The sequence below is a fragment of the Streptomyces sp. NPDC091209 genome, assembly GCF_044757755.1.
GTDB lineage: Bacteria > Actinomycetota > Actinomycetes > Streptomycetales > Streptomycetaceae > Streptomyces.
Genome location: NZ_JBIVVR010000019.1, coordinates 1 through 56,032, shown reverse-complemented (window position 1 = coordinate 56,032; position 56,032 = coordinate 1). Strand labels below are relative to the sequence as shown.

General features: G+C 70.1%; 52 protein-coding genes and 1 riboswitch (1 of these 53 cut by a window edge). Of the genes, 35 read left to right on the top strand and 17 right to left on the bottom strand.

Annotation, left to right across the window (positions count from 1 at the left end; genetic code table 11):
- The 3 genes from ACIQRL_RS37190 to ACIQRL_RS37180 form a co-directional block, all read left to right on the top strand.
- Positions 1-602: the 3' portion of a FadR/GntR family transcriptional regulator gene (locus ACIQRL_RS37190; RefSeq protein WP_401340057.1), read on the top strand. The gene continues 286 nt to the left of window position 1, outside the view; the window shows 602 of its 888 coding nt (coding positions 287-888); the start codon falls outside the window, past its left edge; the stop codon is at positions 600-602.
- A gap of 406 nt (positions 603-1,008) precedes the next feature.
- The gene (locus tag ACIQRL_RS37185) at positions 1,009-2,544 is read left to right on the top strand and encodes an RNA polymerase sigma factor (RefSeq protein ID WP_401340055.1); all 1,536 of its coding nucleotides are present in this window, start codon (positions 1,009-1,011) and stop codon (positions 2,542-2,544) included.
- A gap of 132 nt (positions 2,545-2,676) precedes the next feature.
- The gene (locus tag ACIQRL_RS37180) at positions 2,677-3,495 is read left to right on the top strand and encodes a serine protease (protein ID WP_401340053.1); all 819 of its coding nucleotides are present in this window, start codon (positions 2,677-2,679) and stop codon (positions 3,493-3,495) included.
- Between the two features lie 108 nt (positions 3,496-3,603).
- On the opposite strand, the gene ACIQRL_RS37175 is transcribed toward ACIQRL_RS37180, so the two are convergent.
- Positions 3,604-3,834: a hypothetical protein gene (locus ACIQRL_RS37175; RefSeq protein WP_266763423.1), complete on the bottom strand. Its 231-nt coding sequence runs from the start codon at positions 3,832-3,834 to the stop codon at positions 3,604-3,606.
- 441 nt (positions 3,835-4,275) lie between these two features.
- Between ACIQRL_RS37175 and ACIQRL_RS37170 the strand changes: the two genes are divergently transcribed.
- The 6 genes from ACIQRL_RS37170 to ACIQRL_RS37145 all read left to right on the top strand — a co-directional run bounded on the left by ACIQRL_RS37170 (position 4,276) and on the right by ACIQRL_RS37145 (position 11,281).
- Complete coding sequence (locus ACIQRL_RS37170; protein WP_401340051.1) at positions 4,276-6,399, top strand: type IIA DNA topoisomerase subunit B; 2,124 nt, start codon at positions 4,276-4,278, stop codon at positions 6,397-6,399.
- 340 nt (positions 6,400-6,739) lie between these two features.
- The gene (locus ACIQRL_RS37165) at positions 6,740-7,267 is read left to right on the top strand and encodes a DUF1453 domain-containing protein (protein WP_401340049.1); all 528 of its coding nucleotides are present in this window, start codon (positions 6,740-6,742) and stop codon (positions 7,265-7,267) included.
- Entirely contained in the window at positions 7,264-8,415 is a 1,152-nt protein-coding gene (locus tag ACIQRL_RS37160; protein WP_401340046.1) for a sensor histidine kinase, read from the top strand. Before ACIQRL_RS37165 ends, ACIQRL_RS37160 begins: the two co-directional genes overlap by 4 nt.
- Positions 8,412-9,098 (top strand): response regulator, encoded by a 687-nt coding sequence (locus ACIQRL_RS37155; RefSeq protein WP_401340043.1) that lies wholly within the window; start codon positions 8,412-8,414, stop codon positions 9,096-9,098. Before ACIQRL_RS37160 ends, ACIQRL_RS37155 begins: the two co-directional genes overlap by 4 nt.
- 105 nt (positions 9,099-9,203) lie before the next feature.
- Entirely contained in the window at positions 9,204-9,692 is a 489-nt protein-coding gene (locus ACIQRL_RS37150) for a DUF485 domain-containing protein (RefSeq protein ID WP_401340041.1), read from the top strand.
- On the top strand, positions 9,689-11,281 hold the full coding sequence (locus ACIQRL_RS37145; RefSeq protein WP_401340040.1) for a cation acetate symporter: 1,593 nt from the start codon (positions 9,689-9,691) through the stop codon (positions 11,279-11,281). Before ACIQRL_RS37150 ends, ACIQRL_RS37145 begins: the two co-directional genes overlap by 4 nt.
- Positions 11,282-11,354: 73 nt before the next feature.
- Here ACIQRL_RS37145 and ACIQRL_RS37140 read toward each other — a convergent pair whose 3' ends face one another.
- The gene (locus ACIQRL_RS37140) at positions 11,355-12,047 is read right to left on the bottom strand and encodes a response regulator (RefSeq protein WP_401340038.1); all 693 of its coding nucleotides are present in this window, start codon (positions 12,045-12,047) and stop codon (positions 11,355-11,357) included.
- A gap of 163 nt (positions 12,048-12,210) precedes the next feature.
- On the opposite strand from ACIQRL_RS37140, the gene ACIQRL_RS37135 reads away from it, so the two are divergent.
- The 3 genes from ACIQRL_RS37135 to ACIQRL_RS37125 all read left to right on the top strand — a co-directional run bounded on the left by ACIQRL_RS37135 (position 12,211) and on the right by ACIQRL_RS37125 (position 15,039).
- Positions 12,211-13,026 (top strand): ABC transporter ATP-binding protein, encoded by an 816-nt coding sequence (locus tag ACIQRL_RS37135; RefSeq protein WP_401340036.1) that lies wholly within the window; start codon positions 12,211-12,213, stop codon positions 13,024-13,026.
- Positions 13,016-13,879, top strand: coding sequence for an ABC transporter permease (locus ACIQRL_RS37130; RefSeq protein ID WP_401340033.1), 864 nt, complete (start codon positions 13,016-13,018; stop codon positions 13,877-13,879). The genes ACIQRL_RS37135 and ACIQRL_RS37130 overlap by 11 nt, the downstream gene beginning before the upstream one ends.
- A gap of 98 nt (positions 13,880-13,977) precedes the next feature.
- The gene (locus ACIQRL_RS37125; RefSeq protein WP_401340031.1) at positions 13,978-15,039 is read left to right on the top strand and encodes an ABC transporter substrate-binding protein; all 1,062 of its coding nucleotides are present in this window, start codon (positions 13,978-13,980) and stop codon (positions 15,037-15,039) included.
- 104 nt (positions 15,040-15,143) lie between these two features.
- Here ACIQRL_RS37125 and ACIQRL_RS37120 read toward each other — a convergent pair whose 3' ends face one another.
- The 4 genes from ACIQRL_RS37120 to ACIQRL_RS37105 form a co-directional block, all read right to left on the bottom strand.
- On the bottom strand, positions 15,144-15,824 hold the full coding sequence (locus ACIQRL_RS37120) for a response regulator (protein ID WP_401340029.1): 681 nt from the start codon (positions 15,822-15,824) through the stop codon (positions 15,144-15,146).
- Positions 15,821-17,626, bottom strand: a complete 1,806-nt coding sequence (locus ACIQRL_RS37115) for an ATP-binding protein (RefSeq protein WP_401340027.1) — start codon at positions 17,624-17,626, stop codon at positions 15,821-15,823. Before ACIQRL_RS37115 ends, ACIQRL_RS37120 begins: the two co-directional genes overlap by 4 nt.
- Positions 17,627-17,790: 164 nt before the next feature.
- Entirely contained in the window at positions 17,791-18,735 is a 945-nt protein-coding gene (locus tag ACIQRL_RS37110; protein ID WP_401340024.1) for a sucrase ferredoxin, read from the bottom strand.
- A 158-nt stretch (positions 18,736-18,893) separates the two neighbouring features.
- Positions 18,894-20,153: a citrate synthase gene (locus ACIQRL_RS37105; protein WP_401340022.1), complete on the bottom strand. Its 1,260-nt coding sequence runs from the start codon at positions 20,151-20,153 to the stop codon at positions 18,894-18,896.
- A 97-nt stretch (positions 20,154-20,250) separates the two neighbouring features.
- Between ACIQRL_RS37105 and ACIQRL_RS37100 the strand changes: the two genes are divergently transcribed.
- Entirely contained in the window at positions 20,251-21,417 is a 1,167-nt protein-coding gene (locus tag ACIQRL_RS37100; protein ID WP_401340019.1) for a citrate synthase/methylcitrate synthase, read from the top strand.
- Between the two features lie 90 nt (positions 21,418-21,507).
- On the opposite strand, the gene ACIQRL_RS37095 is transcribed toward ACIQRL_RS37100, so the two are convergent.
- From ACIQRL_RS37095 to ACIQRL_RS37085, 3 genes are all read right to left on the bottom strand, one after another.
- Positions 21,508-21,744 (bottom strand): hypothetical protein, encoded by a 237-nt coding sequence (locus ACIQRL_RS37095; protein WP_401340214.1) that lies wholly within the window; start codon positions 21,742-21,744, stop codon positions 21,508-21,510.
- A 165-nt stretch (positions 21,745-21,909) separates the two neighbouring features.
- Positions 21,910-22,149 carry a hypothetical protein gene (locus tag ACIQRL_RS37090; RefSeq protein WP_401340018.1) on the bottom strand — a complete coding sequence of 80 codons (240 nt, stop codon included), beginning with the start codon at positions 22,147-22,149 and terminating at the stop codon, positions 21,910-21,912.
- A gap of 273 nt (positions 22,150-22,422) precedes the next feature.
- Complete coding sequence (locus ACIQRL_RS37085) at positions 22,423-22,959, bottom strand: DUF6082 family protein (RefSeq protein WP_401340015.1); 537 nt, start codon at positions 22,957-22,959, stop codon at positions 22,423-22,425.
- A gap of 344 nt (positions 22,960-23,303) precedes the next feature.
- On the opposite strand from ACIQRL_RS37085, the gene ACIQRL_RS37080 reads away from it, so the two are divergent.
- Positions 23,304-24,383 (top strand): CobW family GTP-binding protein, encoded by a 1,080-nt coding sequence (locus ACIQRL_RS37080; protein WP_401340013.1) that lies wholly within the window; start codon positions 23,304-23,306, stop codon positions 24,381-24,383.
- Between the two features lie 46 nt (positions 24,384-24,429).
- On the opposite strand, the gene ACIQRL_RS37075 is transcribed toward ACIQRL_RS37080, so the two are convergent.
- On the bottom strand, positions 24,430-26,889 hold the full coding sequence (locus tag ACIQRL_RS37075) for a DNA topoisomerase (ATP-hydrolyzing) subunit A (protein ID WP_401340011.1): 2,460 nt from the start codon (positions 26,887-26,889) through the stop codon (positions 24,430-24,432).
- Between the two features lie 365 nt (positions 26,890-27,254).
- Between ACIQRL_RS37075 and ACIQRL_RS37070 the strand changes: the two genes are divergently transcribed.
- The 4 genes from ACIQRL_RS37070 to ACIQRL_RS37055 all read left to right on the top strand — a co-directional run bounded on the left by ACIQRL_RS37070 (position 27,255) and on the right by ACIQRL_RS37055 (position 32,038).
- The gene (locus ACIQRL_RS37070; RefSeq protein WP_401340212.1) at positions 27,255-28,610 is read left to right on the top strand and encodes a M16 family metallopeptidase; all 1,356 of its coding nucleotides are present in this window, start codon (positions 27,255-27,257) and stop codon (positions 28,608-28,610) included.
- Positions 28,607-29,995 (top strand): M16 family metallopeptidase, encoded by a 1,389-nt coding sequence (locus ACIQRL_RS37065; RefSeq protein ID WP_401340008.1) that lies wholly within the window; start codon positions 28,607-28,609, stop codon positions 29,993-29,995. Before ACIQRL_RS37070 ends, ACIQRL_RS37065 begins: the two co-directional genes overlap by 4 nt.
- A gap of 216 nt (positions 29,996-30,211) precedes the next feature.
- Positions 30,212-30,372, top strand: a riboswitch (cyclic di-AMP (ydaO/yuaA leader).
- A gap of 12 nt (positions 30,373-30,384) precedes the next feature.
- On the top strand, positions 30,385-31,149 hold the full coding sequence (locus ACIQRL_RS37060; RefSeq protein WP_401340005.1) for a M23 family metallopeptidase: 765 nt from the start codon (positions 30,385-30,387) through the stop codon (positions 31,147-31,149).
- Positions 31,150-31,345: 196 nt separating this feature from the next.
- Positions 31,346-32,038 carry a GntR family transcriptional regulator gene (locus tag ACIQRL_RS37055; RefSeq protein WP_401340003.1) on the top strand — a complete coding sequence of 231 codons (693 nt, stop codon included), beginning with the start codon at positions 31,346-31,348 and terminating at the stop codon, positions 32,036-32,038.
- Positions 32,039-32,263: 225 nt separating this feature from the next.
- Here ACIQRL_RS37055 and ACIQRL_RS37050 read toward each other — a convergent pair whose 3' ends face one another.
- Positions 32,264-32,545 (bottom strand): HPr family phosphocarrier protein, encoded by a 282-nt coding sequence (locus ACIQRL_RS37050; RefSeq protein ID WP_328552984.1) that lies wholly within the window; start codon positions 32,543-32,545, stop codon positions 32,264-32,266.
- Between the two features lie 176 nt (positions 32,546-32,721).
- Here ACIQRL_RS37050 and ACIQRL_RS37045 point away from each other — a divergent pair, with 176 nt between their 5' ends.
- The 4 genes from ACIQRL_RS37045 to ACIQRL_RS37030 all read left to right on the top strand — a co-directional run bounded on the left by ACIQRL_RS37045 (position 32,722) and on the right by ACIQRL_RS37030 (position 38,179).
- Positions 32,722-35,550 (top strand): GNAT family N-acetyltransferase, encoded by a 2,829-nt coding sequence (locus ACIQRL_RS37045; RefSeq protein ID WP_401340001.1) that lies wholly within the window; start codon positions 32,722-32,724, stop codon positions 35,548-35,550.
- Between the two features lie 154 nt (positions 35,551-35,704).
- Positions 35,705-36,292, top strand: a complete 588-nt coding sequence (locus ACIQRL_RS37040; RefSeq protein ID WP_401339999.1) for a DUF5998 family protein — start codon at positions 35,705-35,707, stop codon at positions 36,290-36,292.
- A complete protein-coding gene (locus tag ACIQRL_RS37035; RefSeq protein ID WP_401339997.1) occupies positions 36,292-37,479 on the top strand; it encodes an alkaline phosphatase family protein in 1,188 nt (395 codons plus the stop codon). Before ACIQRL_RS37040 ends, ACIQRL_RS37035 begins: the two co-directional genes overlap by 1 nt.
- A gap of 52 nt (positions 37,480-37,531) precedes the next feature.
- On the top strand, positions 37,532-38,179 hold the full coding sequence (locus ACIQRL_RS37030; RefSeq protein WP_401339995.1) for a thymidine kinase: 648 nt from the start codon (positions 37,532-37,534) through the stop codon (positions 38,177-38,179).
- A 110-nt stretch (positions 38,180-38,289) separates the two neighbouring features.
- Here the strand turns inward: ACIQRL_RS37030 and ACIQRL_RS37025 are convergent, their stop codons facing one another.
- Positions 38,290-39,093: a VOC family protein gene (locus ACIQRL_RS37025; RefSeq protein ID WP_401339993.1), complete on the bottom strand. Its 804-nt coding sequence runs from the start codon at positions 39,091-39,093 to the stop codon at positions 38,290-38,292.
- Positions 39,094-39,416: 323 nt separating this feature from the next.
- Between ACIQRL_RS37025 and ACIQRL_RS37020 the strand changes: the two genes are divergently transcribed.
- Positions 39,417-40,244 (top strand): sulfurtransferase, encoded by an 828-nt coding sequence (locus ACIQRL_RS37020; protein ID WP_401339990.1) that lies wholly within the window; start codon positions 39,417-39,419, stop codon positions 40,242-40,244.
- 159 nt (positions 40,245-40,403) lie between these two features.
- Here the strand turns inward: ACIQRL_RS37020 and sepH are convergent, their stop codons facing one another.
- A complete protein-coding gene (gene sepH / locus ACIQRL_RS37015; protein ID WP_401339987.1) occupies positions 40,404-41,450 on the bottom strand; it encodes a septation protein SepH in 1,047 nt (348 codons plus the stop codon).
- A gap of 472 nt (positions 41,451-41,922) precedes the next feature.
- On the opposite strand from sepH, the gene ACIQRL_RS37010 reads away from it, so the two are divergent.
- Positions 41,923-42,705 carry a hypothetical protein gene (locus tag ACIQRL_RS37010; RefSeq protein WP_401339984.1) on the top strand — a complete coding sequence of 261 codons (783 nt, stop codon included), beginning with the start codon at positions 41,923-41,925 and terminating at the stop codon, positions 42,703-42,705.
- Here ACIQRL_RS37010 and ACIQRL_RS37005 read toward each other — a convergent pair.
- Complete coding sequence (locus ACIQRL_RS37005; RefSeq protein ID WP_401339982.1) at positions 42,629-43,948, bottom strand: D-arabinono-1,4-lactone oxidase; 1,320 nt, start codon at positions 43,946-43,948, stop codon at positions 42,629-42,631. The genes ACIQRL_RS37010 and ACIQRL_RS37005 overlap by 77 nt on opposite strands.
- Entirely contained in the window at positions 43,908-45,146 is a 1,239-nt protein-coding gene (locus tag ACIQRL_RS37000) for an MFS transporter (RefSeq protein ID WP_401339979.1), read from the bottom strand. The genes ACIQRL_RS37005 and ACIQRL_RS37000 overlap by 41 nt, the downstream gene beginning before the upstream one ends.
- A 304-nt stretch (positions 45,147-45,450) precedes the next feature.
- Here ACIQRL_RS37000 and ACIQRL_RS36995 point away from each other — a divergent pair, with 304 nt between their 5' ends.
- Together ACIQRL_RS36995 and ACIQRL_RS36990 are read left to right on the top strand one after the other, a co-directional pair.
- Positions 45,451-46,578, top strand: coding sequence for a ferrochelatase (locus tag ACIQRL_RS36995; protein WP_401339976.1), 1,128 nt, complete (start codon positions 45,451-45,453; stop codon positions 46,576-46,578).
- Between the two features lie 8 nt (positions 46,579-46,586).
- On the top strand, positions 46,587-47,402 hold the full coding sequence (locus ACIQRL_RS36990) for an inositol monophosphatase family protein (protein ID WP_401339973.1): 816 nt from the start codon (positions 46,587-46,589) through the stop codon (positions 47,400-47,402).
- A 72-nt stretch (positions 47,403-47,474) separates the two neighbouring features.
- Here ACIQRL_RS36990 and ACIQRL_RS36985 read toward each other — a convergent pair whose 3' ends face one another.
- Positions 47,475-47,648 carry a hypothetical protein gene (locus ACIQRL_RS36985; protein WP_167459062.1) on the bottom strand — a complete coding sequence of 58 codons (174 nt, stop codon included), beginning with the start codon at positions 47,646-47,648 and terminating at the stop codon, positions 47,475-47,477.
- Positions 47,649-48,064: 416 nt separating this feature from the next.
- On the opposite strand from ACIQRL_RS36985, the gene ACIQRL_RS36980 reads away from it, so the two are divergent.
- From ACIQRL_RS36980 to ACIQRL_RS36965, 4 genes are all read left to right on the top strand, one after another.
- Positions 48,065-48,718 carry a response regulator transcription factor gene (locus tag ACIQRL_RS36980; protein WP_103549594.1) on the top strand — a complete coding sequence of 218 codons (654 nt, stop codon included), beginning with the start codon at positions 48,065-48,067 and terminating at the stop codon, positions 48,716-48,718.
- Positions 48,719-48,724: 6 nt separating this feature from the next.
- Complete coding sequence (locus tag ACIQRL_RS36975; protein ID WP_401339968.1) at positions 48,725-49,957, top strand: sensor histidine kinase; 1,233 nt, start codon at positions 48,725-48,727, stop codon at positions 49,955-49,957.
- Between the two features lie 394 nt (positions 49,958-50,351).
- Positions 50,352-50,648 (top strand): DUF4193 domain-containing protein, encoded by a 297-nt coding sequence (locus tag ACIQRL_RS36970; protein ID WP_003997302.1) that lies wholly within the window; start codon positions 50,352-50,354, stop codon positions 50,646-50,648.
- A gap of 13 nt (positions 50,649-50,661) precedes the next feature.
- Positions 50,662-51,573, top strand: coding sequence for a hypothetical protein (locus tag ACIQRL_RS36965; protein WP_401339965.1), 912 nt, complete (start codon positions 50,662-50,664; stop codon positions 51,571-51,573).
- Positions 51,574-51,798: 225 nt separating this feature from the next.
- Here the strand turns inward: ACIQRL_RS36965 and ACIQRL_RS36960 are convergent, their stop codons facing one another.
- A complete protein-coding gene (locus ACIQRL_RS36960) occupies positions 51,799-52,275 on the bottom strand; it encodes a DUF3093 domain-containing protein (RefSeq protein ID WP_401339962.1) in 477 nt (158 codons plus the stop codon).
- Positions 52,276-52,333: 58 nt separating this feature from the next.
- Between ACIQRL_RS36960 and ACIQRL_RS36955 the strand changes: the two genes are divergently transcribed.
- The 5 genes from ACIQRL_RS36955 to ACIQRL_RS36935 all read left to right on the top strand — a co-directional run.
- Positions 52,334-52,918: a PaaI family thioesterase gene (locus ACIQRL_RS36955; protein WP_401339959.1), complete on the top strand. Its 585-nt coding sequence runs from the start codon at positions 52,334-52,336 to the stop codon at positions 52,916-52,918.
- Positions 52,915-53,454 carry a dUTP diphosphatase gene (gene dut, locus ACIQRL_RS36950; RefSeq protein ID WP_401339956.1) on the top strand — a complete coding sequence of 180 codons (540 nt, stop codon included), beginning with the start codon at positions 52,915-52,917 and terminating at the stop codon, positions 53,452-53,454. Before ACIQRL_RS36955 ends, dut begins: the two co-directional genes overlap by 4 nt.
- Position 53,455: 1 nt before the next feature.
- The gene (locus ACIQRL_RS36945; RefSeq protein ID WP_401339954.1) at positions 53,456-54,214 is read left to right on the top strand and encodes a DUF3710 domain-containing protein; all 759 of its coding nucleotides are present in this window, start codon (positions 53,456-53,458) and stop codon (positions 54,212-54,214) included.
- 226 nt (positions 54,215-54,440) lie between these two features.
- Complete coding sequence (locus ACIQRL_RS36940) at positions 54,441-55,661, top strand: alginate lyase family protein (RefSeq protein WP_401339952.1); 1,221 nt, start codon at positions 54,441-54,443, stop codon at positions 55,659-55,661.
- Positions 55,662-55,932: 271 nt separating this feature from the next.
- The coding region (locus tag ACIQRL_RS36935) for a hypothetical protein (protein ID WP_401340211.1) at positions 55,933-56,032 on the top strand (100 nt) is incomplete at its 3' end.

Here is a 56,032-nt window from a genome sequence, read left to right as displayed (position 1 = left end):
AGCGGTTCGAGGTCTCCCGGACCGTCGTCCGTGAGTCGCTCCGCGTCCTGGAGGCCAAGGGGCTGGTCAGCGCCCGCCCGAACGTCGGCACACGCGTGCGTCCCGTCAGTGACTGGAACCTTCTCGACCCGGACATCATCGAATGGCGGGCCTTCGGACCGCAGCGGGACGACCAGCGGCGCGAGCTGAGCGAGCTCCGCTGGACCATCGAGCCGCTCGCCGCGCGTCTCGCGGCCGGACACGGGCGCGAGGAGATCCAGCAGCGACTCGGCGACATGGTCGAGATCATGGGCCACGCCATGTCGCAGGGTGACTCCCTCACCTTCTCGCGGGCCGACGCCGAGTTCCATGCGCTGCTCATCCAGCTCGCGGGCAACCGGATGCTGGAACACCTGTCCGGGATCGTGTCGGCGGCCCTCCAGGTCTCCGGAGGTCCGGTCACCGGCTGTGACCGGCCGAACGAAGCCTCGCTGGGGCACCACGCCCGTATCGCCGACGCCCTCGCGGCCGCCGATGGCGCGGCGGCCGAGGCTGCCATGCGGCAGCTCCTCATCGTCCACCCCGAGGTGGAGCGTGTCGTGCCCGCGCCGCGCGAGCACTGATCGCGCACCGAGGGTGACGCGGTCCGGAGTGCGTACGCGTCCGTGGCGTCGCCAGGCCGGCGAACCATCGCTCGTCGGGACCCCACCGAATCCATCCCGGATTCGGTGGGGTCCCGACGGCGCGACGGGGTGGCGGATCATGACCTGACCTGGTCTGACGGGATCTGCCATCTTTTGAGCGCTTACGGGGTGTGACTCGGGCCACGCAGATTGGGCGTAACGCTCGTCGGGGCAGCGCGATGACCTAAGAGGTGATAGCCGAGGAGGGAATACAGACGCCAGCTGTGGCGCTGTGTATCTTCCCGGCCCGCCCGCGCCGTCGGCCCATCCCCAGTCGGCGGTCGTCGGTTCCTGTCCACCATGGACGGGGCCGGAAGCCGTTTTCCAACGTTCCGAGAGGTTGTTCGTGTCGGCCAGCACATCCCGTACGCTCCCGCCGGAGATCGCCGAGTCCGTCTCTGTCATGGCGCTCATCGAGCGGGGAAAGGCTGAGGGGCAGATCGCCGGCGATGACGTGCGTCGGGCCTTCGAAGCTGACCAGATTCCGGCCACTCAGTGGAAGAACGTACTGCGCAGCCTCAACCAGATCCTCGAGGAAGAGGGTGTGACGCTGATGGTCAGTGCCGCGGAGCCCAAGCGCACCCGAAAGAGCGTCGCAGCGAAGAGTCCGGTCAAGCGCACCGCCACCAAGACCGTGGCGGCCAAGACGGTGACTGCCAAGAAGGCCACCGCCACCGCGGCTCCGGCTGCCCTCGCCGACGACTCGGCCGAGGACGCGTCCGCAGGCAAGGCCGCTGTAGCCAAGAAGACGACGGCGAAGAAGGCCGTCGCCAAGAAGACGGTCGCCAAGAAGACGGCGGCCAAGAAGACGAGCGCCAAGAAGGACGACGCCGAGCTCGTCGACGACGAGGCGGTCGAGGAGACCCCGGGCAAGCCCGGTGCCGAGGAGCCCACCGAGGACGGTGCCCAGGGCTTCGTCCTGTCCGACGAGGACGAGGACGACGCGCCCGCGCAGCAGGTCGCCGCCGCCGGTGCCACCGCCGACCCGGTCAAGGACTACCTCAAGCAGATCGGCAAGGTCCCGCTGCTCAACGCCGAGCAGGAGGTCGAGCTCGCCAAGCGCATCGAGGCCGGTCTGTTCGCCGAGGACAAGCTGGCCAACGCCGACAAGCTCGCTCCCAAGCTCAAGCGCGAGCTGGAGATCATCGCCGAGGACGGTCGCCGCGCCAAGAACCACCTCCTGGAGGCCAACCTCCGTCTGGTGGTCTCCCTGGCCAAGCGTTACACCGGCCGCGGCATGCTCTTCCTGGACCTCATCCAGGAGGGCAACCTCGGTCTGATCCGCGCGGTCGAGAAGTTCGACTACACCAAGGGCTACAAGTTCTCCACGTACGCCACCTGGTGGATCCGTCAGGCGATCACCCGCGCCATGGCCGACCAGGCCCGCACCATCCGTATCCCGGTGCACATGGTCGAGGTCATCAACAAGCTCGCGCGCGTGCAGCGTCAGATGCTCCAGGACCTGGGCCGTGAGCCCACCCCGGAGGAGCTGGCCAAGGAGCTCGACATGACCCCCGAGAAGGTCATCGAGGTCCAGAAGTACGGTCGCGAGCCCATCTCGCTGCACACGCCGCTGGGCGAGGACGGCGACAGCGAGTTCGGTGACCTCATCGAGGACTCCGAGGCCGTCGTCCCGGCCGACGCGGTCAGCTTCACGCTTCTGCAGGAGCAGCTGCACTCCGTTCTCGACACCCTGTCCGAGCGCGAGGCGGGCGTCGTCTCGATGCGCTTCGGTCTCACCGACGGTCAGCCGAAGACCCTCGACGAGATCGGCAAGGTGTACGGCGTGACCCGTGAGCGGATCCGCCAGATCGAGTCCAAGACGATGTCGAAGCTGCGTCACCCGTCGCGCTCCCAGGTGCTGCGCGACTACCTCGACTAGGCCTCGGCCGCACGTCGACGAGGGCCCGACTCCCTGTGGGGGGTCGGGCCCTCGCCGTATGCGCGGAATGCGTGCCCTCGCGCACTGGATCACTCTGGGTGTTCCACGACCCTCCCAGTGTGAGGAGCGCGCATGCGCCGTCCCTACGTCCCGACGCTGGCCCTTGCGGCCGCCGCAGCGGTGATACCGCTGACGTCCCCTGCCCTGGCGTCCTCTGACAGCGTTGTCATCGGAAGTCGTCCGGTCCGGATCTCCGAGAGTCCCTGGACGGTCGCGCTGTCCAGCCGTGACCGGTTCGGGGGTACGCGCGCGGGACAGTTCTGCGGAGGAGTGGTCATCGGTCCGACCAAGGTCCTGACCGCGGCCCACTGCCTCGGAGACGATGTGCTGGGGGCGCCGCCGCGCCAGGCACGTGATCTGAAGGTCATCGCGGGGCGCGAGGACCTGACAGCCGGCGACGGCAAGGAGATCCCCGTACGAGACATCTGGGTCAACCCGCACTACGACAGTGACACGAATTCCGGGGATTTCGGTGTGCTGACGCTCGCCGAGCCGCTGCCGGCCGCCTCCGTGGTCCGTATGGCCCCCTCCGGGGACCCGGCCTACGAGCCGGGGACCGCCGCCGTGGTCTACGGCTGGGGCGACCTGACGGGCGGTGGCGACTACGCGAGCAGCCTGCGCGCCGCGGATGTGCACGTGCTGTCCGACGCCTCGTGCGAGCGTGCCTATCCCGGCAACGAGTCCGGGACCTATGACGCGGCGTCCATGGTGTGCGCCGGGGAGCAGACGGGCGGCCGTGACGCCTGCCAGGGGGACAGTGGCGGGCCACTGGTCGCCCAGGGTCGTCTCATCGGCCTGGTGTCGTGGGGGAGCGGCTGTGGGCGCGCGGGGAGCCCGGGTGTCTACACGCGGGTCTCGGAGGTGGTCCAGGCGCTCGATGTGGGTCGCTGAGGCTCTTGACGATGCGGTACGAGTGCGGGCGGTCACTCCCTGTGTCCAGGGAATGACCGCCCACCCACCGGCCTGTCGCCGGCACCCGCTCGTCGTTGATGCGAAGGTTCAGTGTTCTTCGTCGTTGACGCTCTCGGGAACGGACGTGAGCCGCTCCGTCTCGTCCTGTATCTCAGCGGCGATCTTCTTGAGTTCCGGCTCGAACTTGCGACCGTGGTGGGCGCAGAAGAGCAGTTCTCCGCCGCTCAGGAGGACGACGCGCAGATATGCCTGGGCGCCGCAACGGTCGCAGCGGTCAGCGGCCGTCAGCGGGCTCGCGGGGGTCAGAACAGTAGTCACGTCGCCTCTTCTCTAGCTCGACGAGCTGTCGTACCAGGGTCAACATCCAACCAGGCCGAAAACGTTCCCGCTCGCGGCTTTTCCTCGAAATTTTCTTTCGAGCCGGCTGTCTGCTGCCGGTTGGCGGCGAATGAGCCGTATTGCGTGTCTTCGTGTCGGTACGGGTTCGCGCTGTCTGTCAGGTGTCGGTCCTCCCGGCTGGATTGCCGGTTGTTCTTGAGGACGTGCCCGGAGCCTAAATGGTTCATGCCTCGAAGGGAACGTGATATGTACTTCACTCCATCGAGGGATCGAACACCCATGCGACCCTGGACTAGTGTGAGTTCATGCGAGGGTGGTGTTACAACGGCTCTACCAGGCCTCGGTACCCTCTGAGCGGCGACCGAAGCCGGGCCCTTACCCAAAAGGGTCTCCCATGAAATTCAGCGAGGAGCGAACCGCGTGACCGCCGAGACGTCCGTGCCGTCCACAGCGCTGCTGACCGGAGCAGACCGGGACGGTTCCAACTACACCGCGCGGCACCTGCTCGTCCTTGAGGGGCTCGAGGCAGTGCGGAAGCGCCCGGGCATGTACATCGGGTCGACCGACAGCCGCGGCCTGATGCACTGCCTCTGGGAGATCATCGACAACTCCGTGGACGAGGCGCTCGGGGGCTACTGCGACCACATCGACGTCATCCTGCACGACGACGCCTCCGTCGAGGTGCGGGACAACGGCCGTGGCATCCCGGTCGACGTGGAGCCCAAGACAGGCCTCTCCGGCGTCGAGGTCGTCATGACGAAGCTGCACGCCGGCGGCAAGTTCGGCGGCGGCTCGTACGCGGCCTCCGGCGGTCTGCACGGCGTGGGCGCCTCCGTGGTGAACGCGCTCTCCGCCCGGCTGGACGTCGAGGTGGACCGCAACGGCCAGACCCATGCCGTGAGCTTCCGCCGCGGCACCCCGGGGTCCTTCCAGGCCGACGGCCCCGAAGCGGCGTTCGACGCGACGAGCGGGCTGCGCAAGCTCAAGCGGATCCCGAAGACCCGCACCGGCACGCGCGTGCGCTACTGGGCCGACCGCCAGATCTTCCTCAAGGACGCCAAGCTCTCCCTGGAGCACCTCCACCAGCGTGCCCGCCAGACCGCCTTCCTGGTGCCCGGCCTGACCATCGTCGTCCGCGACGAGTACGGGCTCGGCGACGGCGGCAGCAAGGGCGAGGAGTCGTTCCGCTTCGACGGCGGAATCAGCGAATTCTGTGAGTACCTGGCCGCCGACAAGCCGGTCAACGACGTCCTCCGCTTCTTCGGGCAGGGGACCTTCAAGGAGACCGTCCCGGTCCTCGACGAGCACGGACAGATGACGCCGACCGAGGTCACCCGTGAGCTGGGTGTCGATGTCGCGATGCGCTGGGGCACCGGTTACGACACGACCCTGAAGTCGTTCGTGAACATCATCGCCACGCCCAAGGGAGGCACCCATGTCGCCGGCTTCGAGCAGGCCGTCGCCAAGACGATGAACGAGGTCCTGCGGGCCAAGAAGCTGCTGCGGGTCGCCGAGGACGACATCGTCAAGGACGACGCGCTGGAGGGCCTCACGGCGGTCGTCACCGTGCGTCTCGCCGAGCCGCAGTTCGAGGGGCAGACGAAGGAGGTCCTCGGGACCTCGGCCGCCCGCCGCATCGTGACGAACGTGGTGACCAAGGAACTCAAGGCGTTCCTGACCTCCGCGAAGCGGGACGAGGCCGCGCAGGCGCGGGTCGTCATGGAGAAGGCCGTCGCCGCGGCCCGTACGAGGATCGCGGCCCGCCAGCACAAGGACGCGCAGCGCCGGAAAACGGCTCTGGAGTCCTCCTCACTGCCCGCCAAGCTCGCCGACTGCCGCAGCGACGACGTCGAGCGCAGCGAGTTGTTCATCGTCGAGGGCGACTCCGCGCTGGGGACGGCGAAGCTGGCCCGGAACTCCGAGTTCCAGGCGCTGCTGCCGATCCGGGGCAAGATCCTCAACGTTCAGAAGGCGTCCGTGACGGACATGCTGAAGAACGCCGAGTGCGGTGCGATCATCCAGGTCATAGGGGCCGGCTCCGGGCGGACCTTCGACATCGACGCGGCGCGCTACGGGAAGATCATTCTTCTCGTCGACGCCGATGTCGACGGCGCCCACATCCGGATTCTGCTGTTGACGCTGTTCCAGCGCTACATGCGGCCCATGGTCGAGGCGGGGCGTGTGTTCGCCGCGGTTCCGCCACTGCACCGGATCGAGCTCAGCCAGCCCAAGAAGGGGCAGGACAAGTACATCTACACGTACTCGGACCGTGAGCTGCGGGAGACGGTGCTGGAGCTGCAGCGCAAGGGCGTGCGCTACAAGGACTCGATCCAGCGGTACAAGGGTCTCGGTGAGATGGACGCCGATCAGCTGGCCGAGACGACGATGGATCCGCGGTTCCGGACGCTGCGCCGGATCAACATCTCCGACCTCGAGGCCTCCGAGCAGGTGTTCGATCTCCTGATGGGGAACGATGTTGCTCCGCGCAAGGAGTTCATTTCCAGCTCGGCCGCGACGCTGGACCGGTCGCGGATCGACGCGTAGCCCTTCGGGCGGTCTCAGGGCCGGGTTCGTCGGGGGAAGGGGCGGTGTCCACCGCTCCTTCCGTACGCAGGATCAGCCCCTCCGGCCTTTGAGGAGCGGGGCCCGGACGGAGGTCCCGGGGGTGGGACGGGCAGGGGCGGGGCGAGGGAGGCCTCGGGGTTGGCCGCACGCTGCCCGGTCGGGGCGGCGGAGCTCCACCCGTGGGTGGAGGGACGTGGGGGCGTGAGATCCACCCACGATCCACCCGGGCTCCGATCTGCGGTGGGCTCGATTTCCGTAGCGTCGATGGTGTCGGCAGCGCTCGCTGCGGACACCCGCTTCTCGCTCACGGAGGCCGTGCATGTCCGGGCTCATCAATGCTGTGGCGATCCTCGCCGTCGCCGTCGTGGTGATCGCGCGCCAGTTCCGTGCCCGCCGGATCGGGTCGGACAGACGCTGGTGGATCGTGCCCGCCGCTCTCGGCTTCATGGCCCTGCGCGACCCCGGAGTCGTCGACCCGCACCACCCGGTCGAGGCGTCCCTCCTGCTCGGCGTGGAGCTGGTGACCGCGCTGGCCATCGGCGCCGGGTGGGCGTGGACGACCCGGATATGGACGGAGCCGGACGGCACCGTGTGGAGCAAGACCACCAAAGCCGGCGGGGCCGTCTGGATCGCGGGCATTTGTCTGCGCCTGGGACTGTTCGGTATCGGCGCCCTGCTCGGTGTGCACCAGACGTCCTCCGCCGTGATGCTCGCCCTGGCGGCAACCCTGCTGGTCCGTTCCGGGCTCGTGATGTGGCGGGTGCAGTCCACGCGGCCAGCGGTGACGGGACAGAGGCCGGCGTACGGTGACGGTGTGGGCCGCGTCCTGCGGAAGGAGCGCCTGTGACGGACAACGCCTGGATGCGCTGGCCCTCCCGTGAGGCCCTCTCCCGAGTGGGCGTGCACAAGGCCCGCCGTGCGCTCGCCCGGGTCGCGCGCACCATCGTGCTCGCCTCGATCATCGCGACGACGCTCACGAACAGGGAGCTGAGCGCTTGGGCGCTCGCCGGAGGCATCGCGGGAATCGTGGCGTGCGCGTTCCTCGCCTGGGGGTTCTGGCGGACCACTCTGGAGCATCGCCTGCTGCCGTCCCTGGCGCTGTTCGCCCTGCTGCTGGCGATCGCGGCCGTGGGACAGAGCGCGGGTTTCAGGGTTCCGGCGCTCGTCCTGTGGTGCGGGTGTGCCGTCGTCGCCGTCGAACGGCTGCCCCTCGCGGCGGCGTTGCCCGCCACCACGGTGGCACTGAGCGCGTACGCGACGGTCAACAACGACGTCTGGCTCACCACCGCGGCCACCACCGGGGGGCTCGCACTCGCGGGGTATGTGCTGCGCCTCGACGCGGAGGCGCGGGGGAGCGCGCAGCGGCTGCTGGCCCAGGAGCGAGCGGCCCGCGCGGCCGAGGCGGAGTCGGCCGCGCTCGCGGAGCGCGCGCGGATAGCGCGGGAGATCCACGACGTCCTGGCCCACAGTCTCTCGGCGCAGCTCGTGCATCTGGAGGCGGCGCGGCTGCTCATCGAGAGGGGAGCGGACCGGGAGGTCATCCTCGAACGGGTCGTGGCGGCACGGGGAATGGCCCGCGAGGGACTCGCGGAGACCCGGCAGGCACTCTCCGCGCTCCGGGGCGAGATGTCTCCGCTCGAGGACTTCCTCGGTGAACTCGTCACCAGCGCCGACGGTGCCGATGTCACGGTGACGGGCGAGCGTCAGCCGCTGCCGGCGGAGGCTTCCCAGGCGGTGCGCAGAGTCGCGCAGGAGGCGCTGACGAACGTGCGCAAACACGCTCTGGGGGCCAAGGTCCACATCCGGCTGGACTACGGCGAGCGCGAAGTGACGCTGGACGTACGGGATTCGGGTGGAAGGCCGGGCGAACTCAGCGGTTCGGGAGCCGGATACGGTCTGCTGGGCATGCGGGAGCGCGCCGAGCTGCTGGGCGGCTCGCTGGATGCCGGACCGGGCGAGGAGGGGTTCGTGGTGACGTTGAAGGTGCCGGTATGACCGAGCGGGTGGAAGGCAGGAAACCGGCACGGGTTGTGGTCGCGGACGATCAGACGGTCGTGCGCGAGGGCATCGTGATGCTGCTGGGACTGCTGCCCGGGATCGAGGTCGTCGGATCGGCCGGTGACGGGGCTGAAGCGGTGGCGCTGGTGGCCGAACTGGCTCCGGACGTCGTGCTGATGGATCTGCGCATGCCCCGCTGCGACGGGGTCGAGGCGACCCGGCGCATCCGTGCCGAGTACCCCGGGACGCAGGTCGTCGTGCTCACGACGTACGCGGACGACGAGTCGCTGTTTCCCGCGCTCCGTGCCGGGGCCCGCGGCTATCTGACCAAGGACGCGGGAGGCGACGAGATCGTGCGGGCCGTGGAAAGCGTGCTCTCCGGGGACGCCGGGCTCTCGCCGAGCATCCAGCGACGGCTGCTGGAGCGGCTGTCGGATCCGGAACCGGAGCCCCGGCCGCCCGCGGAGGCGCCCGACGGGCTCACCTCGCGCGAGACCGAAGTGCTCCTGCTGATCGCCGACGGCCTCAGCAACCAGGAGATCGCCCGCAAGCTGCATGTGTCCACGGCCACCGTGAAGACGCACATCAACAACCTCTTCGCCAAGACGGGTCTCAAGGACCGTGCTCAAGCGGTCCGTTATGCCTATGGGAAAGGTCTCGTACGGCCGCCCGCGGGATGAAGTCACCTGATGGGGTGAAGAGCGCTGAGAGAGGAGTCCGGGAGCCTCCCGATCTGCACATCCTTGGGCACGCGGCCGAAACGGGTCGCGGACAAGGAGAGTTCGGTGGACAAGCACGACGGTGGCGACACGGGGGAGGTCCGGTTCGACGACCCCTGGTACGACGCGCTCGCTTCCGGCTGGGGCGAGTTGGACGGCACGGGTGCGCTCGCTCCCGCCGTGCCGGCCGCCCGCTCGGAGCGCGATGGACGAGCGGGCGGGGCCGCCCACGTCTATCTGGAGGTGCAGCGCAGTGCCGCCTTCCAGGAAGTGCGCGGCCGGTACCGCAGGTTCGTGATCCCGGCCGTCGCCGTCTTCTTCCCCTGGTACGTGGGATACGTGGTGACCGCGACGACCGCGCCGGGGTTCATGGCGCGCCCCGTCGCCGGTGTGGTGAACGTGGCGCTGCTCGCCGGGCTCGGGCAGTTCCTCACGACGTTCCTGTTCGCCTGGGCCTACGCGCGGCACGCGCGGCTGCGCAGGGACCGGGCCGCGCTGGAACTGCGCTGGGACACCCAGGAGATGACGCGGAACGCCAGGGGTGGTGAGCGGTGAGCGGCCACCATCAGACCCTGGCGCTGCTGCTGTTCAGCGCGTTTGTCGCCGTGACGCTGGGGATCACGACGTGGGTGAGTCGCAACCGGCATGGTTCGGCCGAGGAGTTCTACGCGGGCGGGCGGTTGTTCTCTCCGATGGAGAACGGTTTTGCCCTCTCCGGGGACTACATGTCGGCCGCTTCCTTCCTCGGTGTCACGGGACTCATCTCCCTGTACGGCTACGACGGGATGCTCTACGCCGTGGGCTTCCTGGTGGCCTGGCTGGTCGTCCTGTTCCTGGTGGCCGAACTGGTGCGCAACTGCGGGCGGTTCACGCTCGCCGACGTCGTCGCGGCCCGGATGGACGAGCGGCCGGTGCGGATCGCGGCCGGAACTTCCTCGGTGGTGGTGTCCGTTCTGTATCTGGTGGCGCAGATGGTGGGCGCGGGCAGTCTGGTCTCGCTGCTGCTGGGAGGCACGAGCGACGCGGCGCGCAACTGGACGGTGATCGGTGTCGGCGCCCTCATGGTGATCTACGTGTCCATGGGAGGGATGCGGGCGACCACCTGGATTCAGATCGTCAAGGCGGTTCTGCTGATCGGCGGGGCCATCGTGCTCACCGTGCTGCTGCTGATGCGGTTCCACGGTGACATCAACGACCTGCTGCGCTCGGCCGCGCTGCGCAGCGGGCACGGCCAGGCCTTTCTCGCGCCCGGGCTGAAGTACGGCGGTGACTGGACGGCGCGCTTCGACTTCATGAGCCTCGGGCTCGCCCTGGTGCTCGGCACCGGCGGGCTGCCGCACATCCTGTCGCGCTTCTACACCGTTCCGACGGCCCGGGCCGCCCGGCGCTCGGTGCTGTGGTCGATCGGACTCATCGGCGGCTTCTACCTGATGACGATCGTGCTGGGCTTCGGCGCGGCCGCTGTCGTCGGTCCCGAGGCGGTGCGCGGATCGAACGCGGCGGGGAACACAGCGGTTCCGTTGCTGGCCCTCGATCTCGGCGGCGGAGCCGACTCCACGGGCGGAACCGTGCTGTTCGCGATCGTCGCTGCCATCGCCTTCGCCACCATTCTCGCTGTCGTCGCCGGAGTCACCCTCGCGTCCTCGGCAGCGGTGGCCCACGACCTGTATGCCTCGGTGCGGCGCCGCCACGCGAAGCCCCACGGTGAGGTCGCCGTCGCCCGCGCCGCGTCGGTCGGCATCGGCGTGATCGCCATCGCCCTGAGCCTCCTCGCCCGCGATCTCAACGTGGCCTTCCTGGTGGGGCTCGCCTTCGCGGTCGCCGCGTCCGCGAACCTGCCGGTGCTGCTGTACTCCCTGTTCTGGCGGTCCTTCACGACACGCGGTGCCGTCTGGGCCGTATACGGCGGCCTGGTGCCCTCGTTGCTGCTCGTGCTGCTGTCGCCGGTGGTGTCGGGAAGCCCCGAATCACTGTTCCCCGGCGTGGATTTCCAGTACTTCCCGCTCCAGAACCCGGGCCTCGTCTCGATCCCGCTGGGCTTTCTCGCGGGCTGGCTCGGCACCGTCACCTCGGCGGAGCCGCCGGACGAGGCCAAGCACGCCGAGATCGAGGTCCGCGCGCTCACGGGCGCCGGGGCCGTCTGAGAGCGCCCTGAGCGGCGTACGGACCGCCCTGGGCGGCATTCCCCAGGGCAGTCCCGGTCACCGGAGCGCCGGCTCAGGGCGCCACCCACGCGTAGCGGTGCTCCGGGCGCCCCGTGTCGCCGTATTTGAGGGAGAGGCACAGTCGTCCCGCTTGTTCCAGGTGCCGCAGATAGCGCTGGGCCGTGGATCGGCTGAGGCCGGTCTCGGCGGCCACCTCGTGGGCCGACAGCGGATGGCTCGCGTGGTGCAGCACGTCGCAGATCAGGTCCGTCGTCGGCTCCGAATGACCGCTGGGCAGCCCCGGGGAGGACGGCGCGGAGGCCGTGCGCAGGGCGCCGAAGATCCGGTCGACCTGCTCCTGCCCCGTCACGCCCCGGCCGCCCACCCGGTCGACGGTGCGGCGCAGCGCGGCATAGGAGTCGAGGCGGCTGCGCAGAGCGGTGAAGGTGAACGGCTTGACCAGGTAGTGCAGGGCCCCCAGGCGCATCGCCGCCTGGACGGTCACCACGTCGCTGGCCGCGGTGATCATGATGACGTCGGTGCCATGACCGTTCTCCCGCATCTGGTGGACGAGTTCGAGGCCTGTCCGGTCCGGCAGATAGTGGTCGAGCAGCACGAGGTCGACGGGGGCGCGCTCGACCGCGGCCAGTGCCTGGGCGGCAGTGTGCGCGCGGGCGGCCACCCGGAATCCGGGAACCTTCCCCACGTACCTCGCGTTGATCTCGGCGACGCGGAAATCGTCGTCCACGACCAGGACGTCAATCATCGGGCCTCTTTCTCTCAAGGCCTGGGCGGAGTGTTGCGCCCGTGTTTCGGCTCCGCTGTTGTAGCGCGAGCAAAATGAGCACAACAGACCCTTGCGAGCAGAAGAACGCCTTGCGCCCACAAGACTGATGCTGTGGCCCGCACCACATCTACGGTCCCGGGCCATGAGCACAGACACCGGCCCCGCCATCGAGCTGCGGGGCGCGAGCAAGATCTTCAAGACCCCGTCAGGGGGTTTGCACACAGCAGTCAGGGAGCTTGACCTGACCATCGGCCGGGGTGAGTTCGTGGCCGTCGTCGGACCGACCGGCTGTGGGAAGTCCACCACGCTGACCCTGGTCAGCGGTCTTGAGGAGCCCACCGAGGGCGAGGTCCTGGTCGCCGGGGAGCCGGTCGCCGGCGTCGGAGAGAAGGTCGGCTTCGTCTTCCAGCAGGACGCCACTTTCCCCTGGCGCACAGTCCTTTCCAACGTGATGGCCGGACCCCGCTTCCGCGGCGTGCCCAAGGCGGAGGCCAAGGAGCGGGCCCGGGACTGGCTCGCCCGTGTCGGGCTCGCGGCCTTCGAGGACCGCTATCCGCACCAGCTCTCCGGGGGTCAGCGCAAGCGCGTCGCCCTCGCCGCGACCTTTGTCAACGACCCCGAGATCCTGCTGATGGACGAGCCGTTCTCGGCGCTCGACGTGCAGACCAGGGCGCTGATGTCCGACGAACTGCTCGAACTGTGGGAAGGCACGGGCGCCTCGGTCGTCTTCGTCACCCACGACCTGGAGGAGTCCATCGCCCTCGCCGACAAGGTCGTCGTGATGACCGCGGGGCCCGCCACGGTGAAGCAGGTGTTCGACATCGACCTGCCGCGGCCGCGCAAGGTCGAATCGGTGCGCCTCGAGCCGCGGTTCATCGAGATCTACCGCGAGATCTGGGAGTCCCTCGGTGAAGAGGTCCGCATCACCCGCGAGAGGGGTGCCGCTGATGTCGCCTGAGGTTCTCAGCACACCGGTCGTCGACACAGCCAGGATCCCGGGCCGCGCGCACTCCCGTGCCCGTGCCGCCCGCAGACGCAAGATCGTGGTCGGCACCGCCCGGGTGCTGCTCCTGGTCACCGTGCTCGGCCTCTGGGAGGTGCTCGCGCGGGCCAAGGTCATCGACCCGTTCAACTTCTCCATGCCCTCGAAGATCTGGGAACAGATCCACACCTGGGTCATGCACGGAACCGCCCTCGGCTCCCTCGGTGAGCAGATCTGGTTCACGCTTCACGAGGCGCTGCTGGGCTGGGTCATCGGTGTGGTCGCCGGCGTGCTCTTCGGTATCGCCCTGGGGCGGATCACCTTGCTGGCAGACATTCTTGGTCCCTACATCAAGGTGCTCAACTCCATACCGAGGATCGTCCTTGCGCCCATCTTCGTGATCTGGTTCGGGCTCGGACCGGCTTCCAAGGTCGCCTCGGCCGTGGTGCTCGTCTTCTTCCCGGTGTTCTTCAACGCCTTCCAGGGGGCCCGGGAGGTCGACCGGAATCTGGTGGCCAACGCCCGGATCCTGGGCGCGAGCGACCGCCGGGTGACGCTTCAGGTCGTCATTCCGTCCGCCACCTCGTGGATCTTCACCAGCCTCCACGTCAGCTTCGGCTTCGCGCTCATCGGCGCGATCGTCGGCGAGTACATCGGCGCGACCAAGGGCATCGGCCTGCTCGTCGCGCAGTCGCAGGGCACGTTCAACGCGGCCGGGGTGTACGCGGCGATGGTCATCCTCGCTGTCGTCGCCCTGCTGGCCGAAGGACTGCTGACCTTCGGCGAACGCCGCATCTTCCGCTGGAAGCCGTCGGAATCCGACCGCTGACCCCGGCTCGCGGGCACACACGAATCCGCCCGTACGCCCTCCCGATTCCGCCGTACGTACGCGCGGCCCCTCCTCCCTTCACAAGGACGTGAACCACCATGCGCAAGACCGCCAGATACTCCGCGCTCGCAGCCGCCGGTCTGCTCGCTCTCACCTCCCTCACCGCCTGCGCCAACGACGCGGCGAGCACGACGGCCGACTCCGGCAGCGGCGGGGGCGGCGGCAAGGGGGAGCACGTCAAGATCATGGTCGGTGGCCTGGACAAGGTCATCTACCTGCCGGCGATGCTCACCCAGCGGCTCGGCTACTTCCAGGACGAGGGCCTGGACGTCCAGCTCCTCAGCGAGCCGGCAGGTGTCCAGGCCGAGACCGCCCTCGTCTCGGGACAGGTGCAGGGGGCCGTCGGCTTCTACGACCACACGCTCGACCTGCAGACCAAGGGCAAGTCCGTCGAGTCCGTCGTGCAGTTCTCGCACGCTCCGGGCGAGGTCGAGATCGTCTCCAACAAGCGTGCGGGCGACATCACGTCACCCAAGGACTTCAAGGGCAGGAAGCTCGGCGTCACCGGACTGGGTTCCTCGACCGACTTCCTCACCAAGTACCTCGCCGTCAAGAACGGCGTACAGGTCAGTGAGTTCACGCCGGTCGCCGTCGGTGCCGGACCGACGTTCGTCTCCGCCCTCCAGCAGGGCGCCATCGACGGCGGCATGACGACCGACCCCACCGTAGCCACGGTCATGGAGAAGAACCTCGGCAAGGTGCTCGTCGACATGCGGACGCCCGAGGGCTCGCAGGAGGCGCTCGGCGGACCGTACCCCTCGTCCAGCCTCTACATGCAGACGGACTGGGTCAACGGTCACAAGGAGACGGTCCAGAAGCTGGCGAACGCCTTCGTGAAGACCCTTCGGTGGATGTCCGGGCACAGCGCCTCCGACATCGCCGCCAAGATGCCCGCCGACTACTCCCAGGGCAACAAGACGCTGTACGCCGGGGCCATCAAGACCACGCTGCCGATGTTCACCGAGGACGGCGTCATGCCCGATAACGGTCCCGAGACCGTCGAGAAGGTCCTCAAGGCGTTCAACCCCAACATCAAGAACGCCCACGTGGATCTGAGCAAGACGTACACCACCGAGTTCGTGAAGAAGGCGACCGGCTGACCGCCGGGAACGCGTCGAGCTGCTTCCTCGCGCGTACGACTGTGCTCTACGGCAGTCGTACGCGCGACGGGTGCGGCCGCTGTCCCGCCCCGTCGGCCGTGTCCTCAGCCGCGGGTCGCCCAGACGTAGCGATGCTCCGGGCGGCCCGCGTCGCCGTATCTGAGGGTCAGCCCGGCTCTCCCCGTACGCTCCAGGAGCTTCAGATAGCGCTGCGCGGTCTGCCGGCTCAGTCCGGTCTCCTCCGCGACCTCCTGGGCCGACAGGGAGCCCTCAGCGCCCAGCAGGGCGCGCCGTACGAGCTCGGCGGTCGGAGGGGAGTGGCCCTTGGGCAGATCCGGCGCTGCGCCTGACGCGAGGGTCCCGAAGATCCGGTCCACATCGGACTGTTCGGCTGTGCCGCCGCCGTCGAGGGTGCGGCGCAGATCCGCGTACGCCTCCAATTTGGCGCGCAGCGCGGTGAACGAGAACGGCTTGACCAGATACTGGAGTGCGCCCTGCCGCAATGCCGCCCGGACGGTCGAGATGTCACGGGCCGCCGTCACCATGATCACATCGCTCTGGTGGCCCCGAAGGCGCATCTCCTGGACGACCGCGAGGCCTGTTCCGTCCGGCAGGTAGTGGTCCATGAGGACCAGGTCCAGACGCGGCGATTCCTCCATCCGGCGGAGCGCTTCGGCGGCGCTGTACGCCTCGCCCGCGACGCGGAAGCCCGGCACCTTCTCCACGTAGGAGGCGTTGACGCGGGCGACCCGTGTGTCGTCGTCGACGACCAGGACCTCGATCATCGCGACTCCCCCTTGGAGTCCCGGGGGTTCCCGACGTTCCCGATGGTTCTGGTGGCGGGCAGGGCGGCATCGGTGGTCTCCGGGGACGGGAACCGTCGTACGACTCCTGGTTCCCGACCGGGGACGGGGGTGACCCCGTCCGCCGCCGTCCGCCTGCCGTCCAGCACTTGGCCGTTCTTCGGTACGAGCGCCGGGTCCGTCAGCGCCTCCGGCAGGACGACCGTGAACTCCGCGCCTCCGCCGTCCGCGTCGGCCACCTCCGCGCTGCCGCCCTGCCGCTCGGCGAGGCGCCGTACCAAGGAGAGGCCGATTCCGCGCTTGCCGTGCGCGGGAGGCTCCTTGGTGCTCCAGCCGTCCGTGAAGATCAACTCCCGTCGCTCCTCCGGGATGCCGGGCCCGGTGTCCCGCACGCGCAGTACGGCGGTGCGCCCCTCGGAGCGCAGTTCGACCTCCACGCGCGCGTGGAGCGTGCCCGCGACGGCGTCCAGCGCGTTGTCGACGAGGTTCCCGACGACGGTCACCATCCCCCGCGGGTCGATCAGACGATCCGGCAGTAGCGTTCGGTCCGAGATCCACAGCGCCACGCCACGCTCGGTCGCCACGGTCGCCTTGCCGACCAGGAGAGCGGCGAGCAGCGGATCGTGGATCTTCTCGGTGACCTGTTCCGCGGTGACCTTGTGGTCGCCGACCACCTCTCCGATGAATTCCACGGCGTCGTCGTACATCTCCAGTTCGAGCAGCCCCAGAATCGTGTGCATGCGGTTGGCGTGTTCATGGTCCTGCGCGCGCAATGCGTCGATCAGGCCGCGCGTGGAGTCCAGCTCGCGGCCGAGCTGCTCCAGTTCGGTCCGGTCACGCAATGTGGCCACGGCGCCGCCGTCGTCGGTGGGCATCCGGTTGGCGACCAGGACACGCTGGCCGCGGACGGTGAGCAGGTCCGTGCCGGTGACGCGTCCGGCCAGCACGTCCGTCGTACGACCGGGGCCCAGCGCGCCGTCCAGCGGCTGCCCGATGGCCTCGGAGCCGACCCCCAGCAGCCGCTGCGCCTCGTCGTTCAGAAGGCGCACGCGACCCCCGCGGTCCAGGGCGACCACACCCTCCCGGATGCCGTGCAGCATCGCCTCACGCTCCGCCAGCAGCGCCGAGATGTCTGAGAAGGCCAGGTCACGGGTCTGCCGCTGGACCCTGCGGGAGATCAGATACGCGGCCAGCGCGCCGACCGCCATGGCCCCGCCCGCGTAGGCGAACAGTCCCGGGATCGCGTCGATCAGCCGGGCTCGCACACTGCCGTACTTGATACCCACCGACACCGCGCCGATGATCTGCCCGGCGCCATCACGCAGCGGCACCTTGCCCCGTGCGGAGCGGCCCAGCGTTCCGGTGTCGATCTCCATGACGTCCTTGCCCGCCAGGGCCAGGCGGGGGCTCGTCGAGACCTTCTTGCCGATCTCCGCCGGATTCTTGTGCGACCAGCGGATGCGCCGCATGTCCATCACGACGACGTAATCGGCACCGCTCGCCTTCCGTATCCGCTCCGCCTCGGCCTGTACCGGGCCGCTCCTGGAGGGCGCCGTCCTCTGGAGGTCCACGGCGATCTGCGGCTGGGCGGCCGTGGTCTGCGCGATCGCGAGGGCGCGCCGCATGGCCTGGTCGTCCAGCAGCGCGCTCAGCGGCGCCAGGAACAGGCCGGTGGCGAGTACGGCGACTCCCGCCGCGATCGCGATCTGCGTCAACAGCACTTGCGAGAACACCCGCCGCGGCAGACCGAGGCGCCGTCGTCGTACGGGGGGAGTGGGGCTCATGACCAAGACGGTACGGGGGCGCGTGGGGCCGTCCGAAGGGAGTGTGGCGTGGATCTCTTGATCAATGGCTGAGGCCCAGTCGCTGGACCTCGGGGCGGGCAGAGGGGAACGGTCCAGAGGAACCCGACGACGGTGTGGCTCGGGTGCGTATGGGACCCGGGCCGTCAGCAGGCCACGGCGACAGGCGGCTCCTCCAGTTGCCGTACGGCCACCACGTCCATCCGCGCGGGTGCACCAAGTGCCGAGCCGCAGCTCTGCGGGCGGGGCGGTAGCGAGGCTCCTTGCGCGACGAAGACTCGCCACAGGCGGCCGTCGGTGTGCGCGACGGTCACCTCCCAGCGCGGCGCGGCGCCGTCCGTACGGATCACCGTCAGGACATCTGCGGCCTGCTCGCCCGAAGCCGTGCGCACGGCCAGCTCTGCCGCCTGGCCGGGGCGTTCCCAGGCGGAGTTCCCGCGACAGCCCTCGGTGACGACACGGCCCTCCCTGACGCCCTGGAGGATCTCCTTGACGGCGTGGGCCTCGGCACGGCCGTACGCGTACCCGTACGGCAGGACCAGTACCGTGGGCGAGAAGCGGTGACCGCCCAGATGGGTGACCTCCCAGGTGCCGTTGACGCCGGAGGCGGCCAGTTCCGCCGCCAGGGGGCGTCCGAGCAGGGCGCAGCAGCGGTCGCGCTTGCCGTTGGTGCAGACGAGGGCCAGTGGATCGTCCGTGTGGGGCCGCCCTTGGAGAACCTCGTCGAAGGAGCGCGGATCACCCGTGCCGAGCGCGGCGAGATCGAGGTCGAGCAACTGCCCCGGATCACGCGTCATGGCGGCGTGCAGCCACACGTTTCCCGGGGTGGTGTGGGCCGCGTACACATGCCGTTCGGCGGGCGCGCCGCAGTCGGCATGGCGCCCGGGGTGGCGGATGAGCGCGATCCGCACCCCCGTGCCCTGTGCGGCCGCTTCGAGGGCGCGGCCGAGCGCGGGATCCAGGTGGCTCGAAGTGAGCGCCTTGGCACCCCAGGGTCCGGGCTGCTCGATGAGCAGCCATGTCCTCGCGGTGGCCGCGGTCCCGGAGAGGGGCTCGTCGAGGTGCCGCGACGCGGTCGTGCACGTACTCACAGAGGTGAGCCTAACCTGACTTCGCTCGGGGCGACTTCCTGCCACCCGCATGGGCGCGTCAGGGGTGGTCCGGGCGCGAGGCCGGGTGTGCGGAAGCGCGCGGGGGTAGAGCGGTCCGGGAGGGCGCGCAGGGGAGCCCTCCCCGGACGGCGCGCCGTCTAGCGGGGGAGCGGCTGCGGCGGCCGCTCGCCCACGTAGTGTCCGCTCGGTCGCATCCGCAGGGGACGCTCCGCGTACTCCTCCAGGGTGTGGGCGATCCAGCCCGCTGTCCGGGCGACGGCGAAGACCGTCTCTCCCGCCGATGCCGGCATGCCGGACGAGACGGTGAGGACGGCCAGAGCGAGGTCGACATTGGCGTGCAGGGGCGTGTGGCGGGCCGTGGTGGTCACCACGTCCCGGGCCGCCTCCAGGGCGGGCGCCGCCCCGGGTACGTCCTCCAGGAGGGCGAACAGCGCACGCGCGCGGGGGTCCTCGCCGGGGTAGAGCCGATGGCCGAGTCCGGGGACACGGCGCCCGGCGCGCAGTTCGTCGGCGACCACGGGAGCGGCGGTGCCCTGGTCCAGGACGTCGAGCAGCAGTCGGTGGGCGAGACCGCTGGCCGCCCCGTGCAGAGGACCTTCGAGGACGCCGAGGCCCGCCGAGACGGCCGCGTACGCGTGGGCGCGGGCCGACGCCGCGACCCGCACCGCCAGCGTCGAGGCGGCCAGGTCGTGGTCGACGAGCAGCCCGAGTGCCGTGTCCAGCACCCGTAGTGACGCGTCGTCCGGCGTGCGTCCGCTGAGCCGCGCCCACAGCCGCTGAGCCAGCGGGCCCTCGTCGTGGTGGTCGTGCCGTACGGGGGGAAGCGCGGCGACGAGGGTGGGGATCAGGGTGCGCCCGGTGCCGAGCACGGTGCTCTCGGAGAGGTCGAAGCGCAGGGGGTCGGCCGCCGCGGCGGCGATCGCCGCGACGCGCAGCCGGTCGGTCGGGCCGCTGTGCTCGGGCAGCGCGTCCACGCTGCGCCGGGCGACGGCCACGGACGCCTCCGGGGCCGTGAACGTCACACCCGGGCGCAGCTCGCCGGTCCACAGCCATTCGGCGATCTCTTCGTAGGAGTAGCGCGCGGCCAGTTCCGTCGCGTCGACGCCTCGGAAGTAGTACCGGTCCTTGTCGATCAGGGTGATGCGGGTACGGACGGAGAGTTCGCCGCTACCGCTCGAAGTGCCGCCGCCCTCCCGTCTGTTGCGCCGCGCGAGCGCCTCCACTTCCTTGGTGTCGAACGTGCTCCCGCGCCCTCCCGCCTCGCGCCTGCTGCTGAGCTGACCGCGGCTCACATACGCGTACACGGTCTCGGGCTTCACGCCGAGCAGTTCGGCGGTCTCCTTGGTGCTGAGCCGTCGGCCCTCGCGTGCCGACGTTGCCGCTTCTCGATCCCTCATGAGCGCCACCGTATCTGTGGATCAGTACATTGATTGGATCAATATTGACAGTCATATAGTCAAGCATGGACAGTCGAATCAAGTCCAGGGAGGAAACATGCCGATCAATCGGGCCGCGTCCACCTCTGTCGACGTACCGCGAGGACTCGCGGGCGTCGTCGTCACCGATACCGAACTGGGTGACGTCAGAGGGCTGGAGGGCTTCTACCACTACCGCCAGTACTCGGCCGTCGACCTCGCGCAGACCCGCGGCTTCGAGGACGTCTGGCATCTGATGGCCCACGGTGAACTGCCCGACGGGGCTCGCCGTGCCGCCTTCACCGCGCGCACCGCGCGGCTGCGTCGACTGCCGGACGACGTGCGTGCCGCGCTGCCCGCGATCGCGGCGGCGACCGGACCGTCGGGACCACTCGCCGGGCTGCGCACCGGGTTGTCGCTGCTCGGGGCCTCGCTGGGGTTCCGTCCGGTGTACGACATCGACGCCGGGCGGCGCCGCGACGACGGCCTCGCGGCGACGGCGACCGTGCCGACGCTGCTCACCGCGCTGTACCGCCTCGGGCAGGGGCTGGAGCCGGTGGAGCCGCGCGAGGACCTGGGGTATGCCGCCAACTACCTGTACATGTTGACGGGTTCCGAGCCGGATGCGCTGCGTGCTCGTGCGGTTGAGCAATACCTCATCTCAACTATTGACCATGGATTCAATGCATCAACGTTCACGGCGCGGGTGATCGCGTCCACCGGCGCGGATGTGGCGGCCTGCCTCGTAGGCGCGGTCGGGGCCCTCTCCGGCCCTCTCCACGGCGGTGCTCCCAGCCGGGCCCTGGACACGCTCGACGCGATCGGGACCCCCGACCGCATCGATCCCTGGATCCGCGAACGGGTCCTCGCCGGCGATCGCATCATGGGCTTCGGGCATCCCGTCTACCGCACGGAGGACCCGCGATCGCGCATGCTGCGCGGTATAGCGCAGGGCTTCGGCGGCCCTCTTGTCGAGTTCGCCGTCGAAGTGGAACAGCGGGTGGAGGCGATCCTGGCCGAACTCAAGCCGGGCCGCGAACTGCACACCAACGTGGAGTTCTACGCCGGCGTGGTCATGGAACTCTGCGGGCTGCCCCGTGGGATGTTCACCCCCACCTTCGCCGCCGCCCGCGCCGTCGGCTGGAGCGCCAACATCGTGGAGCAGGCCGAGGACTCGAAGATCATTCGCCCGGCGGCTCGGTACGTGGGACCGGTTCCGCCGGTGACGGTGCCCGCTCTCGGGTGACGGTGCCCGCTCTCGGGTGACGGGATCGAAACGGGCCCGGCACCAGGTCGGTGCCGGGCCCGGGGTGGCAGTGCTCCGGAACCGCTCCCGCTATACGCGCGGAATGTCGTCCCTGGCTTGGACGAGAGTCTCGCGCGTGATGACCACGATCCGCTCGTCGTCCCCTCGAGAGGCGTCGGGCGGGAGCATTCGCTCGAGCTCCCCAGTGGCCTCGCGCCCGATGACGGCGAAGCTGCCGTCACTGAGCTCGAAGATATCGGGGCAGGACTGGCCGGATGCACTGCCTCGTGCACGGGGAGAGGTACCGATCCGACGGATGACAGTCATCATTGTCTCGGCCTTTCGTGCGGTGACCCTGAGGCCACGGTGCGGGACGTCCCGTGACCGCCCACCGGACAGGGCGGGTTGCGACACGGGCTACCGGGGGCAAAGCGAACGCGTGGCGATGTGATGGTGTGCCGATACTCGTGCGAGGACACGGCGTTCGGTCACCTATGCGTCGGGAATATCCGCCTTCGCGTGAATAAGGGTTTCGCGGGAGACCACGACGATTCTCTCGTAGTCCGCCCGGGACGCGTCGCCGGGGAGTTCGGCGTCGAGCGTCTCGGTGACATCTGTACCGATCACAGCGAACCTGCCGTCGGACAGTTCGAAAATATCTGGGCAATTGGCACCGGACGTACTTCCTCGCAAGCTCGGAGGCGTGCCAATCCGACGGATGATGTGGCTCACTGTTCTTGATTCCCTTTGATCTCGAGGTGGGATTGGCTGCGCGCCGATGCTGCGCGGCGCGATGCGGCCCTGTGGGGCCGCGACCTCGAAACCGGCAGAGTGGAGCGACGGTGCGGTGGGGATCGACCCAAACGTAATAGCGCAGTAGTCAACCCTGTTGGCATCTGAGGAAACGCGGCGGTTTACTGGTTCGTTATCGCCCGAAGGTGTGATTCCCCCGCCGGGGTGGCGCGGATGAACGTACTCGCGCCGGAGCGTGGCGGGCGAAGGGCGCTACTCGCTCGGCGGTTCACCCACGACCCACCACTCGTCCGTGTCTGTTTCCTCCAGTTGTGCGAGGAGATCTTCGACCATGAGTCCGATTTGGGCCTCTTCTGACGTGCTGATCAGACTTACTCGATGAGGGCGCGTTGCGTACCAGTACTCGCGGAAGATCGGGTGCTGGAGCCACCCGCGGGCAAAGCCGAAGAATTCCTCGCGGGTGATGTTGCCCATGCGGTAGTAGCAGAGCGCGTTGGTGTACAAGGCGTTGGCGAAGAGGAACTGGCGCTGCTTCTTCGGGGAGACGGTCCCCTCGTACGCGTCCAGCACCTCGGCCAGTTCGGGATCGTCCATCGCCTTGCTCAACAGTTCCCAGTGGAGCCGCTGTTGGTGGGCGAGGTTGGCCTGGCGCTGGGTCTGGGCGGCTTGTTCGAGCAGCTCGATCCGCGCGTGCAGCGCGTCGAGCGCGGTTCGCTGCCTGACGAGGGTGACGGCGGCCCCTGCCAGCAGACCGACCGCTGCCGCGGCAGCGGAGCGCAACCCACGCACTGTGGTTTTCCGTGTGGCCATGTCAACCCCCGAATCAGGCGACCGTCCGCCGGTCGTCGGTTGTGGGGCGACAGGGAGCGGACCGGCGAGCGGTGGGCGGCGCGCTTGCCGCCCCCCAGTGTTGCCGAGCGGCTCTGATCGGCAGGGAGGCGGAGAGGAGGCGCACGGAGGGATGTGCGGGTCGCGTCCACCGGCGCCATGTCCAACGTGTGCCCCGCGAGCGCCGCTAACAATCGTTCACTTCGGGGCGTTTCCACCCACTCGTATGCTGGGTCGGTATTCATTCCCCGCGTGAGCGCCGGTCCCGTGAGCCGGTGCGCGCACAGGTTCAGAGAGGGCGCGTGGTGAGTCAGTCGAGTCCCCGGCAGATCCCGGTCATCGTTCTCGCCGGCTTCCTGGGTTCAGGGAAGACCACGCTGCTCAACCATCTCCTGCACCGCAGCGGTGGCAGCCGTATCGGAGCCGTCGTCAATGACTTCGGGGCGATCGAGATCGACGCGATGGCGGTGGCCGGAGCGCTCGGCGACTCCACCGTCTCGCTGGGCAACGGGTGCCTGTGCTGTGCGGTCGATGTCGGTGAACTTGATCAATATCTTGATCGGCTCGCTCAGCCGTCTGCCCGGATCGATGTCATCGTCATCGAGGCGAGCGGGCTCGCCGAGCCCCAGGAACTCGTGCGCATGGTGCTCGCCAGTGAACACCCGGGGATCGTGTACGGAGGGCTCGTCGAGGTCGTCGACGCCGCCGAGTTCGCCGGCACGCGCGAGAAGCATCCCGAGATCGACCGGCACCTCGCCCTCGCCGATCTCGTCGTCGTCAACAAGATCGACCGGACCGACGACTCCGAACGCGTGCTGGGTGTCGTCCGGGAGCTCGCCGACCGGGCCCCGGTCGTCCCCGCGACCTACGGCCGTGTCGATCCGGAGTTCCTCTTCGACTGCCGGCCCAGCGAGGAGCGCATCGGACAACTGTCCTTCGACGATCTCCACGATCACGGGGAAGGCGAGGAAGACGACCGGGGGGAGGGCGGTCAAGAGGAGCATGGCCATCTCGGCCATCTGCACTCCGCCTACGCATCCCTGTCCTTCAGCTCCGAAGTGCCGCTGGCGCCGAGGCGGTTGATGGCGTTCCTCGACAGCAGGCCCGAAGGGCTCTACCGGATCAAGGGGTACGTCGACTTCGGCGTCCAGGACCTCCGCAACCGGTACGCCGTACATGCCGTCGGGCGGTTCCTGCGCTTCTATCCGGAGCCCTGGGCAGGCGCGGACGAGCGGCTGACCCAGCTCGTCCTCATCGGCTCCGGCATCGACACGGTGGCGCTGACCAAAGAGCTGGAGGCGTGCGAAGAGGACGCCCCGCACGCCGACGAGCACAGCATGTGGGGCGTCCTCCGCTACGTACAGGAGCCGAACCCGGAGGGCTGACCCCGGACCGCGCCGGGGCCGGCCGGTCCGGAAGGCCGACCGCGCACTACACCGGGCCCGCCACCACCGACACCGGCTTGCCCAGCGAGATGCCCGAGCCGTCGCGGCGCGGGTCGATCTCCGGCAGGTCGACGGGCATACCGGTCTTCTGCGCCGCGCGTCCCGGCGTCGGCCCGGCCCAGGCCAGCGACAGGCAGTCCTCGCCCTTCAGGAACCGCTGGCAGCGCACACCGCCCGTGGCGCGGCCCTTGCGCGGGTACTGGTCGAAGGGAGTCAGCTTGGCCGTGGTCTGGACGGAGTCGTCCAGTGTCCCGCGCGAACCCGCGACCGTGAACACCACCGCGTCGACAGCCGGATCGACCGCGGTGAACGAGATCACCTTCGCGCCGTCGGTCAGCTTGATGCCTGCCATGCCACCCGCGCCACGGCCCTGCGGGCGGACCTGCGAGGCCTGGTAGCGCAGCAACTGGGCGTCGTCCGTGATGAAGACCAGGTCCTCCTCGCCGGTGCGCAGCTCGACGGCGCCGACGATCCGGTCGCCGTCCTTGAGGGTGATGACCTCCAACTCCTCCTTGTTCGAGGGATAGTCGGGCACCACACGCTTGACGACACCCTGCTCCGTGCCGATCGCCAGTCCCGGCGACGTCTCGTCGAGCGTCGTCAGGCAGATCACCGTCTCGTCCGGCTCCAGGGCGGACAGGAACTCCGAGACCGGAGCGCCCCCGGAGAGATTCGGCGCCGACGCCGTCTCGGGCAGCCGCGGGAGGTCGATCACGTTCAGCCGCAGCAGGCGGCCCAGGGACGTGACGGCACCGATCTCGCCGCGCGCCGTCGCGGGCACCGCGGAGACGATCACGTCGTGCTTGGTGCGCTTGCCGTCCGGGTCCTCCCCGAAGGGCTCACCGGTCGCCGTACGCGCCAGCAGTCCCGTGGAGGACAGCAGGACCCGGCACGGGTCGTCGGCGACCTGGAGCGAGACCGTCGCGGCGGGGCTGCTCGCGGACTCCAGGAGCACCGTGCGCCGGTCGGTACCGAACTTCTTGGCCACCGCGGCCAGTTCACCGGAGACCAGCTTGCGCAGCTCCGTGTCCGAATCCAGGATGCCGGTCAGCTCGTCGATCTCGCCGTTGAGCCGGTCGCGCTCGGACTCCAGCTCGATGCGGTCGAACCGGGTGAGGCGGCGCAGCGGCGTGTCCAGGATGTACTGCGTCTGGATCTCGGAGAGGGAGAAGTGCTCGATCAGGCGTTCCTTGGCCTGCGCCGAGTTGTCGCTGGAGCGGATGAGGCGGATGACCTCGTCGATGTCCAGGAGGGCGACGAGCAGACCCTCGACCAGGTGGAGCCGGTCGCGCTTCTTGGTGCGGCGGAACTCGCTGCGGCGGCGCACGACCTCGAAGCGGTGGTCGAGGTAGACCTCCAGCAGCTCCTTGAGGCCCAGGGTGAGCGGCTGACCGTCCACCAGCGCCACGTTGTTGATACCGAAGGACTCCTCCATCGGCGTCAGCTTGTAGAGCTGTTCGAGGACCGCCTCCGGCACGAAGCCGTTCTTGATCTCGATGACCAGGCGCAGTCCGTGCGCACGGTCGGTGAGGTCCTTGACGTCGGCGATGCCCTGGAGCTTCTTCGCGCCGACCAGGTCCTTGATCTTGGCGATCACCTTCTCCGGGCCGACGGTGAAGGGCAGTTCGGTGACGACGAGGCCCTTGCGGCGGGCCGTTACGTCCTCGACCGCCACCGTGGCACGGATCTTGAAGGTGCCACGGCCCGTCTCGTACGCGTCCCTGATCCCGGAGAGGCCGACGATCCGGCCGCCGGTGGGCAGGTCGGGGCCCGGGACGTGCTTCATCAGCGTCTCGAGGTCGGCGGCCGGGTACCGGATGAGGTGGCGGGCGGCGGCGATGACCTCGCCGAGGTTGTGCGGCGGCATGTTGGTGGCCATGCCGACGGCGATCCCGGACGAGCCGTTGACCAGGAGGTTCGGGAAGGCGGCCGGCAGCGCCACCGGTTCCCGCTCCTGGCCGTCGTAGTTGGGCGAGAAGTCGACCGTGTCCTCGTCGATCGACTCGGTCATGAGCGACGTCGCGTCGGCCATCCGGGCCTCGGTGTAACGCATCGCGGCCGGCGGGTCGTCGTTGCCGAGCGAACCGAAGTTGCCATGGCCGTCGACCAGGGGAAGACGCATGGAGAAGGGCTGCGCCAGACGCACCAGGGCGTCGTAGATCGACGCGTCGCCGTGCGGGTGCAGCTTGCCCATGACCTCGCCGACGACGCGGGCGCACTTCACATAGCCGCGGTCGGGGCGCAGGCCCATCTCGTTCATCTGGTACACGATGCGACGGTGCACCGGCTTGAGGCCGTCGCGGGCGTCCGGCAGGGCTCGCGAGTAGATGACCGAGTACGCGTATTCGAGGAAGGAGCCCTGCATCTCGTCCACGACGTCGATGTCGAGGATCTTCTCCTCGTACGAGTCGTCGGGCGGCGGGGTCTTCGTGCTGCGGCGGGCCATCGCTGCTGCGGCTCCTTCACAGTCTCTGCCGGGGCATGAACGGGTTCTGACGCGCACCATTGTGGACCGCCCCACTGACAACGCCGACCGCGACCCGTCCGTAGCGGCCCCCTGGCGCGCTCCGCGGGCACCGTCGAGCCCCCTCCCGAGACCGTCCCCGAGCGGCCGTCGAGCCCCGTACCCTGCGCCCCCGAACGCGTCCGCGGTGGTTCCAGGGGCGTTCTCCGGCGTGTGTCAGGGACACGCGTAAGTCTCGCTCTCGGCGTACGAGGTGCGGGAACTTCGCCAGCCGTCCGCGCGCTTGCATACAGTGGCAGGACCGACAGGAATGACGTAGTTCCGCGATCGAAGGGACGTACATGCCCATGGGTCACACGGCCACAGCTGAGGCAGGCTCCGGCGGCCTGACAGCGACCGAGCACCGCCTGGCCAACGGCCTGCGCGTGGTGCTCTCCGAGGACCATCTGACCCCGGTCGCCGCGGTGTGCCTCTGGTACGACGTCGGCTCGCGCCACGAGGTCAAGGGCCGGACCGGACTCGCCCACCTCTTCGAGCACCTGATGTTCCAGGGCTCCAAGCAGGTCCACGGCAACGGTCACTTCGAACTCGTCCAGGGCGCCGGCGGCTCGCTCAACGGCACGACGAGCTTCGAGCGCACCAACTACTTCGAGACCATGCCCACCCACCAGCTGGAGCTCGCCCTCTGGCTGGAGGCCGACCGTATGGGCTCGCTGCTCGCGGCACTGGACGACGAGTCCATGGAGAACCAGCGCGACGTCGTCAAGAACGAGCGCCGGCAGCGTTACGACAACGTCCCGTACGGCACGGCGTTCGAGAAGCTCACCGCGCTCTCGTACCCCGAGGGCCACCCCTACCACCACACCCCGATCGGGTCGATGGCGGACCTGGACGCGGCCACCCTGGAGGACGCCCGCGCGTTCTTCCGCACCAACTACGCGCCCAACAACGCGGTCCTGTCGGTCGTCGGGGACATCGACCCGGAGCAGACGCTCGTCTGGGTGGAGAAGTACTTCGGCTCCATCCCCGGGCACGACGGCAAGCCCGCCCCGCGGGACGGCTCGCTGCCGGACGTCATCGGAGAGCAGCTGCGCGAGGTCGTCGAGGAGGACGTCCCGGCGCGTGCCCTGATGGCCGCCTACCGGCTCCCGGAGGACGGTACGCGCGCGTGCGACGCGGCCGACCTGGCGCTCACCGTCCTCGGCGGCGGCGAGTCCTCCCGGCTCTACAACCGGCTCGTACGCCGTGACCGCACCGCCGTGGCGGCCGGCTTCGGCCTACTGCGGCTCGCCGGAGCGCCCTCCCTGGGCTGGCTGGACGTGAAGACGTCCGGCGACGTCGAGGTCCCGGTCATCGAGGCCGCCGTCGACGAGGAACTCGCCCGGTTCGCCGAGGAGGGCCCCACGGCCGGGGAGATGGAGCGCGCGCAGGCCCAGTTGGAGCGCGAATGGCTCGACCGGCTCGGTACCGTCGCGGGCCGCGCCGACGAACTGTGCCGGTACGCCGTCCTGTTCGGTGACCCGCAGCTCGCCCTGACCGCCGTGCAGCGCGTCCTCGACGTCACGGCGGAGGAGGTCCAGGAGGCCGCCAAGGCCCGCCTGCGCCCCGACAACCGCGCGGTGCTCGTCTACGAGCCGACCACCGCCGAAGCCGCCGACGCGGCTGACTCCGCCGACGAGACCGACGAGGAGGCGGCGAAGTGACCGATCTCGCCACCATGGACTTCCACCCGCAGCCGCAGGGCGGCCGGCCCAAGCCGTGGGCGTTCCCCGCCCCCGAGCGCGGCACCCTGGACAACGGCCTGACCGTGCTGCGCTGCCATCGCCCCGGCCAGCAGGTCGTCGCCGTCGAGGTCATCCTCGCCGCGCCGCTGGAGGCCGAGCCCGCGGGTCTGGACGGCATCGCCACGATCATGGCGCGCGCCTTCTCCGAGGGCACCGACAAGCACTCGGCCGAGGACTTCGCCGCCGAACTGGAGCGCTGCGGAGCCACGCTCGACGCGCACGCCGACCACCCCGGCGTACGGCTGTCCCTCGAAGTGCCCGTCTCGCGCCTGGCCAAGGCCCTGGGCCTGCTCTCCGACGCCCTGCGGGCCCCCGCGTTCGCGGACAGCGAGGTCGAGCGGCTGGTGCGCAACCGGCTCGACGAGATCCCGCACGAGACGGCCAACCCGGCCCGTCGTGCCGCCAAGGAGCTCTCCAAGGAACTGTTCCCGGCGAGCGTGCGCATGTCGCGCCCGCGCCAGGGCACCGAGGAGACCGTCCAGAGCATCGACTCGGCGGCCGTACGCGCCTTCTACGAGAGGCACGTACGTCCCGCCACGGCCACCGCGGTCGTCGTCGGCGACCTGACCGGTGTCGACCTCGACGAGCTGCTCGGCGACACGCTCGGCTCCTGGACCGGTTCGTCCGCCGAGCCGCGTCCCGTGCCGCCGGTGAGCGCCGACGACACCGGCCGCGTGATCATCGTCGACCGCCCCGGGGCCGTCCAGACCCAGCTGCTCATCGGCCGGGTCGGCGCCGACCGGCACGACCGCGTGTGGCCCGCCCAGGTGCTCGGCACCTACTGCCTCGGCGGCACCCTCACCTCGCGCCTGGACCGCGTCCTGCGCGAGGAGAAGGGCTACACCTACGGCGTACGGGCGTTCGGCCAGGTCCTGCGCTCCGCGCCGGACGGCACGGGCATCGCGATGCTCGCCATCAGCGGCTCGGTGGACACCCCGAACACGGGTCCTGCGCTCGACGACCTGTGGAAGGTGCTGCGCACCCTGGCGGCCGAGGGGCTGACCGACACGGAGCGCGATGTGGCCGTGCAGAACCTGGTGGGTGTCGCGCCCCTCAAGTTCGAGACGGCGGCGGCCGTCGCGAGCACGCTCGCGGACCAGGTCGAGCAGTACCTGCCGGACGACTATCAGGCGACGCTCTATCAGCAACTGGCCGCCACCGGCACCGTGGAGGCCACCGCGGCCGCCGTGAGCGCGTTCCCGATGGACCGTCTGGTGACCGTTCTGGTGGGCGACGCGGCGCAGATCGAGGAGCCCGTCAGGGCCCTCGGAATCGGTGAAGTCAGCGTGGTGGCCGCCGAGTAGAGCCCCTGCGACCGAGGAGGCCCTGGTGACTGAAGAGTCGTCAGGGCCTTCTTTTTTCCCGGACACCGCTCCCAAGATGTCCGTGTTCGTACGGGCGTTGCCCTTCTGCCCTGTGGGATGCGTTACAAAAATCGTGATCCGTTTGTTGTTCGAATGATGCCCCGTTTAGCGTCGGTCCGACTGTTCGTCACGCAGTGCGCCGCGCCCGCGGCAACCGGACAGTCATCGCCGAGTCCCCCTATGGCGCGAGTCAGGGGAGCCGGGGACCCACACGTAGTCCCTGGGGTGAATCGGACGCCCTCCCCGGAGGGGGTCCGTAGGAGACCTTCCTGCTCCGAACCCGTCAGCTAACCCGGTAGGCGAGAGGGAAGGAAAGGATCAGCCCCTACATGGCGTTCTCCTGTGGCACCGGCAAGCATCGTCGTCCGAGCCGGGTGCACAGCACCACCACGACCGCCGTCGGGGTGGCGGCGCTCACCACCACCGGTGTGATCGGAACCCTGGCCGCGCCCGCGTTCGCCGCGGAAGCCTCCGTCGAGCAGACCGGGCTGACCCAGGCCGTCACGCTCGGCGACTCGGTCGCCGACCAGATCGACGCCCAGGCCTTCGCGCAGCAGCGCGCCGCCGAGGAGGCTGCCGCGCGGAAGCAGGCCGAGCAGACCGCGCGCAAGCACGCCGCCGAGCAGGCCGCGAAGTCCCGCGAGGCCAAGGAGCGCGCCGCCCGTGAGGCCGAGCGCAAGCGCCTGAACATGTTCGTCATCCCGATCACCGGTTCGTACGTCTCCACCGGCTACCAGGCCAGCAGCAGCCTCTGGTCCTCGGGAAGCCACACCGGCGTCGACTTCCATGCCGCGTACGGCACCTCGGTCCACTCCGTCGGCTCCGGCACCGTCGTCACGACCGGCTGGGGCGGTGCCTACGGCAATCAAGTAGTGATCAAGATGCTTGACGGCACGTACACCATGTACGGCCACCTGTCGTCCATCGGGGTGTCGGTGGGGCAGACGGTCACTCCTGGGCAGCAGATCGGCCTCTCCGGTGACACCGGCAACACCACCGGACCCCACCTCCACTTCGAGGCCCGTACGACAGCGGAGTACGGCTCGGACATCGACCCGGTCGCGTACCTGCGCTCGCACGGAGTCAACGTCTGACGACCGCTTCGCGGCTTCTTCACCGCTTTCGATGCCCCGGCTCACCGAGCCGGGGCATCATCGTTTCCGGAGGCCGTCTGTCCAAAAAATATCCATGGATTCAGGCCCGCCATCGGAAATTCAGGCTTCCTGCAATAGAGTCACTGAACAAGCGTCAATCGATGGCGTTTCGCGGGGATTAAAGCGGAGGTCGGTCATGCGTATTCCGGCGCACTCGGTATGCACGGCGATCCGTGACGACATCGTCGCGGGTGTCTACGAGCGCGGCGGCCGGCTCACCGAGGAACTGCTCGCGCGGCGCTACGGCGTCTCGCGCGTCCCCGTGCGCGAGGCCCTGCGCACCCTGGAGGCCGAGGGCTTCGTGGTCACCCGCCGGCACGCGGGCGCGTGCGTCGCGGAACCCACCGAGCAGGAGGCCGCGGACCTCCTGGAGATGCGCATGCTGCTGGAACCGCTGGGCGCCGCGCGGGCCGCCCAACGGCGTACGGAGGCCCATCTCAAGGTGCTGCGAGGCCTGGTCAGGCTGGGCCAGGAGCGTTCCAGGAGGGGCCACAGCGAGGATCTGCGCTCGCTGGGCGGCTGGTTCCACGAGACGCTCGCACAGGCGTCCGGCAGTCCCGCGCTGACCTCCACGCTCGCCCAGCTGCGACACAAGATCGCCTGGATGTACTCGGTGGAGGCGCCGGCCAACCCCGCGGAGTCCTGGGCGGAACACGGCGGCATCGTCGACGCGGTCGCCCGCGGCGACAGCGAGCGGGCCCGCGCGATCACGGCGCTGCACACCGAGCGCGCGACGGCCGTGCACCGGCTCCGTTTTCCCGGCGGCGACCGGCCGGACCGTGTGAGAAGTTCGCAACATCCCGTAAACATGACGGGCCCGCGTCATTAACACAGGCGCCGTATACAAAGAGGGATATTCGGCAGGGGCTCATTTCTGGTGCCCTTTTATTCGCGTGCCCGGAATTTCGGAGCGCGCTATTTCCGTGACCGCGGCGCGAGGGCCGCACGTGTCACCGGGAGAATTCCTGAGCTGAGCGCGGAAAACGGCCGAGCCTCGCCGCCCGGGGAAGGGGAGGCGCGGCTCGGCCGCGTGTGTCCTGAGCGTCTGGTGGGCTCAGACGGTCTCGGGGAGCTCGTCGAGCCCCTCGGCGACCAGCTTCGCCAGACGGTCGAGAGCCGCGTCCGCGCCCTCGGAGTCCGACGCGAGGACGATCTCCTCGCCGCCCTGGGCGCCCAGGCCGAGGACCGCGAGCATGGAGGCCGCGTTGACGGGGTTGCCGTCGGACTTGGCGATCGTCACGGGGATGCCGGAGGCCGTGGTGGCCCGGACGAAGATGGAGGCGGGGCGGGCGTGGAGGCCCTCGGTCCAGCCGACGTTGACGCGGCGCTCAGCCATGTGATGCTGCCCTTCGGGTGTTCCAGGTTGTCTAGACCAGTGTTCCATATCGTGAGGCATGCCCGGACGGTCCCCGGTTCCGCCCGCCGCGGTGCCGGTCCGCGGCCCCGCGGCAGCGTCCGTCACCCTCAGACTGCCTCGCGCCGTTGTCGTACGCGAGCCGTACTCTGGGCCCCATGCAGACCTCGTCGGACCGGCACGAGTACCCAGCCCACTGGGAGGCCGACGTGGTGCTGCGCGACGGCGGCACCGCACGCATCAGGCCCATCACCGTCGACGACGCCGAGCGCCTGGTCAGCTTCTACGAGCAGGTGTCCGACGAGTCGAAGTACTACCGCTTCTTCGCGCCCTATCCGCGGCTGTCCGCCAAGGACGTCCACCGGTTCACCCACCACGACTTCGTGGACCGGGTGGGCCTCGCGGTCACGGTGGGCGGCGAGTTCATCGCCACCGTGCGCTACGACCGCATCGACGCCGACGGGATGCCCGCCTCCGCGCCCGCGGACGAGGCCGAGGTCGCCTTCCTCGTGCAGGACGCCCACCAGGGCCGTGGCGTCGCCTCGGCGCTGCTGGAACACATCGCGGCCGTGGCCCGCGAGCGGGACATCCGCCGCTTCGCCGCCGAGGTGCTGCCCGCCAACAACAAGATGATCAAGGTGTTCACGGACGCCGGATACACCCAGAAGCGCAGCTTCGAGGACGGTGTCGTACGCCTGGAGTTCGACCTCGAACCCACCGACCGGTCCCTGGCCGTGCAGCGCGCCCGGGAGCAGCGCGCCGAGGCCCGGTCCGTGCAGCGGCTGCTCGCCCCCGGCTCGGTGGCCGTCATCGGCGCCGGGCGCACGCCCGGCGGGGTCGGCCGCAGCGTCCTCGACAACCTGCGGGACGCCGGATTCACCGGACGGCTGTACGCCGTGAACGCCGCACTCCAGGACAAGGAACTCGACGGAGTCCCGGCCCACCGCTCCATCCGCGACATCGCCGAGCCGGTCGACCTCGCCGTCGTCGCCGTGCCCGCCGAGCACGTCCCCGACGTCGTCACGGAATGCGGCGAACACGGTGTGCAGGGGCTCGTGGTGGTCTCCGCCGGTTACGCCGAGAGTGGTCCCGAAGGACGCGAACGCCAGCGGGAACTCGTGCGGCACGCGCGCACGTACGGGATGCGCATCATCGGGCCCAACGCCTTCGGTGTCATCAACACCTCCCCCGAAGTGCGTCTGAACGCCTCACTCGCGCCGCAGATGCCCCGCCCCGGACGGATCGGCCTGTTCGCGCAGTCCGGCGCCATCGGGATCGCCCTGCTGTCCCGGCTGCACCGGCGCGGCGGCGGCGTCACGGGCGTGACCGGCGTGTCGACGTTCGTCTCCTCCGGGAACCGGGCGGACGTCTCCGGCAACGACGTACTGCAGTACTGGTACGACGACCCGGACACCGACGTCGCCCTGATGTACCTCGAATCCATCGGCAACCCGCGCAAGTTCACCCGCCTCGCACGGCGGACGGCGGCGGCGAAGCCGCTGGTCGTGGTCCAGGGCGCACGGCACGGCGGGGCCGCTCCCCAGGGGCATGCCGTACGGGCCACCCGGCTGCCGCACGCCACCGTGTCCGCGCTGCTGCGCCAGGCCGGAGTGATCCGGGTGGACACGATCACCGAACTCGTCGACGCGGGCCTGCTGCTGGCCCGTCAGCCGCTCCCCAGAGGACCCCGCGTGGCGATCCTCGGGAACTCCGAGTCGCTGGGGCTGCTCACGTACGACGCGTGTCTCTCCGAAGGGCTCAGGCCGCTGCCGCCGAGGGACCTGACCACGGCGGCCTCGGCGGAGGACTTCCACCGGGCGCTGTCGCGGGCCCTCGCCGACGACGGCTGCGACGCCGTCGTCGTGACGGCCATACCGGCGCTGGGGGAGACCTCGGCCGCCGACGCGGCGCTCGCCGAGGCACTCCGGTCCTCCGCGGCGGCGGCTCCGGCGAAGCCCGTACTCGTGGTGCACGTCGAACTGGGCGGCCTCGCCGAGGCACTGTCCGCCGCCGCGAGCACCGCGCCCCAGGCCCCCGCGGCGGCACCGGGAGCGACACCCGGCGCCCGCTTCCACCCCTCGGACCGGTCGCCCGCCGCGGCCCGTCCCGAATCCGCTCCCGACTCCCGGCTCATCCCCGCCTACCCCGCCGCGGAACGCGCCGTCCGCGCCCTCGCCCAAGCCGTCAAGTACGCCCAGTGGCGCATGGACGCCGGCGAGCCCGGCAAGGTGCCCGCATACGAGGACATCGACGAGAAGGGAGCGGCGCAGCTGATCGACGGCCTCCTCGCGCGCGGGGAGGGGCTGACGCTGGGAGGCGAGGAGACGGCGGCACTGCTCGGCCGGTACGGCATCGACGTGCACCGCGCCCTGCCCGCACCCACTCCGGACGACGCCGTCGCGGCCGCCCGGGCCATCGGCTACCCCGTGGCCCTCAAGACCACCGCGCCGCACCTGCGGCACCGCGCCGACCTCGGTGGCGTACGGCTCGACGTGCCGGACGAGGAACAGCTCCGCCGGGCCTACGCGGAGCTGACCGAGCTGTTCGGGACGCCGACCGTGCTGCGCCCGGTCGTGCAGGGGATGGCACCGCGTGGTGTCGACACGGTCGTCCGCGCGGTGATCGACCCGGCGGCCGGAGCGGTGCTCTCCTTCGGGCTCTCCGGAGCCGCCTCCGAACTGCTCGGGGACACGGCGCACCGGCTGATTCCGGTCACCGACCGGGACGCGGCCTCCCTGGTCCGGTCGATCCGGACGGCACCGCTCCTGTTCGGCTGGCGGGGGTCCGCGCCGGTCGACACGGGGGCGCTCGAAGAGCTCATGCTGCGCGTGTCCCGGCTGGTCGACGACCACCCCGAGGTCGTCGCGGTCTCGCTGGAGCCGGTGGTGGTCGCCCCGGCCGGCCTGAGCGTGCTGGGTGCCACGGTACGGCTGGCCCGAGCCCCGCTCCGGGACGACTTCGGCCCCCGGACGCTGCCCGTCGTCTGAGTCCTCCGGGCCGTCGCATTCGCGCCATGACCCCTGCCGACCCTTGCTATGCCCGCGTCGCACCGGTCGCCGTCGCCGATTCGTTCTGATCCGTCCACGACAGACCCATGCGAGCGGTGCCTCGCAGTCAGTGGGCCCCCGTAGGATGGACGGCATGGCCAAGACCAGTACGACGACCCAGGGGCTGCGAGCGGCGATCGAGCGCAGCGGCTACTACCCGGCCCTCGTGGCCGAGGCGGTGGAGGCCGCGATCGGCGGCGAGACCATCCGGTCGTACCTGGTCCACCAGGAGACGACGTTCGACGCGAACGAGGTGCGGCGGCACGTCACGGTGCTCGTCCTCACCGGCAACCGCTTCATCGTGAGCCACACCGACGAGCAGAACGCGGACACCACGTCCCCGACGCCGTACGCCACCACCTCGACGGAATCGGTCAAGCTCGGCCGGATCTCCTCGGTCGTGGTCAGTCGCGTCGTCGCGAACCCGGAGTCGTACACGCCCGGCACGCCGCCCCGCGAAGTGGTCCTGACCATCGGCTGGGGCGCCGTCTCCCGCATCGACCTGGAGCCGGCCGCCTGCGGCGACCCCAACTGCGAGGCGGATCACGGCTACACCGGCAGCTCGACGGCCGACGACCTGAGCCTGCGCGTCAGTGAGGCGGGGGACGGTCCGGAGACCGTCCGCCAGGCCCTCGCCTTCGCGCAGTCCCTCTCCGAGGCGACCGCGGACGTCGCCCGCTGATGGCCCTGCCCACCTGGGACCACCCGGAACCCCTCGCCCTCGACTCCGCCCCCGTCCCCGAGTACGGCGCCGGTTCGCTGGCCGACCTGCTGCCCACGCTCGCGGCCGGCATGTCCGTGCCCGGCGCGACCGCCGCCATACCCGAGCTGACCGAAGCCGACCGGAACGGCGTGTTCCTGATCGACGGCCTCGGCTGGGAGCAGCTCAAGGCCCACCCGGACGAAGCACCCTTCATGACGTCCCTCCTCGCCTCCTCGCGCGGCGGCACGGGGCGTCCGATCACCGCGGGCTACCCGGCCACCACCGCGACCTCCCTCGCCTCCGTCGGCACCGGCCTGCCCCCGGGCGCGCACGGCCTGCCCGGCTACACCGCGCGCAACCCCGCCACCGGCGAGCTGATGAACCAGCTCCGCTGGAACCCGTGGACGGAGCCGCGCGCCTGGCAGCCCTACCCCACCGTCTTCCAGCTCGCCGAGGCCGCGGGGGTGCACACCGCCCAGGTCTCCTCGCCCACCTTCCAGAACACACCGCTGACGAAGATCGCGCTGAGCGGCGGGACGTTCCACGGCCGGCTGTCGGGCGAGGAGCGCATGGACCTCGCCGCCGAGCAACTGGCCGCCGGGGACCGCTCGTTGGTCTACACGTACTACGCGGAGGTGGACGGCAAGGGCCATCGCTTCGGCGTCGACTCGGACCCCTGGCGCGGCCAGCTGATGTACGTCGACCGTCTGGTCCAACGCCTCGCGGAGCAGCTGCCGCCGCGCTCGGCGCTGTACGTCACGGCCGACCACGGCATGATCGACATCCCGTTCGACGAGCAGCACCGCATCGACTTCGACGAGGACTGGGAGCTGCGCGCCGGGGTCGCCCTGCTGGGCGGCGAGGGCCGTGCCCGCCATGTGTACGCGGTCCAGGGCGCCGAGGTGGACGTGCTGACCTGCTGGCGCGAGGTCCTCGGCGAGCAGTTCTGGGTCGCCTCGCGCGACGAGGCGATCGAGGCGGGCTGGTTCGGCCCGCGGATCGACGAGCGGGTGTACGCCCGGCTGGGTGACGTGATCGCGGCCGCCCGGGACGATGTCCTGATCACCGCGTCCGAGCGGGAGCCGAAGGAGTCGCTGATGGTCGGCAACCACGGTTCGATGACCCCGGCCGAGCAGTTGGTGCCCCTCCTCCAAGTGCGTTCCTGACACCCATCCCCTCACCTCCCCTTCCTCGTTGCCGAAAGGTGCTCAACTCCCCATGCCCGAGCTGGTGTTCTTCTCCGGAACCATGGACTGCGGGAAGTCCACGCTGGCTCTCCAGATCGAGCACAACCGCTCGGCGCGGGGTCTGCAGGGCATGATCTTCACGCGCGACGACCGCGCCGGTGAGGGCAAGCTCTCCTCGCGCCTCGGCCTGGTCACCGACGCGGTCGAGGTGGCGGACGACCAGGACCTGTACGCCTATCTGGTCGACCACCTCTCGCAGGGCGGCCGGGCGGACTACGTGATCGCGGACGAGGCGCAGTTCCTGGGCCCCGCTCAGATCGACCAACTGGCCCGCGTCGTCGACGACCTGGGCGTCGACGTGTTCGCCTTCGGGATCACCACCGACTTCCGCTCGAAGCTCTTCCCGGGCTCCCAGCGTCTGGTCGAACTGGCCGACCGCGTCGAGGTCCTCCAGGTCGAGGCCCTGTGCTGGTGCGGCGCCCGCGCCACGCACAACGCCCGCACCGTGGGCGGCGAGATGGTCGTCGAGGGCGCCCAGGTCGTCGTCGGCGACGTCAACCAGCCCGAGAACATCGGCTACGAGGTACTGTGCCGCCGGCACCACCGCCGCCGTATGACGGCCGCCACGGCCCACGCGAGTGCCCTGTCACCCGACGTCCTGCCGATCGCCTCGGTCTGAGGCCTGCTCCCGGAGACCGCTGCCCGAGGTCCGGCGCCTCAGCTCGCCGCTCGTTCCGATACCCGGCGCCTGGCCCGGCATCGGATCGTCAGGCCGGAGGGCTCACCGCGTCAGGTGACGGCATGGATCAGGGAGAACATCGCGCCCTCCGGATCCGCCACCGTCGCCACGCGGCCGTACGGGGAGTCGCGGGGCGCCCGGAGGAGGTGCCCGCCGAGCTCCGTGACCCGGCGTACGGTGTCGTCCAGTTCGGCGGCCTCGAAGTACGTCAGCCAGTGCGGGCCCCGGTCGCGCGGCAGGGCGTTCCCGACGCCGTGGACGCCGGCCACCGGCCGGCCGTCGATGTGCAGCGTCACGTAGTCGAAGTCGGCCGAGACGGTCTGTTCCAGTTCGTAGCCGAAGACCCCCTGGTAGAACTTGATGACGCTCTCGGTGTCGCGCGTCACCAGCTCGTTCCAGGCCGGGGTGCCCGGCACGCCGGTGATCCCCGTTCCGAGGTGGGCCGCCACCTGCCAGATGCCGAAGACGGCGCCCGACGGGTCGGAGGCGATCGCCAGTCGGCCGGCCTCGGCGGCGTCGATCGGGCCCACACCCACCGTGCCGCCGCTGTGCCGTACCGTCTCGGCGGTCTGGTCCACGTCGGCCGAGGCGAAGTAGGGCGTCCAGGCGATCGGCAGGTGCCGGTCGGGCGGCAACTGGCCGATCCCGGCCACCTCGTGGCCGTCGAGAAGGGCCCGCGCGTACGGGCCGAGCTGCTGGGGGCCGGGCTGGAACTCCCAGCCGAACAGCGCTCCGTAGAAGTCCTGGGTCGCGGCCGTCTCATGCACCATCAGGCTCACCCAGCAGGGTGTGCCGGGCGTGTGCCGAGCGGGCGTGGTGCCGTTCGGGCCGGCCGATTCCCGTGCCTCGGTCATCGTCACTCTCTTCTCGGCCCCTTGCGGTGGCCGGTCACCTTCCGCCTGCGGACACGCGTACTCCGTCGCGTGCGTGCGCGCCCCGTGCCGATGTTCGCACCACCGGTCGTGCCGTGCGTCCGGGCCGCGCCGCCGTTGAGCGGCGCGCGGACAGAGGGCGCCCGATCTGCCGTTTCTCGTCCGTTTCAGGGTGATTGCCGCGTGGTGTCCATCGGTTGTACAGCATGTGTCCGATCCCATACGCCTCGTGATCGGACCTGTCCGGCGGAGCAGAGTAGCCGCACATGGACGAAGCGGCCACCCCGTGCGCAAGGATGGTGGCCATGAACGCCATCATCACGTCACCCGAACTCGCGAGTGACCTGGCGGGGCCGAACCCGCCGGTCCTCCTGGACGTCCGCTGGCGGTTGGGCGGTCCCAACCTGCGCTCCGAGTACGAGAACGCGCACATTCCCGGTGCCGTCTTCGTCGATCTGGATTCCGAACTCGCTGGTCCGGCCGGTGCGGCGGGCCGGCATCCGCTTCCCGACCCCGAGGTCTTCGGCGCCGCGATGCGGGCCGCGGGCGTGTCCGAGAACCGCGACGTCGTTGTGTACGACGGCGGGCAGGGCTGGGCCGCCGCGCGTGCCTGGTGGCTGCTGGGCCATTCGGGTCATCCGTCGGTACGCGTGCTCGACGGCGGGTTCGCCGCCTGGAGCGGACCGGTGTCCTCGGAGGTCCCCTCGCCGGAGTCCGGAACGTTCGTACCGGCGCACGGCGCCCGGCCGGCGCTCGACGCGGACGGGGCGGCCGCGCTCGCCCGCACCGGCGTGCTGCTGGACGCCCGCGCGGGGGAGCGGTACCGGGGCGAGGTCGAGCCGATCGATCCGGTCGGCGGGCACATCCCGGGCGCCGTCTCCGCGCCGACCACCGAGAACGTCACGGAGGACGGACGGTTCCTGCCGGCGGCCGAACTCGCGGACCGCTTCAAGTCCTTCGGCGTGACGCCCGCGTCCGAGGTCGGTGTGTACTGCGGCTCCGGGGTCTCGGGCGCCCATGAGGTGCTGGCCCTCGCCGTGGCCGGCATTCCCGCGGCGCTGTACGTGGGTTCGTGGTCGGAGTGGTCCCAGGACGGGAACCGCCCGGTCGCGGTGGGCGCCGACCCGCAGTGACACCCGCGGTACCGCCGCGACGGTGCCCGCAGTACCGGCCGCCGCCGGGCCGTGCCGGGCCCAGCTCTCGGCCGGCCTCTCGGTGCACGACGGAGGGGGCCCGCACCGATCCGGTGCGGGCCCCCTCCGTCGTGGATCCGACTGGTTCTGCCGGTCCTGTCAGTCCTGCTTCTTCCGGCGCGTACCGAAGACGATCTCGTCCCAGCTAGGGACCGCCGCTCTGCGGCCCGGACGGACGCCGTCGGCCTCGGCCTGGCGGTCGGTCGCGCCGACGAGCCGGTCGCGATGGCTGCCGACCGAGCGGGGCATGAGCACGTCCGCGTACGCGGAACCGGCACCCGCCGAGGCGGCGGGAGCCGGGGGCTCCTCCTCCTCGGGTTCGGGGACGGGCTCCTCGGCGGCGGGCCGTTCGGTGGGCCGCTCGGGCACCACCATGTCGCCGCGGAAGCTGGGCACCGCCTCCAGGAGGCTGGTCAGCGAGTCCCGGTCCTCGGCCTCCTCGGCCGGATCCTGGGGAGGCGGGGGCAGGCTCGGCCGCTCCATCTGCCGGTCCAGGGCGCGGTCCAGCGGACGGTCGCGGGGCAGCCGGGCGATCCGCGGCACGAACGGGAAGCTCGGCTCGGGCGCGGCGAGGTCGTCGGACTCGCCGATCAGCGAGCGCGCCTCGTCGTCGACGGCCTGGACGAGCCGCCGGGGCGGGTCGTACGTCCAGCTCGCGGCGTGCGGTTCGCCCGCGACCCGGTAGACCAGCATGACTTCCCAGGTGCCGTCGTCGCGGCGCCAGGAGTCCCACTGGACGGTGTCCTTCTCGGCGCCCCGGATCAGCAGCCGTTCCTGGACGGCCTCGCCGAGCTGGGGTCCGGCGTTCTCTCCGGGGCGGCGGACGGGAGTCTTCCTGGCGCGCTCGGCCATGAAGGCACGCTCGGCCAGCACGGGTCCCTCGAAGCGACGTACGCGATCGACGGGGATACCGGCGAGCTGGGCCACTTCCTCCGCGGAAGCGCCGGCGCGTATACGCGCCTGGATGTCTCGGGGGCGGAGATGGCTCTCCACCTCGATCTCGATCTGGCCGAGGCGGGGACGGTCGCCGCGTACGGCGGCGCGCAGACGCTCGTCAATCGGAAGCGTGTACTCCGTACTGTCCGCAGCCTTCAGCACCAGCCGTGTGCCGTCGTTAGAGACGGCCACGACACGCAGTTCGGGCATGGGGACCTCCCGGGTGGTGCCTGCCGACGTCACGTGCGTCGCTGCTTCCGCTAGTCGAGTGTGGCCTGCCCGGGTGCAGCCTGCCACAACCTTGCCGAGTTGCCCGGCGTGTCGGGCGCGGGCCCGGGGTCGCCGTTATGGCACGGTTACCTATTCGCAACGCTAAGTGACGAACTCCATCACCCTGTGCAACGAGCCCCCTCCCGGCGGTCCTGCAAGGCCCCGGACACCCTGGCGGGAGTCCGGACCCAGGGCTCGCAACAGTACTCCATTCGGGCCACATGCGTGGATCGGCACGCCGCCCAACTTCGAGCGGGGGGTGCTAGTTGGCCGATCTCCGCGCCTTTTCGGCGGTCCTGGAACGTGGCGCACTTCACGTAATCGGTAGAAACGGAACTTATCGTTTCGCCCGTACGTCCCCTTCTCGTGCGGTCGGTCGATCAAGTACGGGAAAGGCAGGCAAGTTCCGGGAATGCGTGAGAAGCCGGATGTCGGCGGCGAGCAGCCGGGTACCGACGTGGAACCGAGGAAGAGGCGACTGGACCTGAGCGTCCCCCAGGTGGCGGGGAGCGCGGTCGCCGCGGTGGTCGCCGCGAAGCTTGCGTCGTACTTCGGCGTCTACGGGACGATCCTGGGCGCCGGATTGGTCAGCGCCGTCGCCACCTGCGGAGGAACGGTCTTCCAGCACTTCTTCAAGCGCACCGGAGAGCAGATCCGTGAGGTGAAGGTGCAGACCAAGCCGAAGCCCCAGCCGCTGCCCGGTCCCTCCGGTGAGTTCACCGAGGGGACCGTCTACCGCGCGCGGGTCAGGAGCTGGAAGAGACCGCTGGTCGCGACCGCTCTGGTCTTCGGCGTCACGATGGCCGGAATCACCACGTACGAAATGGTCTCGGGGCAGAGCTTCAGCGGCGACGGCACCAGTACGACGGTCGGCGACGCCTTCAAGGGGCACAGTGCCGGCTCGGTGAGCCCCGAGCGCGGCACGGCTCCGACGACCGGGTCCTCGCCGTCCTCGGCCCCGGCTTCTCCGGAGGCGCCGGCGCCGTCCGCAGACAGCGGCGGCTCAGGAGACATGGGCGGCGATGGCGGTACGACCGCCGTGCCGACGCCGGGCGACGGCACACCCTCGGCACCGGAGGCCGTGGACGGCACCCCGGCTCCCGCACCGAGTGCGACCGCTACGACCCCAGAACCCTCCGCAAGTAGTCGTTCGCAAAGCGCCGGTCCGGATCGAGCCGGTCCCGCAGCGCGGTGAACTCGCCGAAGCGCGGATAGACCTTGGAGAAGTACTCGGCGTCGCGTGTGTGCACCTTGCCCCAGTGGGGCCGTCCCTCGTGCGCGGTGAAGATCCGCTCGGCCGCGGTGAAGTACGCCTGATAGGGGGTACCTCTGAACATGTGGACGGCGACGTACGCGCTCTCCCGCCCGGAGGCCGTCGAGAGGGTGATGTCGTCGGCGGGCGCGGTCCGCACCTCCACCGGGAAGCTGACCCGCAGGGTCGAGCTGTCGACCATCGACTTCAGCTCGCGCAGCGTCTCGACGAGGGCCTCGCGCGGCACCGCGTACTCCATCTCCACGAACCGCACGCGGCGCGGAGAGGTGAAGACCTTGTACGGAATGTCGGTGTAGGTCCGCGCGGACAGCGCTCGGCTGGAGAGTCCGGCGATCGTCGGGATGGCCGCGGGAACGGCTCGGCCGAGCAGATTCGCCACCTGGAAGGCGCCGTTGGAGAGGAACTCGTCCTCGATCCAGCCGCGGATCGGCCCCACCGGCTTCTCGGGGCCCGCGCTGCGGTTGTTGCGCTTGGTGTTGCAGTTGCCGGTGTGCGGGAACCAGTAGAACTCGAAGTGCTCGTTCTCGGTGAAGAGTTCCTCGAAGTCGGCGGTGACCTTGTCGAAGGTCATCGGTTCCTCGCGGGCCGTGAGCAGGAAGACGGGCTCCACGGCGAAGGTGATCGCGGTGACGATTCCCAGGGCGCCGATCCCCACGCGGGCCGACGCGAAGATCTCGGGGTTCTCGTTCTCGGAGCAGGACAGCACCGAGCCGTCCGCCGTCACCAGTTCAAGACCCGTGATCTGAGCGGCGATCGAGGCCGAGTCCCGCCCAGTGCCGTGCGTGCCGGTGCTGGTCGCCCCCGAGACGGTCTGTTCCATGATGTCGCCCATGTTCGTGAGCGACAGACCCTCGCGTGCGAGGGCCATGTTGAGCCTCTTGAGCGGGGTGCCCGCCTCGACCGTGACCGTCATGGCCGCACGATCGATCTTGCGGATTCCGGTCAACAGTTGAGGACGGATCAACACGCCGTCGGTCGCCGCGGCGGACGTGAAGGAGTGCCCGGTGCCGACGGCCTTCACCGTCAGGCCGTCCTCGGCCGCCTTCCGCACGGCGGCGGAGAGTTCGTCGACCGAGGCAGGGGTGACCTCCCGTACGGGACGGGCGGTGACGTTCCCCGCCCAGTTACGCCACGTGCCGCTCTTCCCGCTCACTGTGTTGCTCATGAGACCCTCCCCGCTGCGGAACCGGCCTGCTGAGCCGGCGATACCCGAGGAAACCGACCGCGACCGCGACGGCCCCGGACACCGCCGGAACCCCGTACCCGGCCTTCGCTCCGGCGGAGTCGATCACCCAGCCGGCCACGGAGGAACCGAGCGCGACCCCGACCGCGAGCCCTGTGCTCACCCAGGTCATGCCTTCGGTCAGTTTCGCGCGAGGTACGTGCTGTTCGATGAGGGACATCGTCGTGATCATCGTGGGAGCGATGGAGAGGCCCGCAACGAACAGCGCCACGGCCAGGAACAGCAAGTTTCCGACCAGTAGGAGGGGGATCATACTCACGGCCATCGCGCATATGCCCAGCAGCCACCTGCCTTCGGCGGCCCCCTTGAAGTGCAGCAGTCCGAAGACGGCCCCCGCGAGGCAGGAGCCCGCGGCGTAGAGGGCCAGGACGACGCTCGCGGCGCCCTTGTGCCCCTGCTCTTCGGCGAAGGCCACGGTGACCACGTCGACGGCTCCGAAGATCGTCCCGGTCGCCACGAACGTGGCCACCAGAACCTGGAGTCCGGCCGAGCGGAGCGCCGAGCCCTCGCCGTGCTGTCCGCGCGGATGCGGCCGGGGCTCCGTGGCGCGCTGGGAGGTCAGCCAGAAGACCCCGGCCGCCAGGAAGCAGGCGGCGAGCAGCGGGCCGGCCTCAGGAAACCACACCGTGGACAGGCCGATGGAGATGATCGGCCCGAAGATGAAGCAGATCTCGTCCACCACGGACTCCAGGGAGTACGCGGTGTGCAGTTGCGGGGTGCCTCCGTAGAGGGCCGCCCAGCGGGCCCGGATCATCGCGCCGATGCTCGGGACGCAGCCGATGCCGGCCGCGCACACGAACAGCACCCAGTCCGGCCACTCGAAGTGCGCCGCGAGCAGCAGTCCCGCGGCCGCCGTGAGCGCGAAGAGCGTCACCGGGCGCAGGACCCGCCGCTGACCGTGCCGGTCCACCATCCGCGAGACCTGCGGGCCCATCGCCGCGGCCGCCAGCGCGATGGTCGCCGAGAGGGCACCGGCGAGACCGTACCGCCCGGTCAGCTGGGAGATCATCGTGACGATGCCGATGCCCATCATGGACAGCGGCATCCTGCCGAGCAGGCCCGCCGTGGAGAAGCCCTTGGAGCCGGGGGCGGCGAACAGGGCGCGGTACGGGCTGGGCACGGGGGACTCCGTCGGCTCGGCTCGGCCCCTCCCGTCACCGCGGGCGGCCCGAACTTCGGTAAGGCGTGAAGCTGGCCGACACAGCTTACGTGTTAGGTGAACCTAACGCACCCCTTCCGGGCCCCCGTTCCGAACGGCCCGCGGGCGCCCTCCGCGCGCCTCGGCGACGGCCCGAGAGCGTCCTCGCACCCGTCTCGCGCGCGCGTGCACAGGGCGCTCGCCCATCCGGCGTCACCGCCGGCACCGCCTCCTCCGGCCCCCCGCCGGTTTTTGCCCCCCAGTGGCGAGTGGCAGGATCGGACCCATGCCAGAAGTGCTCGATGCCACCCCCTACGACGCCCTGCTCCTGCTCTCGTTCGGCGGTCCGGAGGGCCCGGACGAAGTGGTTCCGTTCCTGGAGAACGTGACGCGGGGCAGGGGTATCCCCAAGGAACGGCTCAAGGAGGTCGGGCAGCACTACTTCCTGTTCGACGGGATCAGCCCCATCAACGACCAGAACCGCGCCCTGCTCGACGCGCTGCGCAAGGACTTCGTGGAGCACGCGCTGGACCTGCCGGTCTACTGGGGCAACCGCAACTGGGCGCCGTACCTCACCGACACGCTGCGGGAGATGGCCGCCGACGGGCGACGCCGGATCCTGGTGCTGGCCACCAGCGCCTACGCCTCGTACTCGGGCTGCCGGCAGTACCGCGAGGACCTCGCCGGAGCGCTGGCCGTCCTGGAGGGCGAGGGTCTGGAGCCTCCGAGGATCGACAAGCTGAGGCACTACTTCAACCATCCCGGGTTCGTGGAGCCGATGACCGAGGGTGTCCTCAGGTCGCTGGCCGAGCTGCCCGAGGAGGTCCGGGCGGGCGCGCACCTGGTGTTCACCACGCACTCGATCCCGGTCGCCGCGGCGGACACCTCCGGCCCGGCCGAGGGGCACGGAGACGGCGGCGCGTACGTCAGGCAGCATCTGGACGTGGCCCGGCTGATCGCGCGGGCCGTGCAGGAGGAGACCGGGATCGACCACCCGTGGGAGCTCGTCTACCAGTCGCGTTCCGGGGCCCCGCACATTCCGTGGCTGGAGCCGGACATCTGCGACCACCTGGAGGAGTTGCACGGGGCCGGGGCCGCCGCGGCCGTGATGGTGCCGATCGGATTCGTCTCGGACCACATGGAGGTCCTGTACGACCTGGACACCGAGGCGCGGGCCAAGGCGGCGGAACTGGGGCTGCCGGTGCGCCGTTCGGCCACGGTGGGCTCCGATCCCCGGTTCGCCGCCGCGGTCCGCGACCTGGTGCTGGAGCGCGCCGCGGCCGAGAGCGGGCGGCGGGTGACACGGTGTGCCCTGGGCGCGCTGGGCGCCGGCCACGACCTGTGTCCGGTGGGCTGCTGTCCGGCCCGCACGCCCAAGCCCGCCGCCGCGGGCGCCGACAGCCCCTACGCATGAGGAGCCCCGTGACCGAGCCTCTGCACACCGAACTCCTCCAGCTCGCGCACGAGGCAGCCCGCCGCGCGGGCGCGCTGCTGCGCGACGGCCGCCCGGCCGACCTCGCCGTCGCCGCCACCAAGTCCAGCCCGATCGACGTGGTCACCGAGATGGACATCGCCGCCGAGAAGCTGATCACCACGCTGATCGCCGAGCACCGCCCCCGTGACGGCTTCCTCGGCGAGGAGGGCTCCGCCAGCGAGGGCACCAGCGGCGTCCGCTGGATCGTCGACCCGCTCGACGGCACGGTCAACTACCTGTACGGGCTGCCGACCTGGGCGGTGTCCATCGCGGCCGAACAGGACGGCGAGACGGTCGTCGGCGTCGTGGCGGCACCGATGCGCGGCGAGACCTACCACGCGGTTCGCGGCCGGGGCGCCCGGGCGTCCGGCGCCTGGGTCGGCGAACGCCGGCTGGCCTGCCGTCCGTCGCCGCCGCTCGACCAGGCACTCGTCTCGACCGGCTTCAACTACGTGGCCGAGGTCAAGGCCCATCAGGCCGACGTGGCCCAGCGGCTGATCCCGCTGGTGCGCGACATCCGGCGCTCCGGCTCGGCGGCGGTCGACCTGTGCGACGTCGCGGCCGGCCGCCTCGACGGCTACTACGAACGCGGTCTGCACCCGTGGGACCTCGCGGCGGGGGACCTGATCGCCCGGGAAGCGGGCGCGGTGACCGGTGGACGCCCCGGAGAGCGCCCCGCGGGCGATCTCACGGTGGCGGCCTCCCCGGGCGTCTTCGGGCCCCTCCAGCGCCTCCTGGAGGACTTCGGCGCCTGGCACGACTGACGGCACGGCGGGAAAACGGAGCGGGGCCCCGGTACTGGATCGATACCGGGGCCCCGCTCTCCTGCGTACTGATCAGACGCGCGTGGCGCCGACCTCCACGCCGTGCTCCGCGGCAAGGCGGTGCAGGTCGTCCAGCTCGGCCTGCTCGACCTCCGCGAGGAAGTCGTCGCCTGTTTCGCGAGCCCGCGTCAGGTCGGATTCGGTCGCCCTTATGCGCTGCAGAAGTCCTGCGGTGAATGCGTCCATGCTGCGCCCCCTCGTCCTGGGTCGTGAGTCGGATGGCACGGGGGTGTGCCGATGGGAAGGGGCGATCACGTCTCCGATGGGGTGCCCAGCGCTGCCCGGTCTGGGCGGCGACGGTGCCGGACACCCACGCCCGCTCTGCGGAAGCGGTTGGACGTACCACAATGTGGCTTGCCACATGCAGAGCGTGATCGCGGGGTGTAAAGCCGTCCTCCCCCCGCTCTCTTCCGTGGAAACCTCAACCCGACGAGAAAATCTCGCATTCCCGGTCCCCTGGACGGGCTTCCCTGGCGCCTTCCCCCCGTCTTACAGCCGGTTTATGGCCGAAACGGGCAGGATGGAGCTCTCATCCGTGACGGACCTGCCCGCGTGGTGCGCTGAAGCGCGCCCCGCCGGTGGACAGAGGAAGGACAAGCGACGTGCGCGTACTCGTCGTCGAGGACGAGCAGCTGCTCGCCGATGCGGTGGCCACCGGACTGCGCCGGGAGGCCATGGCCGTCGACGTCGTGTACGACGGCGCGGCCGCACTGGAGCGCATCGGGGTCAACGACTACGACGTCGTGGTCCTCGACCGTGACCTCCCGCTCGTTCACGGCGACGACGTCTGCCGCAAGATCGTCGAGCTCGGCATGCCCACGCGTGTGCTGATGCTGACCGCGTCCGGCGACGTCAGCGACCGTGTCGAGGGCCTGGAGATCGGCGCCGACGACTACCTCCCGAAGCCGTTCGCGTTCAGCGAGCTGACGGCACGCGTGCGCGCCCTCGGACGTCGTACGAGCGTGCCGCTGCCGCCGGTCCTGGAGCGGGCCGGGATCAAACTCGACCCCAACCGCCGCGAGGTCTTCCGCGACGGCAAGGAGGTCCAGCTCGCTCCCAAGGAGTTCGCCGTCCTGGAAGTGCTGCTGCGCAGCGAGGGGGCTGTCGTCTCCGCGGAACAGCTCCTGGAGAAGGCCTGGGACGAGAACACGGACCCGTTCACCAACGTCGTGCGCGTGACCGTCATGACGCTGCGCCGCAAGCTCGGCGAGCCTGCCGTGATCGTCACCGTGCCCGGCTCCGGTTACAGGATCTGATCCACCGTGACCACCACCCCCGCGCCGCCCGCGGCGCCTCCGAAGCCCACCTGGGACCCCAGAAGGGCGGAGCCGCCCTTCCCCTGGCTGCGCCCCACGATCCGCATACGGCTCACGCTGCTGTACGGCGGCATGTTCCTGATCGCCGGCATCATGCTGCTGTCGATCATCTACCTGCTCGCGGCGCAGGCGCTGAACGTCGGCAGCGAGCTCCCCTTCAAGATCATTTCGGGGCAGGTCGGCAGCAGCACCTGCAACCTCCCGTCGGCTCCCTCGGCGGACGAGCTCAACCACGCGATGGCCGACTGCGTGAACCAGCAGCGCCAGCACGCTCTGGACGACCTGCTCAGCCGCTCCCTGCTGGCCCTGCTCGGCCTCGCGGTCATCGCCTTCGCCTTCGGCTACGCGATGGCGGGACGCGTCCTTTCGCCGCTCGGCCACATCACCCGCACCGCGCGCGCGGTGGCCGGCTCCGACCTGTCGCGGCGGATCGAGCTGGACGGCCCGGACGACGAGCTGAAGGAGCTCGCGGACACCTTCGACGACATGCTGGAGCGACTGCAGCGGGCCTTCACCGCCCAGCAGCGGTTCGTCGGGAACGCCTCGCACGAACTGCGCACACCGCTCGCGATCAACCGCACGCTCCTGGAGGTGCACCTCTCGGGTCCGGGGGTGTCGACGGAGCTGCAGCAACTGGGCAAGACGCTGCTCGCCACCAACGAACGCAGCGAGCAGCTCGTCGAGGGCCTGCTGCTGCTCGCCCGGAGCGACAACCAGATCGTCGAGCGCAAGCCCGTGGACCTCGCCGAGGTCGCCTCGCAGGCCGTCGACCAGGTGCACGCCGAGGCGGAGGCCAAGGGCGTGAAGATCCGCGGACGGCGGGCTCCGGTGATCGTCCAGGGCAACGGCGTCCTCCTGGAGCGGATCGCGCTGAACCTCGTCCAGAACGCCGTTCGGTACAACGTGCCGAAGGACGGCTGGGTCGAGGTCACGACCGACACACAGCAGGGCCGGGCGGTCCTGGAGGTGTCGAACACGGGACCGGTGGTTCCCGCGTACGAGGTCGACAATCTTTTCGAGCCCTTCCGACGGCTGCGTACGGAGCGCACGGGCAGCGACAAGGGCGTGGGCCTCGGCCTGTCGATCGCCCGCTCGGTGGCCCGTGCGCACGGAGGCCATATCGTCGCTCAGCCCCGTGAAGGGGGTGGGCTCGTGATGCGCGTCACCCTTCCCATCTGAGACCATGTCGCGGACACGCGGCGATGTTCGCTTTGCGCGGAATTTTCTGGTCACTCACTCGAGTGACCCGTGTGTGATCAATCACAAGGGCGATTTTTGGTCCATCTACTCTCCGTGATCATGCAGGCTGCCGGAAAGCCGGGAAAATCCGGGTTTTCGGGGGTCCTGATCACGGGAAGTACACGGTGGGGCGCCTTTGGAGTGCGGCCTCAGGACCGTGTACGGTCCGCATCGCCATCCAAGCCGAGTGCTCTTGAGGAGTCCGGTTGGGTGTCGATTGAGTAACAGACCTTGATGTGAGGCAAAATCTCCGCCTCGGGTCGGGCACAAGTCCGGCCTCTCACGCGTTACGTGCGCTGGAGACACTGCAGACACCCAGAGGGGGAGAGCGACAATGGCAACGGATTACGACACCCCGCGCAAGACCGACGACGACGTCGACTCGGACAGCCTTGAAGAACTGAAGGCTCGCCGGAACGACAAGTCGACTTCGTCTGTCGACGTAGATGAGTTCGAGGCCGCAGAAGGCCTGGAGCTGCCCGGTGCGGACCTCTCGAACGAAGAGCTGGCCGTCCGGGTGCTGCCCAAGCAGCAGGACGAGTTCACTTGCATGAGCTGCTTCCTGGTGCACCACCGCAGCCAGCTGGCCCGCGAGAAGAACGGTCAGCCGATCTGCCGCGACTGCGACTGAGGCAGGGTCGGCCGTGACTGGCTCGACCCCACCTTGGAAGCGCCGCCTCCCCTCCGGGGCGGCGGACGAAGGGTCCTTCACGGGCCCTGAAGGCGTGCGTGACGACGAGCGGGGCTCTTCCGAACAGGGATCAGCCTCGCTCGACCGAGCGGGCGCCACAGACGGCCTGACGGCCCTCACGGACACTCCCGCGCCCGCCGCAAGGCGTCGCGCGGCGGCTGTCCGGGACGTGCTCAGGAGGGGCGTCACGAAGAGCGGTGTCCGGGCCAGGGCGGGCCTCGCGTATGTCACCGACCGCATCATCGACATCGCCCCGAGGATTCCCGTACGGGACCTCGCCACCCTCCGCAGACAGTTCCCGGGCCTCGGTCCCGAGGAACTCGCGGACAAACTCATCACGGGCGCCGCCGCCGCGACGTCCACCGTCGGCGCCGGGATCGGCGCCGCCGCGATGCTGCCGGTGCCGCCTGCCATGCCCACGGAGCTGGCCGCCGAGATCACCGCCGTCGCCGCCATCGAGCTGAAGCTGATCGCCGAACTCCACGAGGTCTACGGCCTGCGTCCGCCGGGCAGCCTCAAGCAGCGGAGCACCGCGTATCTGCACTCCTGGTCGGGCGAGCGCGGCATCGACGTGGCCAGACCCGTGACGATCAACGCCGCGCTGGGCGGCCAGATGAAGCGCGAGCTGCGCCAGCAGATCATGAAGCGGACGTTTCGGGACCTGCCCAACCTGATGCCGTTCATGGTCGGAGCGGCGGTCGGGGCGGTGATGAACCGGCGCGACACCAGACGCGTGGCGGGCCACATCCGCAAGGACCTGCGCAGGATGCAGGTGCCGTGGGACGCGCTTCCGGAGCTGCCACCGCTGGAGAAACCGACGGATCCCGTCCGGATCGGAGAGATCCCCACAGACCTGGGGCAGTGAGACCGCCGGCGTGGCGGCGCCCCACCACCGTCCGTCCGCGCTGTGCCGACCGCTCCCTTCGCCGGCTTCTGCCCAGAGTCCGCCGGACCCTGTGAAGGGTTCGGCGTCCCGCGAGCGGGGCCCGCGGCATGCCCCGCGCCCGTGGCACGCCGGCGGCCGAGCGGATGGGCGGATCACCCAGGGAAGAGCCGACGGTGATCCAACGGCTGCCCGGAGCCCGGAGCTCTAGCTCTCCGGGGTTCGGGCCGCTGCCCGTGCCGTCTCCAGGGCGGCGACCAGGCGTTCCGGCTCCCGCGTCGACAGGTACAGGTACGGAGTCGGGTCCGCCGGGTCCGTGACCTGGACACGCAGGGCCGTGGGGATGTACGAGCGCAGGAGCATGAAGGCGCGGGTGTCGGCCTTGTAGGTGCGCCAGGCGCGCGCCTCCTCCGGGTCCATGATCTCCGCGTCACCGAGGGCCGACACCGGGATCCTGGCGTCGCCGGCGATCAGCGAGTCACCGACCACGCGGATGCGGATCGAGCCGTACGCACTGGCCGCGACCCCCGCGAACGCGGTGCCGCCGACCAGCGCTCCGAGCATCGGCAGCGTGCCGAACGGCAGGAAGACCAGGGCCAGCGCGATCCCGGTCAGGAAGCTGATCAGCCACCACGACCGGGGTGCGGTGAGGCGTTCTTCGTACGGGGAGGCGGAGAGCTGCATGAGGCCAAGCTTGGCACGGTGCGAACACTTGGTGGACGCGCGGGTAAGGTCTGCGCCTGTGAGTGGTACTTCCGCAGCTCTGACGCCTCCCGCCGACGCCGTCGCGCCGGTGCGGCACCCTGACGCGCCCGCCCCCGGAGAGCTCCTCGGAGCACACTACGAACAGTGTTTCGGGTGTGGTGGGGAGCAGCCCCACGGACTCCATCTGGAGGCCCGCGCGGGCGACGGGGTCCGGGTCACGGCGGAGTTCACCGTGCGGCCCGTGCATCAGGGCGCCCCGGGGCTCGCGCACGGCGGCGTTCTCGCCACCGCGCTCGACGAGACGCTCGGCTCGCTGAACTGGCTGCTGCGGACGGTGGCCGTGACGGGACGCCTGGAGACCGATTTCCGGCGCCCGGTACCCGTGGACACCGTGCTGTATCTGGAGGCCGAGGTCACCGCGGTGGCCGGCCGGAAGATCTACTGCACCGCCACCGGGCGGACCGGCGGCCCCGACGGGCCCGTCGCCGTCCGCGCGGACGCCCTCTTCGTCGAGGTGAAGGTCGACCACTTCATCGACAACGGCCGCCCGGAGGAGATCCGCGCGGCGATGAACGACCCGGACCAGATCCGGCGAGCCCGTGCCTTCGAGGTGAACCCGTGACCCGTAGTCCCGGGGCCCCTGAGCCCCGCCAAGAAGTCGACGTTCTGATCCGGCGCGTCGATCCGGAGGTCCCACTTCCCGAGTACGCGCACCCCGGTGACGCGGGAGCCGATCTTCGTACCACCGAGAGCCGGGAGCTTCAGCCCGGTGAACGGGCCGTGCTGCCGACGGGAGTGTCCATCGCGCTCCCCGAGGGCTACGCGGCCTTCGTGCACCCGCGCTCCGGCCTGGCCGCCCGCTGCGGCGTCGCCCTCGTGAATGCCCCGGGGACGGTTGATGCCGGGTACCGTGGGGAGATCAAGGTGATCGTGGTGAATCTCGATCCGCGCGAGTCCGTGCGGTTCGAGCGCTTCGACCGGATTGCTCAACTGGTCGTCCAGCAAGTCGAGAAGGTCCGCTTCCAGGAGGTCGCGGAACTCCCCGACTCGGCGCGGGCCGCAGGGGGCTTCGGGTCCACCGGCGGTCATGCCGCCGTGGACAGCACAACGGGTGGGAATCGATACGCTTCGGTCGTATCCGACCGGGAAGGACAGTGACGTGTTCGGACGTCGCAAGAAGGGCAGTGCCGCCGAGGACGCGGCGGGCGAGGCCGAGCAGGTCGTCGACGGCATCGACACTGAGGCGGACGAGGAGCGCGAGCGCGTGAGGCTCGAGCCCGAGCCGCGCCCCGACGGGCCCTGGGACAATGAAGAGGTCCGTGACCCGGCCGAGGGCCGGGTGGACCTGGGCGGTCTTTTCGTGCCCGGAGTCGACGGCATGGAGCTGCGGGTCGAGGTCGCGGGCGACGCGATCGTCGCGGCGACCGTCGTCGTCAACGACAGCGCCGTGCAGCTTCAGGCCTTCGCCGCTCCCAAGCGTGAGGGCATCTGGGGCGAGGTACGCGAGGAGATCGCCTCCGGGATCACCCAGCAGGGCGGTGTCATCGACGAGGTCGAGGGCCCGCTGGGCTGGGAGCTGCGGGCGCAGGTACCGGTCCAGCTGCCGGACGGCACGGGCGGTTTCCAGGTCGTGCGATTCGTCGGCGTGGACGGTCCCCGCTGGTTCCTGCGCGGAGTGATCTCCGGGCAGGGCGCGGTTCAGCCGCAGGCCGCGGGCCTGCTGGAGCAGATCTTCCGGGACACGGTCGTCGTCCGCGGTGAGGGCCCGATGGCCCCGCGCGACCCGATCGTCCTGAAGCTGCCGAACGACGCGCAGATGGTCCCCGAGGGCGTTCAGCAGGAGGACCAGAGCGGCTCCCGCTTCTCCGGCGGCATGGGGCAGCTCCAGCGCGGACCGGAGATCACCGAGGTCCGCTAGACAGGCGAACAGACAGACAGGCGGGCCGCATCCCCACGGGATGCGGCCCTTTCCTGTTGTGCGGGTTCCCGCGCGCAGCGCATATCGTCGGGTTCTTGTATGTGAACAGTGGTTGAGCAGCAGATCTTTCTTCAAGCCTTGACGGAAGCCTGGTCCGTACCTATGGTCACCGGCCAGCACGGCTGTTCAGCATGCGTGATTCACATACAAGAACGGATGGCTCTGCATGTCCGACACCCCCACTCGGCATCGCCGCGGACGGCGCCCCGCTCTCCTCGTCACCGTCGCCGCCGCGGCCGCCGCACTCGTGGGCACCCTGCTGTCCTGGCCCGGCGCGCAGCGCGCCGACGCGGCGCCCGCCACCTTCGTCCACCCCGGAGTCACCGTCTCCAGAGGGCAGCTCGACTTCGCCCGCACCGAGGTCCTGGCAGGCGCGCAGCCGTGGAAGGGCGCCTACGACCAGATGATGGCGAGCAAGTACGCCTCGCTCACGCGCACCCCCACGCCCCGCGCGACGGTCGAGTGCGGCTCGTACTCCAACCCGAACTACGGCTGCACCGACGAGCGCGAGGACGCGATAGCCGCGTACACCGACGCCCTCGCCTGGTACGTCACCCGCGACGACCGCTACGCCAAGAAGGCCATCGAGCTGATGGACGCCTGGTCCGCGGTGATCAAGGCGCACACCAACAGCAACGCGCCCCTGCAGACCGGCTGGGCCGGCTCCTCCTGGCCCAAGGCCGCCGAGATCATCAAATACACGTACACCGGCTCCTGGGCGAACTCCGGCCGCTTCGCGACCATGCTGCGCGACGTCTACCTGCCCGAGATCATCAACGGCTCCAACTCCAACGGCAACTGGGAGCTGTCGATGATGGAGGCCGCGGTCGGCATCTCCGTCTTCCTGGAGGACAAGACGTCGTACGACAAGGCCATGGCGAAGTTCCGGACGCGTACGGCGGCGTACGTCTATCTCTCCGCCGACGGCGCCGTGCCGAAGACGGTGCCGAGCCAGAATCTCGACACCACCGCGAAGATCGTCAGCTACTGGCAGGGGCAGTCCACCTTCGTCACCGGTCTCACCCAGGAGACCTGCCGCGACTTCACCCACACCGGGTACGGCATCTCCGCCATCTCGCACATCGCCGAGACCAGCCGTATCCAGGGACAGGACCTGTACGGCACCGACGTCGGCGAGCGGCTGCGCCAGGCGCTCGGGTTCCAGTCGAAGTACCAGCTGGGTACGGCGGTGCCCAGCTGGCTGTGCGGCGGCTCGCTGAACCTCGGGCTCGGCCCGGTCACCGAGGTCGGCTACAACGCCCTGCACAACCGTCTGGGCATCGCGATGACCAACACCCAGACGCTCACCCAGCAGAACCGCCCGGCGGGCAGCGACAACCTCTTCGTGGCGTGGGAGACGCTGACGCACGGCGACAATCCCGCGTGAACCGAAGCGGGGGTCCCGTCCGATGAACCATTGAGGGACCGGGCGTCCGGTCGCGACACCGACGCCCGGTCCCTCAATGGCGGGACCCTGTTCGACCCGGCCGACCTGGCGTACCGGGGTGTGCGGTCCCGAGCGGGCCGTAAGGGGTTGTTCGGGGCATCAGGGTTGCGTCAAAGACGTTCCCCGGCCGGACGATCGTCCCTTTCGTCGGGAATCTTGGCCGTAAGGTCGACGCTGCGTACACAGCGGTGACAGGAAGACAATAGAGCTCATGGGACGCGGCAAGCTTCGGATCTATCTCGGTGCGGCACCGGGTGTCGGCAAGACGTACGCGATGCTCTCCGAGGCGCATCGCCGCGTCGAGCGGGGGA

What these genes read in the sequence shown, in the direction of transcription:
- ACIQRL_RS37180 (WP_401340053.1), top strand. Translation starts at nt 2,677, where the DNA reads ATGCGCCGTCCCTACGTCCCGACGCTGGCCCTTGCGGCCGCCGCAGCG.
- ACIQRL_RS37165 (WP_401340049.1), top strand. Translation starts at nt 6,740, where the DNA reads ATGTCCGGGCTCATCAATGCTGTGGCGATCCTCGCCGTCGCCGTCGTG.
- ACIQRL_RS37155 (WP_401340043.1), top strand. Translation starts at nt 8,412, where the DNA reads ATGACCGAGCGGGTGGAAGGCAGGAAACCGGCACGGGTTGTGGTCGCG.
- ACIQRL_RS37140 (WP_401340038.1), bottom strand. Translation starts at nt 12,047, where the DNA reads ATGATTGACGTCCTGGTCGTGGACGACGATTTCCGCGTCGCCGAGATC.
- ACIQRL_RS37135 (WP_401340036.1), top strand. Translation starts at nt 12,211, where the DNA reads ATGAGCACAGACACCGGCCCCGCCATCGAGCTGCGGGGCGCGAGCAAG.
- ACIQRL_RS37130 (WP_401340033.1), top strand. Translation starts at nt 13,016, where the DNA reads ATGTCGCCTGAGGTTCTCAGCACACCGGTCGTCGACACAGCCAGGATC.
- ACIQRL_RS37125 (WP_401340031.1), top strand. Translation starts at nt 13,978, where the DNA reads ATGCGCAAGACCGCCAGATACTCCGCGCTCGCAGCCGCCGGTCTGCTC.
- ACIQRL_RS37120 (WP_401340029.1), bottom strand. Translation starts at nt 15,824, where the DNA reads ATGATCGAGGTCCTGGTCGTCGACGACGACACACGGGTCGCCCGCGTC.
- ACIQRL_RS37115 (WP_401340027.1), bottom strand. Translation starts at nt 17,626, where the DNA reads ATGAGCCCCACTCCCCCCGTACGACGACGGCGCCTCGGTCTGCCGCGG.
- ACIQRL_RS37105 (WP_401340022.1), bottom strand. Translation starts at nt 20,153, where the DNA reads ATGAGGGATCGAGAAGCGGCAACGTCGGCACGCGAGGGCCGACGGCTC.
- ACIQRL_RS37100 (WP_401340019.1), top strand. Translation starts at nt 20,251, where the DNA reads ATGCCGATCAATCGGGCCGCGTCCACCTCTGTCGACGTACCGCGAGGA.
- ACIQRL_RS37095 (WP_401340214.1), bottom strand. Translation starts at nt 21,744, where the DNA reads ATGACTGTCATCCGTCGGATCGGTACCTCTCCCCGTGCACGAGGCAGT.
- ACIQRL_RS37075 (WP_401340011.1), bottom strand. Translation starts at nt 26,889, where the DNA reads ATGGCCCGCCGCAGCACGAAGACCCCGCCGCCCGACGACTCGTACGAG.
- ACIQRL_RS37070 (WP_401340212.1), top strand. Translation starts at nt 27,255, where the DNA reads ATGGGTCACACGGCCACAGCTGAGGCAGGCTCCGGCGGCCTGACAGCG.
- ACIQRL_RS37060 (WP_401340005.1), top strand. Translation starts at nt 30,385, where the DNA reads ATGGCGTTCTCCTGTGGCACCGGCAAGCATCGTCGTCCGAGCCGGGTG.
- ACIQRL_RS37055 (WP_401340003.1), top strand. Translation starts at nt 31,346, where the DNA reads ATGCGTATTCCGGCGCACTCGGTATGCACGGCGATCCGTGACGACATC.
- ACIQRL_RS37050 (WP_328552984.1), bottom strand. Translation starts at nt 32,545, where the DNA reads ATGGCTGAGCGCCGCGTCAACGTCGGCTGGACCGAGGGCCTCCACGCC.
- ACIQRL_RS37045 (WP_401340001.1), top strand. Translation starts at nt 32,722, where the DNA reads ATGCAGACCTCGTCGGACCGGCACGAGTACCCAGCCCACTGGGAGGCC.
- ACIQRL_RS37040 (WP_401339999.1), top strand. Translation starts at nt 35,705, where the DNA reads ATGGCCAAGACCAGTACGACGACCCAGGGGCTGCGAGCGGCGATCGAG.
- ACIQRL_RS37035 (WP_401339997.1), top strand. Translation starts at nt 36,292, where the DNA reads ATGGCCCTGCCCACCTGGGACCACCCGGAACCCCTCGCCCTCGACTCC.
- ACIQRL_RS37030 (WP_401339995.1), top strand. Translation starts at nt 37,532, where the DNA reads ATGCCCGAGCTGGTGTTCTTCTCCGGAACCATGGACTGCGGGAAGTCC.
- ACIQRL_RS37025 (WP_401339993.1), bottom strand. Translation starts at nt 39,093, where the DNA reads ATGACCGAGGCACGGGAATCGGCCGGCCCGAACGGCACCACGCCCGCT.
- ACIQRL_RS37020 (WP_401339990.1), top strand. Translation starts at nt 39,417, where the DNA reads ATGAACGCCATCATCACGTCACCCGAACTCGCGAGTGACCTGGCGGGG.
- sepH (WP_401339987.1), bottom strand. Translation starts at nt 41,450, where the DNA reads ATGCCCGAACTGCGTGTCGTGGCCGTCTCTAACGACGGCACACGGCTG.
- ACIQRL_RS37010 (WP_401339984.1), top strand. Translation starts at nt 41,923, where the DNA reads ATGCGTGAGAAGCCGGATGTCGGCGGCGAGCAGCCGGGTACCGACGTG.
- ACIQRL_RS37005 (WP_401339982.1), bottom strand. Translation starts at nt 43,948, where the DNA reads ATGAGCAACACAGTGAGCGGGAAGAGCGGCACGTGGCGTAACTGGGCG.
- ACIQRL_RS36995 (WP_401339976.1), top strand. Translation starts at nt 45,451, where the DNA reads ATGCCAGAAGTGCTCGATGCCACCCCCTACGACGCCCTGCTCCTGCTC.
- ACIQRL_RS36985 (WP_167459062.1), bottom strand. Translation starts at nt 47,648, where the DNA reads ATGGACGCATTCACCGCAGGACTTCTGCAGCGCATAAGGGCGACCGAA.
- ACIQRL_RS36970 (WP_003997302.1), top strand. Translation starts at nt 50,352, where the DNA reads ATGGCAACGGATTACGACACCCCGCGCAAGACCGACGACGACGTCGAC.
- ACIQRL_RS36960 (WP_401339962.1), bottom strand. Translation starts at nt 52,275, where the DNA reads ATGCAGCTCTCCGCCTCCCCGTACGAAGAACGCCTCACCGCACCCCGG.
- ACIQRL_RS36940 (WP_401339952.1), top strand. Translation starts at nt 54,441, where the DNA reads ATGTCCGACACCCCCACTCGGCATCGCCGCGGACGGCGCCCCGCTCTC.